56 protein-coding genes (1 of these 56 only partly in view) are annotated in these 55,161 nt (G+C 63.1%); 33 read left to right on the top strand and 23 right to left on the bottom strand.

Annotation, left to right across the window (positions count from 1 at the left end; all coding sequences use genetic code 11):
• Positions 1–209 precede the first annotated feature (209 nt).
• The 3 genes from CXP40_RS19250 to CXP40_RS19260 all read right to left on the bottom strand — a co-directional run bounded on the left by CXP40_RS19250 (position 210) and on the right by CXP40_RS19260 (position 1,641).
• Complete coding sequence (locus CXP40_RS19250) at positions 210–464, bottom strand: TIGR02647 family protein (RefSeq protein WP_099524712.1); 255 nt, start codon at positions 462–464, stop codon at positions 210–212.
• Positions 461–1,210, bottom strand: a complete 750-nt coding sequence (locus tag CXP40_RS19255; RefSeq protein ID WP_256579496.1) for an ABC transporter substrate-binding protein — start codon at positions 1,208–1,210, stop codon at positions 461–463. Before CXP40_RS19255 ends, CXP40_RS19250 begins: the two co-directional genes overlap by 4 nt.
• A gap of 155 nt (positions 1,211–1,365) precedes the next feature.
• Positions 1,366–1,641 carry a hypothetical protein gene (locus CXP40_RS19260; RefSeq protein ID WP_106735059.1) on the bottom strand — a complete coding sequence of 92 codons (276 nt, stop codon included), beginning with the start codon at positions 1,639–1,641 and terminating at the stop codon, positions 1,366–1,368.
• Between the two features lie 164 nt (positions 1,642–1,805).
• On the opposite strand from CXP40_RS19260, the gene CXP40_RS19265 reads away from it, so the two are divergent.
• The 8 genes from CXP40_RS19265 to CXP40_RS19300 all read left to right on the top strand — a co-directional run bounded on the left by CXP40_RS19265 (position 1,806) and on the right by CXP40_RS19300 (position 8,575).
• Positions 1,806–2,603, top strand: a complete 798-nt coding sequence (locus tag CXP40_RS19265; RefSeq protein WP_099524705.1) for an IclR family transcriptional regulator — start codon at positions 1,806–1,808, stop codon at positions 2,601–2,603.
• Positions 2,600–3,577: a 2-dehydro-3-deoxygalactonokinase gene (locus CXP40_RS19270; protein WP_106735060.1), complete on the top strand. Its 978-nt coding sequence runs from the start codon at positions 2,600–2,602 to the stop codon at positions 3,575–3,577. Before CXP40_RS19265 ends, CXP40_RS19270 begins: the two co-directional genes overlap by 4 nt.
• A complete protein-coding gene (locus CXP40_RS19275) occupies positions 3,570–4,193 on the top strand; it encodes a 2-dehydro-3-deoxy-6-phosphogalactonate aldolase (RefSeq protein WP_106735061.1) in 624 nt (207 codons plus the stop codon). Before CXP40_RS19270 ends, CXP40_RS19275 begins: the two co-directional genes overlap by 8 nt.
• 61 nt (positions 4,194–4,254) lie before the next feature.
• Positions 4,255–5,271, top strand: coding sequence for a tripartite tricarboxylate transporter substrate binding protein (locus CXP40_RS19280; protein WP_106735062.1), 1,017 nt, complete (start codon positions 4,255–4,257; stop codon positions 5,269–5,271).
• Between the two features lie 61 nt (positions 5,272–5,332).
• On the top strand, positions 5,333–5,821 hold the full coding sequence (locus CXP40_RS19285; protein ID WP_106735063.1) for a tripartite tricarboxylate transporter TctB family protein: 489 nt from the start codon (positions 5,333–5,335) through the stop codon (positions 5,819–5,821).
• Positions 5,822–5,856: 35 nt separating this feature from the next.
• Positions 5,857–7,362, top strand: coding sequence for a tripartite tricarboxylate transporter permease (locus tag CXP40_RS19290; protein WP_256579497.1), 1,506 nt, complete (start codon positions 5,857–5,859; stop codon positions 7,360–7,362).
• A complete protein-coding gene (locus tag CXP40_RS19295) occupies positions 7,359–8,138 on the top strand; it encodes an SDR family NAD(P)-dependent oxidoreductase (protein WP_099524693.1) in 780 nt (259 codons plus the stop codon). The genes CXP40_RS19290 and CXP40_RS19295 overlap by 4 nt, the downstream gene beginning before the upstream one ends.
• The gene (locus CXP40_RS19300) at positions 8,135–8,575 is read left to right on the top strand and encodes a heme-binding protein (RefSeq protein ID WP_079784921.1); all 441 of its coding nucleotides are present in this window, start codon (positions 8,135–8,137) and stop codon (positions 8,573–8,575) included. The genes CXP40_RS19295 and CXP40_RS19300 overlap by 4 nt, the downstream gene beginning before the upstream one ends.
• Positions 8,576–8,841: 266 nt before the next feature.
• Here the strand turns inward: CXP40_RS19300 and CXP40_RS19310 are convergent, their stop codons facing one another.
• From CXP40_RS19310 to argH, 4 genes are all read right to left on the bottom strand, one after another.
• Positions 8,842–9,594: an endo alpha-1,4 polygalactosaminidase gene (locus CXP40_RS19310; RefSeq protein WP_256579498.1), complete on the bottom strand. Its 753-nt coding sequence runs from the start codon at positions 9,592–9,594 to the stop codon at positions 8,842–8,844.
• A gap of 71 nt (positions 9,595–9,665) precedes the next feature.
• A complete protein-coding gene (locus CXP40_RS19315) occupies positions 9,666–10,145 on the bottom strand; it encodes a GNAT family N-acetyltransferase (protein ID WP_106735066.1) in 480 nt (159 codons plus the stop codon).
• Between the two features lie 100 nt (positions 10,146–10,245).
• Entirely contained in the window at positions 10,246–10,707 is a 462-nt protein-coding gene (locus CXP40_RS19320; RefSeq protein ID WP_106735067.1) for a sn-glycerol-3-phosphate transporter, read from the bottom strand.
• A gap of 63 nt (positions 10,708–10,770) precedes the next feature.
• Positions 10,771–12,165, bottom strand: a complete 1,395-nt coding sequence (gene argH, locus CXP40_RS19325) for an argininosuccinate lyase (protein WP_106735068.1) — start codon at positions 12,163–12,165, stop codon at positions 10,771–10,773.
• Positions 12,166–12,397: 232 nt separating this feature from the next.
• On the opposite strand from argH, the gene CXP40_RS19330 reads away from it, so the two are divergent.
• The 8 genes from CXP40_RS19330 to rsd all read left to right on the top strand — a co-directional run bounded on the left by CXP40_RS19330 (position 12,398) and on the right by rsd (position 19,829).
• Positions 12,398–13,471, top strand: a complete 1,074-nt coding sequence (locus CXP40_RS19330) for a sensor histidine kinase (protein ID WP_106735069.1) — start codon at positions 12,398–12,400, stop codon at positions 13,469–13,471.
• On the top strand, positions 13,468–14,214 hold the full coding sequence (locus CXP40_RS19335; RefSeq protein ID WP_099524679.1) for a LytTR family DNA-binding domain-containing protein: 747 nt from the start codon (positions 13,468–13,470) through the stop codon (positions 14,212–14,214). Before CXP40_RS19330 ends, CXP40_RS19335 begins: the two co-directional genes overlap by 4 nt.
• 93 nt (positions 14,215–14,307) lie before the next feature.
• Positions 14,308–15,246 carry a hydroxymethylbilane synthase gene (gene hemC / locus CXP40_RS19340; RefSeq protein WP_106735070.1) on the top strand — a complete coding sequence of 313 codons (939 nt, stop codon included), beginning with the start codon at positions 14,308–14,310 and terminating at the stop codon, positions 15,244–15,246.
• A complete protein-coding gene (locus CXP40_RS19345; RefSeq protein WP_106735071.1) occupies positions 15,243–16,013 on the top strand; it encodes a uroporphyrinogen-III synthase in 771 nt (256 codons plus the stop codon). The genes hemC and CXP40_RS19345 overlap by 4 nt, the downstream gene beginning before the upstream one ends.
• Positions 16,014–16,025: 12 nt before the next feature.
• Positions 16,026–17,159, top strand: coding sequence for a uroporphyrinogen-III C-methyltransferase (locus CXP40_RS19350; protein WP_106735072.1), 1,134 nt, complete (start codon positions 16,026–16,028; stop codon positions 17,157–17,159).
• Complete coding sequence (locus CXP40_RS19355; RefSeq protein ID WP_106735073.1) at positions 17,156–18,403, top strand: heme biosynthesis HemY N-terminal domain-containing protein; 1,248 nt, start codon at positions 17,156–17,158, stop codon at positions 18,401–18,403. Before CXP40_RS19350 ends, CXP40_RS19355 begins: the two co-directional genes overlap by 4 nt.
• Positions 18,404–18,554: 151 nt before the next feature.
• Complete coding sequence (locus CXP40_RS19360; RefSeq protein WP_099524669.1) at positions 18,555–19,046, top strand: disulfide bond formation protein B; 492 nt, start codon at positions 18,555–18,557, stop codon at positions 19,044–19,046.
• 309 nt (positions 19,047–19,355) lie between these two features.
• The gene (gene rsd / locus CXP40_RS19365) at positions 19,356–19,829 is read left to right on the top strand and encodes a sigma D regulator (protein WP_099524667.1); all 474 of its coding nucleotides are present in this window, start codon (positions 19,356–19,358) and stop codon (positions 19,827–19,829) included.
• 63 nt (positions 19,830–19,892) lie between these two features.
• On the opposite strand, the gene CXP40_RS19370 is transcribed toward rsd, so the two are convergent.
• A complete protein-coding gene (locus tag CXP40_RS19370) occupies positions 19,893–20,540 on the bottom strand; it encodes an FKBP-type peptidyl-prolyl cis-trans isomerase (RefSeq protein ID WP_106735074.1) in 648 nt (215 codons plus the stop codon).
• A 195-nt stretch (positions 20,541–20,735) separates the two neighbouring features.
• On the opposite strand from CXP40_RS19370, the gene CXP40_RS19375 reads away from it, so the two are divergent.
• Positions 20,736–21,764: an AlgP family protein gene (locus CXP40_RS19375; protein ID WP_106735075.1), complete on the top strand. Its 1,029-nt coding sequence runs from the start codon at positions 20,736–20,738 to the stop codon at positions 21,762–21,764.
• On the opposite strand, the gene CXP40_RS19380 is transcribed toward CXP40_RS19375, so the two are convergent.
• On the bottom strand, positions 21,761–22,204 hold the full coding sequence (locus CXP40_RS19380) for a TIGR02444 family protein (RefSeq protein ID WP_106735076.1): 444 nt from the start codon (positions 22,202–22,204) through the stop codon (positions 21,761–21,763). The two genes, CXP40_RS19375 and CXP40_RS19380, sit on opposite strands and share 4 nt — an antisense overlap.
• Positions 22,205–22,254: 50 nt before the next feature.
• On the opposite strand from CXP40_RS19380, the gene CXP40_RS19385 reads away from it, so the two are divergent.
• The 6 genes from CXP40_RS19385 to CXP40_RS19410 all read left to right on the top strand — a co-directional run bounded on the left by CXP40_RS19385 (position 22,255) and on the right by CXP40_RS19410 (position 28,520).
• The gene (locus CXP40_RS19385; RefSeq protein ID WP_099524660.1) at positions 22,255–24,168 is read left to right on the top strand and encodes an ATP-binding cassette domain-containing protein; all 1,914 of its coding nucleotides are present in this window, start codon (positions 22,255–22,257) and stop codon (positions 24,166–24,168) included.
• Positions 24,168–24,707, top strand: a complete 540-nt coding sequence (locus tag CXP40_RS19390; protein WP_099524658.1) for a mechanosensitive ion channel family protein — start codon at positions 24,168–24,170, stop codon at positions 24,705–24,707. The genes CXP40_RS19385 and CXP40_RS19390 overlap by 1 nt, the downstream gene beginning before the upstream one ends.
• Positions 24,708–24,783: 76 nt before the next feature.
• Positions 24,784–25,416 (top strand): LysE family transporter, encoded by a 633-nt coding sequence (locus CXP40_RS19395; RefSeq protein ID WP_099524656.1) that lies wholly within the window; start codon positions 24,784–24,786, stop codon positions 25,414–25,416.
• 250 nt (positions 25,417–25,666) lie between these two features.
• Positions 25,667–27,556 (top strand): cytochrome c/FTR1 family iron permease, encoded by a 1,890-nt coding sequence (locus CXP40_RS19400; protein ID WP_106735077.1) that lies wholly within the window; start codon positions 25,667–25,669, stop codon positions 27,554–27,556.
• A 126-nt stretch (positions 27,557–27,682) separates the two neighbouring features.
• Positions 27,683–28,018: an enhanced serine sensitivity protein SseB C-terminal domain-containing protein gene (locus CXP40_RS19405; protein WP_106735078.1), complete on the top strand. Its 336-nt coding sequence runs from the start codon at positions 27,683–27,685 to the stop codon at positions 28,016–28,018.
• Between the two features lie 52 nt (positions 28,019–28,070).
• On the top strand, positions 28,071–28,520 hold the full coding sequence (locus tag CXP40_RS19410; RefSeq protein ID WP_099524651.1) for a YaiI/YqxD family protein: 450 nt from the start codon (positions 28,071–28,073) through the stop codon (positions 28,518–28,520).
• Between the two features lie 153 nt (positions 28,521–28,673).
• Here the strand turns inward: CXP40_RS19410 and CXP40_RS19415 are convergent, their stop codons facing one another.
• Both CXP40_RS19415 and elbB read right to left on the bottom strand, forming a co-directional pair.
• On the bottom strand, positions 28,674–29,141 hold the full coding sequence (locus CXP40_RS19415; RefSeq protein WP_106735079.1) for a thioesterase family protein: 468 nt from the start codon (positions 29,139–29,141) through the stop codon (positions 28,674–28,676).
• Between the two features lie 242 nt (positions 29,142–29,383).
• Entirely contained in the window at positions 29,384–30,043 is a 660-nt protein-coding gene (gene elbB, locus CXP40_RS19420; RefSeq protein WP_106735080.1) for an isoprenoid biosynthesis glyoxalase ElbB, read from the bottom strand.
• A gap of 175 nt (positions 30,044–30,218) precedes the next feature.
• Here elbB and CXP40_RS19425 point away from each other — a divergent pair, with 175 nt between their 5' ends.
• The gene (locus tag CXP40_RS19425; protein ID WP_106735081.1) at positions 30,219–31,463 is read left to right on the top strand and encodes a sterol desaturase family protein; all 1,245 of its coding nucleotides are present in this window, start codon (positions 30,219–30,221) and stop codon (positions 31,461–31,463) included.
• On the opposite strand, the gene CXP40_RS19430 is transcribed toward CXP40_RS19425, so the two are convergent.
• Positions 31,431–31,985: a DedA family protein gene (locus tag CXP40_RS19430; RefSeq protein WP_099524644.1), complete on the bottom strand. Its 555-nt coding sequence runs from the start codon at positions 31,983–31,985 to the stop codon at positions 31,431–31,433. The two genes, CXP40_RS19425 and CXP40_RS19430, sit on opposite strands and share 33 nt — an antisense overlap.
• A gap of 194 nt (positions 31,986–32,179) precedes the next feature.
• On the opposite strand from CXP40_RS19430, the gene hemB reads away from it, so the two are divergent.
• Positions 32,180–33,193, top strand: a complete 1,014-nt coding sequence (gene hemB, locus CXP40_RS19435) for a porphobilinogen synthase (protein WP_106735082.1) — start codon at positions 32,180–32,182, stop codon at positions 33,191–33,193.
• Positions 33,194–33,212: 19 nt separating this feature from the next.
• A complete protein-coding gene (gene ppk1 / locus CXP40_RS19440) occupies positions 33,213–35,396 on the top strand; it encodes a polyphosphate kinase 1 (RefSeq protein ID WP_106735083.1) in 2,184 nt (727 codons plus the stop codon).
• Positions 35,397–35,678: 282 nt separating this feature from the next.
• Here ppk1 and ppx read toward each other — a convergent pair whose 3' ends face one another.
• From ppx to CXP40_RS19470, 6 genes are all read right to left on the bottom strand, one after another.
• A complete protein-coding gene (ppx, locus tag CXP40_RS19445; RefSeq protein WP_177429697.1) occupies positions 35,679–37,181 on the bottom strand; it encodes an exopolyphosphatase in 1,503 nt (500 codons plus the stop codon).
• A gap of 98 nt (positions 37,182–37,279) precedes the next feature.
• Positions 37,280–37,789, bottom strand: a complete 510-nt coding sequence (locus CXP40_RS19450) for an ureidoglycolate lyase (RefSeq protein WP_106735085.1) — start codon at positions 37,787–37,789, stop codon at positions 37,280–37,282.
• Entirely contained in the window at positions 37,786–38,517 is a 732-nt protein-coding gene (locus tag CXP40_RS19455) for an amino acid ABC transporter ATP-binding protein (RefSeq protein ID WP_106735086.1), read from the bottom strand. Before CXP40_RS19455 ends, CXP40_RS19450 begins: the two co-directional genes overlap by 4 nt.
• A complete protein-coding gene (locus CXP40_RS19460; protein ID WP_177429698.1) occupies positions 38,504–39,154 on the bottom strand; it encodes an amino acid ABC transporter permease in 651 nt (216 codons plus the stop codon). The genes CXP40_RS19455 and CXP40_RS19460 overlap by 14 nt, the downstream gene beginning before the upstream one ends.
• Positions 39,151–39,816, bottom strand: a complete 666-nt coding sequence (locus CXP40_RS19465; protein ID WP_090335970.1) for an amino acid ABC transporter permease — start codon at positions 39,814–39,816, stop codon at positions 39,151–39,153. The genes CXP40_RS19460 and CXP40_RS19465 overlap by 4 nt, the downstream gene beginning before the upstream one ends.
• A 20-nt stretch (positions 39,817–39,836) precedes the next feature.
• Positions 39,837–40,622, bottom strand: a complete 786-nt coding sequence (locus tag CXP40_RS19470; RefSeq protein ID WP_106735088.1) for a transporter substrate-binding domain-containing protein — start codon at positions 40,620–40,622, stop codon at positions 39,837–39,839.
• 283 nt (positions 40,623–40,905) lie between these two features.
• Between CXP40_RS19470 and CXP40_RS19475 the strand changes: the two genes are divergently transcribed.
• The 6 genes from CXP40_RS19475 to CXP40_RS19500 all read left to right on the top strand — a co-directional run bounded on the left by CXP40_RS19475 (position 40,906) and on the right by CXP40_RS19500 (position 46,688).
• The gene (locus CXP40_RS19475) at positions 40,906–41,610 is read left to right on the top strand and encodes a FadR/GntR family transcriptional regulator (RefSeq protein WP_099524629.1); all 705 of its coding nucleotides are present in this window, start codon (positions 40,906–40,908) and stop codon (positions 41,608–41,610) included.
• Positions 41,611–41,719: 109 nt separating this feature from the next.
• Entirely contained in the window at positions 41,720–42,046 is a 327-nt protein-coding gene (trxA, locus tag CXP40_RS19480; protein WP_003458627.1) for a thioredoxin TrxA, read from the top strand.
• A 232-nt stretch (positions 42,047–42,278) separates the two neighbouring features.
• Complete coding sequence (gene rho / locus CXP40_RS19485) at positions 42,279–43,538, top strand: transcription termination factor Rho (protein WP_090335975.1); 1,260 nt, start codon at positions 42,279–42,281, stop codon at positions 43,536–43,538.
• Between the two features lie 247 nt (positions 43,539–43,785).
• Positions 43,786–45,252, top strand: a complete 1,467-nt coding sequence (gene ubiD, locus CXP40_RS19490) for a 4-hydroxy-3-polyprenylbenzoate decarboxylase (RefSeq protein WP_106735089.1) — start codon at positions 43,786–43,788, stop codon at positions 45,250–45,252.
• Positions 45,252–46,220, top strand: a complete 969-nt coding sequence (locus tag CXP40_RS19495; RefSeq protein ID WP_106735090.1) for a CDP-6-deoxy-delta-3,4-glucoseen reductase — start codon at positions 45,252–45,254, stop codon at positions 46,218–46,220. The genes ubiD and CXP40_RS19495 overlap by 1 nt, the downstream gene beginning before the upstream one ends.
• A gap of 309 nt (positions 46,221–46,529) precedes the next feature.
• Positions 46,530–46,688 (top strand): DUF3309 family protein, encoded by a 159-nt coding sequence (locus tag CXP40_RS19500; protein ID WP_072423525.1) that lies wholly within the window; start codon positions 46,530–46,532, stop codon positions 46,686–46,688.
• 200 nt (positions 46,689–46,888) lie between these two features.
• On the opposite strand, the gene CXP40_RS19505 is transcribed toward CXP40_RS19500, so the two are convergent.
• Positions 46,889–47,869 (bottom strand): NADPH:quinone oxidoreductase family protein, encoded by a 981-nt coding sequence (locus tag CXP40_RS19505; protein ID WP_106735091.1) that lies wholly within the window; start codon positions 47,867–47,869, stop codon positions 46,889–46,891.
• Positions 47,870–48,024: 155 nt separating this feature from the next.
• On the opposite strand from CXP40_RS19505, the gene CXP40_RS19510 reads away from it, so the two are divergent.
• Positions 48,025–48,429 carry a flagellar basal body-associated FliL family protein gene (locus tag CXP40_RS19510; RefSeq protein ID WP_106735092.1) on the top strand — a complete coding sequence of 135 codons (405 nt, stop codon included), beginning with the start codon at positions 48,025–48,027 and terminating at the stop codon, positions 48,427–48,429.
• A gap of 64 nt (positions 48,430–48,493) precedes the next feature.
• Here CXP40_RS19510 and CXP40_RS19515 read toward each other — a convergent pair whose 3' ends face one another.
• The 4 genes from CXP40_RS19515 to CXP40_RS19530 all read right to left on the bottom strand — a co-directional run.
• Positions 48,494–49,618 (bottom strand): ABC transporter permease, encoded by a 1,125-nt coding sequence (locus CXP40_RS19515; RefSeq protein ID WP_106735093.1) that lies wholly within the window; start codon positions 49,616–49,618, stop codon positions 48,494–48,496.
• Positions 49,618–52,323 carry a ribosome-associated ATPase/putative transporter RbbA gene (gene rbbA / locus CXP40_RS19520; protein WP_106735094.1) on the bottom strand — a complete coding sequence of 902 codons (2,706 nt, stop codon included), beginning with the start codon at positions 52,321–52,323 and terminating at the stop codon, positions 49,618–49,620. The genes CXP40_RS19515 and rbbA overlap by 1 nt, the downstream gene beginning before the upstream one ends.
• Positions 52,320–53,387, bottom strand: coding sequence for an HlyD family secretion protein (locus tag CXP40_RS19525; RefSeq protein WP_371916972.1), 1,068 nt, complete (start codon positions 53,385–53,387; stop codon positions 52,320–52,322). The genes rbbA and CXP40_RS19525 overlap by 4 nt, the downstream gene beginning before the upstream one ends.
• A 68-nt stretch (positions 53,388–53,455) precedes the next feature.
• Positions 53,456–55,161 carry the 3' portion of a diguanylate cyclase gene (locus CXP40_RS19530; RefSeq protein WP_106735096.1) on the bottom strand. Its footprint extends 151 nt past the window's final position, so 1,706 of the gene's 1,857 nt are visible here — the last part of the coding sequence; its start codon lies off the right edge, out of view — the gene reads right to left on this strand; the stop codon is at positions 53,456–53,458.

A 55,161-nucleotide genomic window follows, 5' to 3' on the forward strand; every position in this document is an offset into this window, starting at 1 on the left:
AGCGGGGGGCTCGCCAGTGCAGTGCCTTTGACGCTATATCGCCCGCAGCGCCGCTCTCTGAAGAGCGGCCGGCTAATGTCGAGCGGATAAGGTTACCAACGCACTCTGTCGCAAGAGCCTCGCCCCGGGCGATGCGCTCCAAGGGTGCGCCACTCTAATTCGCGGCGCAGCCCCAGTGATCGAGCGGCATTAGTCGGCGGGCGAGTGGATTAAGCGGGAGTGGCCTGACGGGTCGAGAGAATGGTCAGCAGCGCTTGCGCGTGTTCGGCGGCATCGATGCCCAGGCTGGTCAGGTAGCCGCCGTCGGCTTGGCTCACCAGGCCTTTTTCGTGAAGGCGGGTGATGGCACCTTGCGCCTTGAATGAAGCGTTGTTGTGTACCTTGAGCCCTTCTAGGTGATTGTCCAGGTTGTACAGGGCGAGGATTTCCAGCTCGTCGATCAGGTCAGCGTTGAATGACTTCATGGTGACTCCGTCTTGTTGTTATGGCGTTCCTGCAGTGTAGAACCATGCGCGGTGCTCTGCCCATCAATGAGTTGCCAGTTGGCGAGAATTCGCTGGTAGGTGCCGTCCTGCCTGATCTGCCGCATGCCTGCGTCGAAGTCGCGCAGCAAGGCTGCGGCCTGTGGATGATGGCGGGAAAAGGTCAGGTAGAGCTGTGGGCGATGCACCCTGGTCAGCGCCTTGAACTGGCCAGCCAGCTCGGGGTTGTCACGCAGCAACGCTTCGGTGGTGCCGCGAAAGGCGATGACGTAGTCCACGCGGTCGCGCTGCAGCATGAGAAAGCCATTCATATCGCGCCGCACCGCAACGCGCTGGATGTCCGCATAGCTGTCGAAGTACTCGCCGTAGGTGTAGCCGATGGTGACTGCCACGCGCTTGCCTCGGATGCTGTCCAGATCATCTATCAGCGCATCCCCTGCATGGCCCCAGAGCAGGATGTCGTCGCTGAACAGCATCTCCTGCGGCAGCAGGAACTCCGCGCGGATGTGTGCGTCAGGCGTGGTGTTGAAGCAGCCAGCCAGACTGCCTGAACGCGCCAGCTCCATGCAGCGCGAATAGGGGTAGGGCGCCAACTCGACGGACGTTTTGCTGGCGCTGAACGCTGCGCGGACGATGTCTGCCGACATGCCCTCGATCTTGTCATTACGCAGGGCGGTGTAGGGATACCAGTCATCCTCGGCACCAATGCGCGGCGTTTCGGCTCGCACGACGCTGGCTCCGCTCAAACAGAGGGCGCAGATCAGCAAGGCGATGAGTCTGGGCAGCGTACAGGCCATCGAAGGCGATACCTTCTCGGTCGGGATTGATGGTGACAGTAGCAATCTGCCTGCCAGTCCGACCAGTGGCCTGAGTCAATCCATCTTCAGTTTTCTTCCGGCAGCTCTGGCAGGGCGCGCAACGCTTGCTCATACCAGGCGCTATCGAACGGGCGGTCCTCGCGCAGCATGGCATCGATTTCATGAGCCAGGACCAGTGCCATCAGCTCAAGAGTCTCTTCGCGCTCGTAACCGACCAGCGTCAACTTGTTGTACACCGCCTTGGCGGCTGCCGGTTCGCCGCTTTCCAGCTGATTCTCGATGGCCTGGATCAGGGTGGCTTCGGCGAAGTCTTCGTCTTTTTGCTCGTCGCTAGTGCTCACGATGCGGGTCCATGTCTCTGGGGAAAGTGTTCAGTTTGACAGTCTGTCTGCGTGCTGGCCACGCAGAGCACTTTATGATTTATTTACTCCTATAATGTGGGAGTTTGTTTCGTATATTGAGAATTGCAAAAAAGCCGATTAGAGTCCGTCGCCAGGAGAAAGTTATGTCCGATAAAAATAACAACCAAGCACCCATGGGTGCCCAGGCGCTTTTCAGAGGCCTGGCTGTGATCGACGCCGTCGCACAGGGGGCCAGCAGCCTCGCTGATATCGGTGCGAGTATTGGCTGCACGCGTAGCACCACCCATCGTCTGATCACCGCTCTGGTGCAGGCAGGTCATTTGCGCGCCATTGGCGGTAGCGCTGGTGGCTATCAACTCGGTCCGAAACTCATCGAACTCGGCTACAAGGCCCGCGCGCAGATGCCGCTGGCTAACGTAGCGCGTCCTCATCTGGAGGCGCTGGCGCGGCTAACTCAGGACACCGTGCACCTGGGCGTGCGTGAAGACGGTGATGTGCTCTACATCGAGAAGTTGCCGAGCAGTCGCGGTCTGGAAATGCGCTCGCGAATCGGCCTGCGCATGCCTCTGGCCCTGACGGGGATTGGTAAGTCGCTGATGCTTGACCTGACTGAAGCGCAGTGGTTGGAGCTATACGAGCAGGGCTTGCAACGCCGCGCCGGGCAGTCTGGCTTGCGCGAGGTGTTTACGCCTTGGGATGAGTTTCGCGAGCTGATGAACGGCTACGCCAAGGGCGGTTTCAGCCTCGATCTGGAGGAAAACGAGCTGGGCGTGCGCTGCGTCGCAGCGCCAGTACGCGATGCCAGCGGGCAGATCGTCGCCGCGCTGAGTGTTGCCAGTGCCATCCCCTATATGCCGGAAGCACGTCTGCACGAGTTGCGCCCGGACGTAACGGCTTGTGCCGTCGCCATTTCCCGTGAATTGGGTTGGAGTGCCTCATGACCGAATGCCTCGCCCCGACGCTGATCGCACTCGACTGGGGTACCTCATCGCTACGCGCTTATCTACTTGGCGAAGGCGGCCGGGTGCTGGCTTCGCAGAGTCGGCCATGGGGCGTGCAGCACACGCCGGATGGCGATTTCGCCCGAGCCTATGAAGAGTTGATTGGTGAATGGTACCGCCAATGGCCTGAGCTGCCTGCGCTGGCGTGCGGCATGATCGGCAGCCGCCAGGGCTGGCGTGAGGTGCCCTACGCTGTGTGCCCGGCTACGGCGAACGATCTGGTTGATGGTTTGCTGGCTTTGGATACTGCCTGCGGCACGCTGCACCTGGTACCCGGGGTGCTCGATGCAGGTGCGTTGCCCAACGTGATTCGAGGTGAGGAAACCCAGGTCTTCGGTGCTCTGCAACTGGCCCCTGAACTACGTGATAACGCCTTGCTGGTTTTGCCGGGTACCCACAGCAAATGGGTCACGGTGCGCGACGGTGCGATCAGCCACTTCGCGACCTACATGACAGGCGAGCTGTTCGCGGTCTTGCGTGACCATTCGATTCTTGGCCGCCCGGCCCGTGAGCAGGGTAGCGAGCGCAGTGATGCGGCGTTCTTTCGCGGGCTCGATGCTGCTCGGCAGAGCGGCGCCGAAGGTATTTCTGGCCGTCTGTTCAGCACCCGCAGTCTTTTGCTCACCGACCGTCTGAGCGCAGGGCAAAGCCTGGATTATCTCTCCGGGCTACTGATCGGCGAGGAGCTGCGCGGTGTACTCGCCAGTCTTGAGGGTGGCGTCTGTCCGCCGCTGGTGCTGATTGGCGATGTGCACCTGTGTGAGCGTTATCGATTGGCCCTGTCTCGTTTCAGCGTGGACTCCGTGCGCATCCTGGAACACGCCGGGGTCGTGGGGCTCTGGCACCTGGCCTACGCTGCTGCTCTTGTCACCGCCCCGCCCGCCGCCGTTTCGAGGAGCGTCCTGCATGTCTGATTCCTACCTGCAGCAATTGCCGCTGATCGCCATTTTGCGCGGTGTCACCCCTGAGGAGATCGTCCCCATAGGCTTGGCGCTCTATGAGGCAGGCTTTCGCCTGATCGAGATTCCACTGAATTCGCCGCAGCCGCTGCAGAGCATCGGCTTGCTGGCGGCTGAACTGGGCGATCGCGCGCTGATCGGGGCCGGTACCGTGCTCAGCACCGGGCAGGTCGAGCAGGTGGCGCAGGCCGGTGGCCGCTTGATCGTGTCGCCCAACTGCAACCCTGAAGTGATTCGCGCCACACGCCGTGCCGGGCTATTCAGCTCGCCGGGGGTGGTCACGCCGAGCGAAGGCTTCGCTGCGCTGGAGGCCGGTGCTCAGGTGCTCAAGCTGTTTCCCGCCGAGCAGTTCAACCCTTCGATCATCAAAGCCTGGCGCGCGGTGTTCGCTCGTGACATCGCCCTGCTACCGGTTGGCGGCATTACACCCGCAGGCATGGCCACGTTCGTCGCTGCGGGTGCCAGCGGTTTCGGTCTCGGTTCGGCGTTGTACAGGCCGGGGATGAGCGTGACCGAGGTCAGCGAGAACGCGGCAGCCTTCGTGGCCGCCTGGAGAGCAACGCAACACTGACATTCGCTACACCCAGTCACCATGACAGCTGTACTCGACAATAATAAAAGGAGAGCTCGTTATGCTCGTTAATCATGCATCCCGCATGTCGCAGTCTTTCACCCTCGGCAAATTGCTGAGTCGCGCCGGTTGCAAGCTGGCCGCACTAACCCTTGCACTGGGCCTGGCCATGCCGACGATGGCCGCTGAGTGGCCAAGTCGTCCGGTGAGCATTGTTGTGCCGGCAGGTGCGGGCGGTGGTTCCGATGGAACCGCGCGAATCCTGTCCAAGTACCTCAAACAGGAGCTGGGCCAGCAGTTCAATGTCATCAACCTGGGGCAGGGCGGTGGCGTGGTTGGCATCCAGAAGATCATCAGCTCCAAGGCCGACGGCTACACCTTGGGCATCTTGTTCAACTATGCCCACTACAAGGAAATGGGCCAGGCTGACTTCCAGGCTAGTGATTTCACGCCCATCGGCCAGTACAACTTCGACCTGGCCGGCTTCCAGGTCAAAGCCGATTCGCCCTTCACCAATCTGCGCCAAGCGCTCGATGCGCTGAAGGCTGACCCCGCCAAATACGCCATCGCCTGCGCCGGCGGCTGCGGGGGTTCCTGGCCGATGGCCGTGGCCGGGTTGCTGGATGCCTGGCAGGTCGACCTGCAAAAAGTGCGCATGATCCCCGGCCAGGGGGCCGCTGCGGCGATGCAGGATCTGGCTGCTGGCGGTGTCGACTTCGTGCCTTGCTCGTTGCCCGAGGCCGACGCGCTGCTGCGCTCGGAAAAAGTACGCAGTCTCGCCGTATTCGGTTCCGAGCGTCAGGCCGCCTACCCGGATGTGCCGACCCTGAAAGAGGAAACTGGCCTGGATCTAGAGCTAGGTTCGTTCCGCGCACTGGTGGCGCCTGCCGGCCTGCCAGATGACATCAAGGTCAAGCTCGAAACGACCCTGGAAAAAATCTACAACGACCCCGAATGGCGCAAGGAAATGGAAGATCGTGGCTTCCGTCCGCAGTGGCGCAACGCCGAGGCCTTCGGAGAGTACCTGGAACAGCACACCCGCGACGTTCAGGCTCTGATCGGCAAGCTCAATCCTTAACCGACACAGTGGCCGCCTATGCCTGGTAGGGGGCCACTGCCGATCGACAGGAGCGCACAGTATGAAATTCAGCGACATCACTCTTGGGGTGAGCTTCACCCTGCTCGGGTTGGCTGTGTTGGTACACGGTCAGCAGATGAAAACTTCGCCGTTCTTCCAGTACGGCGCCGGCTTCTTTCCTTCGATCATCGGCAGCCTGTTGGCGGTCTGCGGGGTGATCCTGCTGATCAAGGGCATCCGCCTGACGCTGGTTCAGCAAGGCGGTTTCTGGCTGGTGCAGGCCGGTCCCTGGATGCGTGATCGCGAACGAGTGATCAATTTCGTGCTGGTGCCGCTGTTGGTGGTGGCGTTCATCGCGGCTATCGAAAGCGTCGGTTTCCCGTTGTGTAGCGTGTTGTTGGTGGGGTTGCTCTGTCAGCGCTTCAGCGGTCGTCCGTTGCTGTCCTGGGTGACCGCGGTGCTGGTTACGGTGTTTCTCTACCTGTTTTTCCAGCAGTTGATGAGCGTGCAATTGCCCATGGGCGTTCTCACCTACTGTCAGGGGCGCTGAGCGTGGACGCGATAATCAATGCTTTCAGTATGGTCATGACCTTCGAAGTCCTGGCGGTAATGATGATTGCCGCTCTGTACGGCCTTTTTGTCGGCGCCATTCCTGGCCTCACTGCCAGTATGGCGGTAGCACTGATGGTGCCGGTGACCTTCTTCATGGACCCGGTGCCAGCGATTGCCGCCATCGTCACCATGGCCGCCATGGCGATCTTCTCCGGCGACCTTCCCGCCGTGTACATGCGTATGCCCGGTACACCGGCATCCGCGGCCTACACCGAGCCCTGCCATGGGCTGTCGCAGCGAGGCTTGGGTGAGTATGCGCTAAGCATGAGTGCAGTCAGCTCGGCCATCGGCGGCAGCGTCGGCGTACTGGCGCTGATCCTGTGCGCGCCATTCCTGGCCGAGTTCGCCCTCAACTTCAGTTCGTTCGAATATTTCTGGCTGGCCTGCATGGGCCTGACCGCTGCCATTGCCGTGTCGGACAGCTCGCCGGTCAGAGGTGCAGTGTCGCTGCTGCTCGGCTTGCTGGTTGCCAGCGTGGGGCTGGACCCGGTTTCCGGTGAGGCGCGGTTTACCTTCGGCAATGCTGACCTGCTCGGCGGTTTGGGTTTCATCCCGGTGATCATTGGTCTGTTCGCCGTGGCGGAGATCCTACGTTTCTGCACCCGTAACAGTCGCGCGGGCAACTCCCGGCAGGCCGCCCTGGTGCCTCAAAAGCCGATGCTGCTGCAGGCGCTGCGCGACATCTTCAAGTACAAGGTGGGTGTTGCTCGGGGCTCGTTTGTCGGGGTGCTGGTGGGTATTCTGCCGGGGGCAGGGGCTGACGTGGCCGCGTACATCTCCTACGCCATGTCCAAGCGCGCAGCAGCCCGACGTACCACGCCGGATGAGGTCAACATGGCCAAGATCGTTCCGGCTACCGCAGCCAACAACGCAGCTGTGGGTGGCAGTTTCATTCCGGCCACGGTGTTCGGGATTCCCGGAGATTCGCTGACCGCCATTGTCATCGGCGTACTGTTCATGAAGGGCCTGAATCCGGGCCCAACGATCTTCACTGAGAACGCCGACATGATCAACGCGGTGTTCCTGGCGTTCCTGCTCGCCAACCTCATGCTGATTCCTTTCGGTTTTCTCGCCATCAAGCTGTTCAAACGCGTGTTGCAGGTGCCGCAGAGCATCCTCATGCCGGTGATCCTGGCGTTTTCTATCGTCGGCGCCTTCGCCGTGGAAAATACGCTGTTCGCCATCGCCATCATTCTCGCCTTCGGCGTCATCGGATTCTTCATGGAAGAAAACGGTTTTCCACTGGCACCGATGATTCTCGGCATCGTCCTCGGGCCGATGCTCGAGGAAACCTTCATCACCTCGATGATGCGTGCCCAGGGCGACCTGATGGTGTTCTTCGAGCGCCCGGTATCGCTGGCGCTCGCCATCATCACCCTATCTCTGTGGCTACTGCCGCTGTTGTTGCGCTTATTCAAGCGCCGTACGGGCATTGCCCCGGAATCCCCTGCTCACCGTCAAGAGGAATGCACCCAATGACCTTCAACGACCTGCGCGGCAAACGCGTTCTGATCACCGGCTCCACCCTCGGTATCGGTTTGGCTACCGCGCGCGCCTTCGCCAAGCTTGGCGCCCATGTCGGTATCACCGCACGCAACACGCCGGCTAACCTCGATGCACTGCTCAGCGAGTTGTCAGCCGATGGTGGCCAGGCGGCGTTCTTCGCTGGCGATCTCGGCAAGACCGAGGCCTGCGTGGCCACGGTTGCGGCGTTCGTCGAGCGTTTCGGCGGTATCGATGTGTTGATCAACAACGCCGGGGCACTGCTGGAACGTCGTGGCCTGGAGAGCATCGATGATGCCTTTTTCGATGCGATGACCAACGTCAATCTGCGTTCGGCGCTGATGGTCACCCGTGAAGCCATTCCCCATTTGCGCGCGTCGGCCAAAGCCAGCGGACAGAGTGCGGCAGTGATTACTACCGGCTCGATCGCCGCCCACGGCGGCGGTGGTCCCGGCGCTAGCCTCTACGCTGCGGCCAAGGCCTGGTTGCACAATATTCAGCGCAACTGGGTACGTGAATTTACCCCGGCCAATATCCGCTTCAACATCGTTTCGCCTGGCACCGTGGACACCGCGTTCCACGCCGATAAGGACGATGCTGCGCGCGCAGCGGTCAGTAGCACCATCCCGATGGGCCGCTTCGGTACCCCGGAGGAAATGGCACCGTCTTATCTGTTCCTCGCGTCACACGCCTGCAGCGGCTACATCACCGGCCAGGTGCTCGATGTCAACGGTGGGCAGGCAATGCCATGAATGCATCAGACCGATTCGCTCCCGGCGTCCTGAGTTATGGCGCTCCTGTCGATTTGCAGCAGGCGCGACATATTGCTGCAGCGGCTGAGCGTGAGGCGTTGGCCAACGGCTGGCCGATGGTGATTGCAGTGGCCGACAGCGGTGGAAATTTGGTGCTGTTGCACAAGCTCGATGAGGCGGCACTGGGCAGCGTCGAGATAGCGATCAAGAAGGCCTCAACGGCGGCGCTGTTCAAGCGCTCGACCAAGGGCTTCGAGGAAACCCTGGCAACCGGCGGCGCGGCACTGCGCTTGCTGTCGATGCACAATGCCATTCTGCTTGAGGGTGGCGTGCCGCTGGTACAGGATGGCAAGGTTATCGGCGCTATAGGCGTGTCAGGTATGCACCCGACTCAAGACGGGCAGGTGGCGCTGGCCGGCGCTGCAGCGCTGGGCTAAGCACAGCGCCCGCGTATGCAACGTGCGCGGGCGTGTTCGCCGAGCAGCGGTTGGCAATTGCCTGCAGGTTTTCATGGGTATTGAACCGCGCAGTCATCAACTCGCAACAGGTACGCGTGTTCGCCGGTCAGGCGATAGCCGGCCTACTCGCTCTGCACGTAGGCGCCGTAGCGTTCGTAGAATTCTATAGCCGCGGTGCTCCAGTTCAGCTCCGACTATTCAAGGTGGCCACCGCCGGGTAGCGCCTTGCCGGTTCTGATGAGGGCTCAGTCGCAGGGGACGCCAACGCCTTTCAGGCTGACTTTGAAGAATTGCAGACGAAAGCCGGAGTTCGCGGCCCGACTGCAAAGACTCTTATTGAGGGTGCGGTATTCGGCGATGAAGATCGGTTTGCCCTGGCTGCGCATGTGACTGTAACCGTCGCATTCGTTGTAGCGATAGCAACTCTCGTTGATGGCAAAGTCGAAGTAGTCGCCAAGTGACGGCAGCAGTTCTACGGCATTCTTCAGGCCGATGCTCAGGTCGCGACTATGTGCCTCGCTGGCTAGCCAACGATTGAAGTCTATTTGCTGGGCTTCCGTCAGGCCCAGGCCGTTGTCATTGCTGTAGCCGTCCACGTTGTCCGGATCGACAGCGTCGCAGCCTTTTTCTACGGCCAGGTCCAGGCGTTTGGCGAGTAGTTGGCGCACATCCTCACGGCGATAGTCGAGCCAGTGCTCACCCGGCCAATCAGGCAACGCCTTGCCCAGAGCCGCCGTTGGGTAGGCCTGAGCGTCGCTGCGCCAATCTTCCCAGGTGCCCGCACTGAAATAGCAGATGACGATACGCCCACCCGCCTTGAGATTGGTGATGGTTTGCTTGGGCGTGTCGTACAGGTCTATGTCATAGACCAGGCGATTGGGTGTTTGCAGTTTGCCATCGAGTTGCATGTGCCAGGACGCATTGGCGGGAATGGTGACTGGTGTCGCCGCCGATAGCGCCGGGGCGATAACGCTGAGCAGTGCAAGGAGTGTGCGCATGATGGTCCGGGACTGGTGGAGGTGTAATTACCTTAGGCCAGAGGTGTTGCTCTAGCCAGGCGCTGGCTTGCTCAGCCTGCGGCGAAATCCAGCAAGGCCTGGCCAGCCAGGCGGTAGGTTGTCCACTCACTTTGCGGGCGGGCACCGAAGGATTCATAGAAGTCGATGGCCGGAGTATTCCAGTCCAGCACTGACCACTCGAAGCGGCCGCAGCCGAGTGCTACTGCCAGTTGTGCCAGGTGGCGCAGCAGCGCCTTGCCAGCGCCCAGGCCTCGAGCGTCTGGGCTGACGTAAAGGTCTTCCAGATAAAGACCGTGTTTGCCCAGCCAGGTGGAGTAGTTGAAGAAATACACCGCGTAGCCGATGGGCTGGCCTCCGTTTTCGCAGATCAGGCCGTGGGCGGTGCTGCCCTCGGCGAACAGGCTATCGCGGATACCGGCGGCATCGGTCTTCACCTCGTGCTCGGCCTTTTCGTAGATGGCCAGGTCGGTGATGAAGCGCAGGATCAGCTCCGCGTCGTCAGGGGTGGCGGGTCGAATGTGCAGGGACATGAGTCTCTCCTGGCGCGACACACTGCGCGTGCTGTCGCGTGGTTGGATGCGTACGTGTTATCGGTCGGCGATGAGTTCGTGACGACCTTTGCTGAGTCCGTTAAAGGCGCAGGCCAAGGTTGACCATCAGTGCGGCGTTGCCCAGCAGTACCAGTTCCGCCGCCATGCCGTGACTCTGCACGCCCAGCGAAGGAATGATCGCTGGCGCTACGCCGAGGTGATTGAGGGGGATCTTGTCGCGGTACTCGCCGCGATAGCCGTGCAGCAGGCCGCCTGTCAGCTTGGCATAGAACGGATGGTGGTCACTCTCGAAGCGCCGTCCCACGTAGGCGTACTGCGAACTCTGGTCGAACGAGTTGCGAAAGACCGCGCCGCCCCAGAGGTTACCGGACGCATAACCACGCTCCAGTCCGATCAGCCGCTGGTGATTGTTGTGGTCAGGCTCGGGGTTGTAATGCCGCGTGTAGACGCTCGTCTGTACTTGCCAGTAGTCATGTTCAGTCGCGACTGCTGATGTTGCCAGCAGGCTCAGTAGCAGGGTCGTAGGGAGTGTGTAACGCATGGCAACCTCCTGGTCGAATGGCCTGCCTTGGCAGGGGCGGCGCGCCGCCGCCCCTTTGCGACCTCAGCGGCTAGCGAGAAGTTCGCGGCCACGCACTACCGCAGCGCGCACCTGATTCGGTGCGGTGCCGCCGATATGGTCGCGAGCGCCGACCGAGCCTTCCAGGGTCAGCACGGCGAATACATCGTCAGTGATCTGTTCGCTGAACTGGCGCAGTTCGTCCAGGCTCATCTCGGCCAGGTCCTTGCCGGTCTGCACACCGTATTTCACGGCGTGCCCGACGATCTCGTGGCAGTCGCGGAAGGGCAGGCCCTTGCGTACCAGGTAGTCGGCCAGGTCGGTGGCGGTGGAGAAACCGCGCAGTGCCGCTTCGCGCATGATTTCGCGCTTGGGCTTGATCGCCGGCACCATGTCGGCGAAGGCGCGCAGGCTGTCGCGCAGGGTGTCGGCGGCGTCGAACAGCGGTTCCTTGTCTTCCTGATTGTCCTTGTTGTAAGCCAGTGGCTGGCCTTTCATCAGGGTCAGCAGGCCGGTCAGGGCGCCGAATACGCGGCCGGTCTTGCCGCGCACCAGTTCGGGCACGTCCGGGTTCTTCTTCTGCGGCATGATCGAGGAGCCGGTGCAGAAACGATCCGGCAGGTCGATGAACTGGAACTGGGCGCTGGTCCACAGCACCAGCTCTTCGGAGAAGCGCGACAGGTGCATCATCGCCAGCGAGGCAGCGGCGCAGAATTCGATAGCGAAGTCGCGGTCGGAAACGCCGTCCAGCGAGTTGCCGCCAACAGCGTCGAAACCTAGCAGTTCGGCAGTGATCTCGCGGGCAATTGGGTAGGTGGTGCCGGCCAGTGCGGCTGAGCCCAGCGGCATGCGGTTGGTGCGTTTGCGGCAGTCGACCAGGCGCTCGTAGTCGCGCGCGAGCATCTCGAACCAGGCCAGCAGATGGTGGCCGAAGGTCACTGGCTGGGCGGTCTGCAGGTGGGTGAAGCCGGGCATGATGGTGTCCGCTTCGGCTTCGGCCAGGCCCAGCAGACCCTGCTGCAGGCGGGTGATCTCGGCCTGGATGACGTCGATCTCGTCGCGCAGCCACAGGCGGATGTCGGTGGCCACCTGGTCGTTACGCGAGCGGCCGGTATGCAGCTTCTTGCCGGTGACGCCGATTCGGTCGGTCAGGCGCGCCTCGATGTTCATGTGCACGTCTTCCAGATCGACGCGCCAGTCGAACTGGCCGGCTTCGATCTCGCCCTGGATCTGCTTGAGGCCGTCGATGATGGTGTCGCGCTCGGCATCGCTGAGTACGCCAACCTTGGCCAGCATGGTGGCATGGGCGATGGAACCCATGATGTCGTGGCGGTACAGGCGCTTGTCGAATTCCACCGAGGCGGTGAAGCGGGCGACGAAAGCGTCGACGGGCTCGCTGAAGCGGCCGCCCCAGGACTGATTGGTTTTTTCACTGCTCATGATTTGGGCTCGGAATCGGGCGGGCCACGTTGGCGGCCAGCATGGCGGACAAAGTGCGTCGATAATAACAGGGTCGGCAAGCGTTTCGACGTGCCACATTCGCCGTCGGGCAGGGGACGGTGGTGTCGGCTGCTTCACAAATCTATCGCGAAGGTGGCATTTCGGTGCTTTATTTTGTCCGGCTGGAGCCGTCTGGCTTGCCGGCTAGCAGGGCGACACGGAAACTGCGTCGATGCATACAAAATCGCTTGCCAAGAACAAACGTATCGACGACTTCTTCGTCCCGGAACTGTGCCAGCCGGAAGCCCTGCTGAGCATGGTGCTGCTGGCTGAGCTGCTGGTACTGGTGCTGGTGCTCGCCGAACCGATGACGCCGGGTTTCGACTGGGTGCGCCTGGCCCTGACCTCATTGTTCGTGCAGTGGATCGTGCTGCTGTCGGCTGCCGTGCTATGTCGATTGCGGCCCTTGCTGGCGCGCCTGCCGCCGGCGCTGGCTGGCGGCCTGTGCTGTGTGCTGGTGGTGCTGCTGACTCTGGGTTGTACGGCGGTGGCTGACTATTACGAGCTGGGCGGGCCGCTACCACGCAGTGGTGAAGTGAATCTTTATCTGCGCCATGCGTTGATCAGCCTGATCATGTCCGCACTGCTGCTACGCTATTTTTATCTGCAGAGCCAATGGCGTCGGCAGGAGCAGGCCGAGCTGCGTGCGCGGATCGAGTCGTTGCAGGCGCGGATTCGCCCGCATTTTCTGTTCAATAGCCTCAACAGCATTGCCAGCCTGGTCACGCTCGATCCGTACAAGGCCGAGCAGGCGGTGCTGGATCTGTCGGATCTGTTTCGCGCCAGCCTGGCCAAGCCCGGCACGCTGGTGCCGTGGAAGGAGGAACTGGAACTGGCGAAACGATATCTATCGATCGAGCACTATCGGCTCGGCGAGCGACTACAGTTGCAGTGGGAGGTCGAAGGTGTGCCGGAGGATCTACCGATTCCCCAGCTGACCCTGCAACCTCTTTTGGAGAATGCGCTGATCTATGGCATCGCGCCGCGTATCGAAGGCGGCCTGGTGCGGGTCGAGGCGGATTACCAGGATGGTGTGTTCAGCTTGTGTGTCAGCAATCCGTATGAAGAGCGGGGCGAGCAGCACCCGTCGCGGGGAACGCACCAAGCGCTGAGTAATATCGATGCGCGCCTGGCGGCACTTTTTGGGCCGAAGGCGAGTCTCAGCGTGGAGCGCCGTGACGGCCGTCACTACAGCTGTCTACGCTATCCTTGTGCGAGACTCACGCAGGAAGCCAGAGCAATATGAATGTCCTGATCGTCGATGACGAACCCCTTGCCCGCGAGCGCCTCAGCCGTATGGTCGGTGAGCTCGAGGGTTACCGGGTCCTGGAGCCCGCCGCCAGCAATGGCGAGGAAGCCCTGACCCTGATTGATAGTCTGAAGCCGGATGTGGTCCTGCTGGATATCCGCATGCCCGGTCTCGACGGCCTGCAAGTCGCTGCCAAATTGTGCGAGCGTGAAGCGCCGCCAGCGGTGATTTTTTGCACGGCTCATGACGAATTCGCTCTGGAGGCCTTCCAAGTCAGTGCCGTGGGCTATCTGGTCAAGCCTGTGCGCCCTGAGAGCCTGAGCGAAGCGCTGAAAAAAGCCGAACGGCCCAACCGTGTGCAACTCGCGGCCCTGACCCGGCCTGCGGCGGAAACCGGCGGCGGCCCGCGTACTCATATCAGTGCGCGAACCCGCAAGGGCATCGAGCTGATCCCGCTGGATCATGTGGTCTACTTCATCGCCGACCACAAGTACGTCACCCTGCGTCACGAGGGCGGCGAGGTCCTGCTGGATGAGCCACTGAAGGCGCTGGAAGACGAATTCGGTGACCGCTTCGTGCGTATCCACCGCAATGCACTGGTGGCGCGTGAGCGTATCGAGCGTCTGCAGCGCACCCCGCTCGGACACTTCCAACTGTTCCTCAAGGGGCTCGACGGTGACTCGTTGGTGGTCAGCCGTCGCCATGTGGCCGGTGTACGCAAGATGATGCAGTCGCTATAACAGGGCGCCGGCTGCGGCCTATGGCCGCCTCCTTCCGCCGGCGTCGGGCGAGCCTGTTATGATTTGCGGCAATCGGTTTTCTGGAATTGCCTCATGTCCCGCGAAATTCGCATCGCCACCCGTAAGAGCGCCCTGGCCCTGTGGCAGGCTGAATATGTTAAAGCCCGTCTGGAACAGGCCCATCCGGGCCTCAAGGTCAGCCTGGTGCCCATGGTCAGCCGCGGCGATAAGCTGCTCGACGCGCCGCTGGCGAAGATCGGTGGCAAGGGGTTGTTCGTCAAGGAGCTGGAAACCGCGCTGTTGGAGAACGAGGCCGACATCGCCGTGCACTCTATGAAGGACGTGCCGATGGATTTCCCCGAGGGCCTGGGCCTTTACTGCATCTGCGAGCGTGAAGACCCGCGCGACGCCTTCGTTTCCAATACCTACTCCAGCCTTGATGCACTGCCCGAGGGCAGCGTGGTCGGCACTTCCAGCCTGCGCCGCCAGGCGCAACTGCTGGCGCGTCGGCCGGACCTGAAAATCCAGTTCCTGCGTGGCAACGTCAATACCCGTCTGGCCAAGCTCGATGCCGGCGAGTACGACGCCGTCATCCTCGCCGCCGCAGGCCTGATTCGCCTGGGCTTCGAAGATCGCATCCGCAGCTCGATCAGCGCCGAGGACAGCCTGCCGGCCGGCGGCCAGGGTGCCGTGGGCATCGAGTGCCGCAGCGCCGACAGTGATGTGCATGCTTTGCTGGCACCGTTGCATCACCGTGAAACCGCGCTGCGCGTTACTGCCGAACGTGCGCTGAACAAACATCTCAACGGCGGCTGCCAGGTTCCCATCGCCTGCTATGCCCTGCTCGAAAATGACCAGCTATGGCTACGCGGCCTGGTCGGCCAACCTGACGGTGGCCTGTTGCTGCGCGCCGAAGAGCGCGCTGCCAGTGGTGATGCTGAAGCCCTGGGGGTGCGTGTCGCCGAGGCGCTGCTGGCGCAAGGGGCCGACGCCATTCTCCAGGCCGTTTACGGTGAGGCCGGCCACTCTTGAGTGCATGGCGCCTGCTGCTGACCCGTCCAGCCGAGGATTGTGCAGTGCTGGCGCAGACCTTGGGTGCGCAAGGCGTGTTCAGTCACTGCATGCCGCTGCTGGCCATCGAAGCGCTGGATGAGACGGCCGAGCAGCGCGAGGCCTTCGCCACATTGCAACGCTACTGTGCAGTGATCGTGGTCAGTAAACCGGCTGCTCGCATGGGGTTGCGGCTCTTGGCGCAATATGCGACGCAGACGCCTGATCTGCCCTGGTTTAGCGTTGGCGCTGCCACCGCCGCCGTGCTCGCCGAGCAAGGCTTGTGCGTGCACTTTCCAGATTCGGCCGATGACAGCGAAACGCTGCTCGCTCTACCTGCGCTACACCAGGCGATTGCCGCGGCATCTGCGCCGCGTGTTCTGATCCTGCGTGGCGAGGGTGGCCGAGAATTCCTTGCCGAGCACTTGCGCGGCCAAGGCGTGACGGTCGACTATCTGCCACTGTATCGCCGTGTACTGCCGCAGTATGCATCGGGCGAGCTTAGTCAGCGGGTGCGAGCGGAACGCCTGAACGGCCTGGTTGTCAGCAGTGGGCAGGGTTTCGAACATCTGCAACAGCTAGCCGGCGATGACTGGCCGGCGTTGGCTCGGCTACCCTTGTTCGTACCCAGTCCGCGCGTCGCCGAACAGGCCCGCGCTGCGGGTGCACAGATCGTTGTGGACTGTCGTGGCGCCAATGCCGCGGCCTTGCAGGCAGCCCTGGAGCAGTTTCCGGCTGCCGCCCTCTAAAAGGACGGATACGTGAGCGAAGCATCCACCCCGAACACGCCAGAAGAAAAACCGGCCAGCGAAGCCGTGAAACCCACCACCACACCGCCACCCACGAAGCTACCCCGCAGTGGTGGTGGTAGCGGTCTTGCCGCATTCGCTCTGCTGATCGGTTTGGCAGGTGCCGGTGCCGGTGGCTGGAGCCTCTGGCAACTGCATGAAATGCAGAGCCGGGACCAGCAGCAGGCCGAAGACCTGCAGCGCACCCGCGACGACAGCGCGAAGAAAGTGGATGACTTGGCCCAGCGCCTGGATTCGCGCCTGTCCGCTCTGCCCAGCGCAGCTGAACTGGACGAGCGCCGCCGCCTGCTGGCTAACCTGCAGAGCGATCAGCAGCGTATGAGCCAGCGTCTGGAAAGCGTGCTCGATGGCAGCCGCCAGGATTGGCGTCTGGACGAAGCCGAGCACCTGCTACGCCTGGCGACTTTGCGGTTGTCGGCATTGCAGGATGTCGCCAGCGCCGAAGCTCTGGTGTTGGCTGCCGATGAAATCCTCCGTGAGCAGGACGACCCTGCGGCCTTCGCCGCCCGCGAGCAACTCAGCCGTAGCCTGGAAGCGCTGCGCACCACGGCGCGCCCGGATCGCGTTGGCCTGTTCCTGCAACTGGGCGCCTTGCGTGAACAGGCAGCAACCCTCAATCCCCTGGCGCCGACCTTCGAAGGGCAGGGCGATGTGCTTTCCGATCTGGCAGCCGAAGGCGATGGCAGTGCCTGGTGGGGCGAGTGGGTGAAGAAGCTTTCGGAATACTTCCGTATCGAATTCGATGCCGATCGCAACGTGCGTCCGCTGCTGTCCGGGCAAAGCCTGTCGCAGGTACGCCTGAGTCTGTCGTTGGCGCTGGAGCAGGCACAGTGGGCCGCTCTGCATGGCCAGACCGGTGTCTACCAGCAGTCCTTGAAGCAGGCCGAGGAAATCCTCGACGCCCACTTCAATCTGGACAATCCGGACAGTCGCGCCCTGCGCCAGCGCTTCAAGGAGCTGGCCGATGCCAGCATCGAGGTCAAGGTGCCGGACCTGAGTGACTCGCTCGATGCGCTGCAGGCCTACCTGCAACGCAAGCAGGCGCAACGTCGGCAGGGGGCCGCCGCGGCCGAGGAGGCGCAATGAGACGCCTGATCTGGCTTCTGCTACTGCTGGCCGTCGCAGTCGGGTTGTATCTGCTCAGCCTGGCCATCGAGGCCGACCGCGGCTATGTGTTGTTCGCTTACAAGGGTTTCCGTTACCAGTCCGGCCTGTGGGCATTCCTTGGCCTGCTGGTGGTCGTGGTGGTGCTCTACTACCTGATCAAGTGGACGTTGCGTCTGTTGCTCAGCTCGACGCGGCTGGCCAACCCCTGGTCGCGTCTGCACCGCAGTCGTCGCGTGCGTCTGGCCTCCGAGCAGGGCATGCAGGATCTGGCCGAAGGCCGCTGGGCGCGTGCACAACGTCAGTTGACTCGTGCTGCCGAAGCCGACAGCCGACCGTTGATGTATTACTTGGGCGCAGCACGGGCTGCCAACAAACTCGGCCAGCACGAGCAGAGCGATGCCCTGCTTGAGCGTGCGTTGAGCAAGCAGCCTCAAGCCGAGCTGGCGATTGCCCTGACCCACGCCGAGCTGCAACGTAATCGTGGCGACAGTGAGGCTGCGCTGGAGACCCTGCAGGCGATGCGCGAGCGTCATCCGGGTCATCACCTTGTCCTGCGCCAGCTTCAACGGTTGTACTTGCAGCGTCAGGACTGGTCGGCACTGCTTGGTCTGCTGCCTGAGCTGCGCAAGGAAAAGGCCCTGCCTGCCGCCGAACTTGACGAACTGGAGCGCGAGACCTGGCGCGGTCGTCTGGCTGATGCCGGGCAGCTAGGTCAGGGCGATGGTGAAACCGCACTGCAGCCGCTGACCCAAGCCTGGCAACAGCTTTCTTCACCGCTGCGCCAGGAGCCTGAGCTGATTGCCACCTACGTCGAGCAATTGCGTCGACTGGGTGCGCAGGAAGAGGCCGAAGAAGTTCTGCGTGGCGCGCTCAAGCGTGGCTACGATAGCCGTCTGGCGCGCTTCTATGGCGTGCTGCGTGGCGCCGATCCGGCGCGTCAGCTGCAAACCGCCGAACTCTGGCTCAAGCAGCATCCGCAGGACCCGGCCCTGCTCTTGACCCTGGGCCGCCTGTGCCTGCAGAACCAGCTGTGGGGCAAGGCGCGCGATTACTTCGAGACCAGTCTGAAGATCGAACGTCATCCGGAAACCTGTGCCGAACTGGCGCGTCTGCTGGCACAGTTGGGCGAGCTGGAGCGCAGCAATCAGCTACTGCTGGAAAGTCTTGGCTTGCTGCATCAGGGCTTGCCTTCTCTGCCTCAACCGCAGGGCGTCAGCGCTTGAGTGACTGCGGCTGATTGCCGCGGTAGGCTTGGGATGCGGACGGAGGGGCGTTACAGCATGATGAACAGCCGACTCTGAGTCACGGGGCGCCTTGAAAGGCGCCCTCGCTTTCCTCTACCGTACTGCCCTCGATTTCCCTCCCGGAGCCACCATGCATTTGGCCAGTCCGCGTCCCCTGTTTTTCCTGGCATTCATCGGCTGCGTATTGCTGATGGCGGCTGCGCTGTACCTGGAACACGTCGTCGGGCTGGAGCCCTGCCCGATGTGCGTGCTGCAACGCATCTGCGTGGTGTTGTTCGGCGTGGTCTGCCTGATCGCGGCGATCCATGGGCCAGGCAGCGTAGGGCGTCGCGTTTACGCGGTACTGGCGCTGCTGTTTGCTGGTGCGGGCGCCGCCACCGCCGGCCGGCAGATCTGGCTGCAGAGCGTGCCAGCCGATCAGCTCGAAGCGTGCCTGCCGAGCCTCGAGTTCATGATGGAAGCTCTGCCGATGCAGGACATCGTGCGCCTGGTGTTCCAGGGCAGTGCTGACTGCGCCGAGGTGAAATGGACGCTGTTCGGTATGAGCATCCCCGAGTGGAGCCTGCTGGGTTTCATCGGCATGCTCGGGTTCTGCCTGTTCCAGCTGCTGCGTCGCGATTGAGAATGCGAATTGCGCGAAGCCATACCGCTCGTGGCTTCGACATTAAACGCTCGTATGAAATTTTCTCGCTGCGATGCCTTGATGGTGTGTGCCCACGAGCATAATCTGGCTCGCACGTACCGCCGGAAAAACGCCATTTTCCGACTTTTTTCTGAGGTTAAGGCACCGATTGACAAAAAGTCGTCGGGTTCGGCTTTTAACGTCGCGTAGCGACGGCCAGAAGGGTGGCTAGCAAGGAGGCAGGCCATAAAAAACGTCTCGGGAACGGGCGTATAACAGGCAGCAGCGACAAGGGAAGCGAGGTTCATCATGCTTGAGAGTTGTCAGAACGCACAGGAACGCTGGGGCGGGGTTCACCAGATGATCGATCGCTGGCTGGGTGAGCGCCGCGAACTGGTGCTGGCCTATACCGCTATCACCAAAGCGCCACAGGCACCTGCCATCAATTGCGAATCTCTGCAGGGCTTCTGCGAGCTGCTGGTGGACTACGTTTCGGCGGGGCACTTCGAGGTCTACGAACAACTGACCAACGAGGCCAAGGCCTTCAACGATCAGCGTGGTCTGGAGCTGGCCAAGCAGATCTATCCGCGCATCGAAGCCATTACCGCGGTTGCGCTGGCGTTCAACGACCACTGCGACAATGGCGATTGCCGCGACAGCACCTCATTGGTGGCGGAGCTCAATCATCTTGGGCAATTGCTGCATGAGCGCTTCGAACTGGAAGACTGCCTGATCGAGGTGCTGCACAACTCCCATCAGGAACAGGCTGCCGAGGCGATCTGAACGCCTGATGCCAATGGCCCGGATGGCTCCGGGCCGCTTGTCTGTTCGAAACCGGGTTGGCGCTCAATCGGCCACATCGAGCAAGCGCAGATCGAACACCAGTGGCGCATAGGGTGGTATCAGGTCACCCGCACCTTCTTCTCCGTACGCCTGATCCGCTGGAATTACCAGGCGCCAATGAGCGCCTTTCGGCATTTGCAGTAACGCGCTGCGCCAGCCGGCGATCAGACTGTCCAGGCGAAACCACTGCGGCGTGCTGCTTTCATCGAAGACGCTGCCGTCGGCCAGTTCGCCGCGGTAAATCACCTGCACTCGGCTGCGAGCGGTGGGTGTCGGGCCGCTGCCAGGGCTTAGCTCCGTCACCAGGACGCCGTTGGCCAGCGCCCGCACGTTCGGGCGGCGACCTTGCTCGGCGAGAAAGCGCCGCTCGGTTTCGATGGTTTTGGTGTGGCGCTGTGGCGAGGCGTCGATACGCGCTTCGTGTTCATCCAGCAGCTGCTCGATTCGACCTGCGTCGAGTCGCAAGGGCTTGCCTTCGTAGGCCTGGCGCAGGCCTTCGAGCAGCTCGCTCAGTGGCAGGTCAGGCACCTCTTCATGCAGTCGCTCGCCAAGGCGTACGCCCAAGCTGTAGGCCAGATCCTGCTGGTGCTGGTCGGCCTGCGCGCCCAGGCTGCAGCAGATGGCGAGGGCGGCGATTACGGCGCGGCTCATGACGGTGTCTCCCGATCAAGATACTTGGCAGGTTGTTGAGGTTTCGCTGCGCCGTAGCGTGCTCTGCAACAGCTAAAAGGTCTCGCCGATTATGCCAGCGCACTTCGGCATCTGCTCGGCTCGCCAAAAGGCCTATGGCGAGGCCTTGCGGCTGCGTCTAGTATGGGCTCGTTCACATCCGCCTGGAGGCGCGCCATGTCGGCCAAGAAGAAGTCCATCACTACCCCTTTGCACCTGCTGCACCAACTGTCTGCCAGTTTGCTCGAACACCTGGAAAATGCCTGCTCGCAAGCTCTGATCGACGCTGAGAAATTGCTCGCCAAGCTGGAAAAGCAACGTGGCAAGGCTCAGGAAAAACTGCACAAGGCCCGCAGCAAGCTGCAGGACGCCGCTGTTGCCGGCAAAGCCAAGGCGCAGGCCAAGGCAAAGGATGCAGTCGCCGACCTGGAAGAGTTGCTCGATGCACTCAAGTCCAGTCAGAGTGAAACCCGCACCTATATCGCTCAACTCAAACGCGATGCGCAGGAAAGCCTGAAACTGGCCCAGGGTGTTGGCAAGGTCAAGGAAGCAGTAGGCAAGGCCCTGTCGGTTCGAGAGGCTAAAGTGGCTGCTCCCGCCGCTAAACCTGCCAGCAAACCCGCAGCTGCGAAGAAGCCGGTAGCTGCCAAGGCTCCTGCCAAGAAGGCTCCAGCCAAGGCTGCCGCGGCCAAACCCGCCGCTACGAAAACCCCAGCCAAACCGGCCGCTGCCAAGCCTGCAGCTGCAAAAGCACCGGCTAAACCCGCTGCTGCCAAGCCAGCTGCTGCAAAAGCGCCGGCCAAACCAGCTGCCGCCAAGCCAGCTGCTGCAAAAGCGCCGTCCAAACCGGCCGCTGCCAAGCCTGCAGCTGCAAAAGCACCGGCTAAACCTGCTTCTGCCAAGCCAGCTACTGCGAAGGCGCCGGCCAAACCGGCTGCTGCCAAGCCAGCTGCTGCGAAGGCGCCGGCCAAACCGGCTGCTGCCAAGCCAGCTGCTGCGAAAGCCCCAGCTAAACCGGCTGCCGCCAAGCCAGCCGCTGCAAAAGCCCCAGCGAAACCCGCTGCTGCCAAACCCGCGGCTGCAAAAGCCCCGGTCAAGCCGGCGCAGCCCAAGGCCGCGACTGCTCCCGTAGCTCCCGCCGCCGCTCCGGCGCCTGCCGCGGCCAGCAATGGTGCCGCTGCTCCAGGTACGTCGAACGCGTCCTAACGGGCGGCAACGGCGCCGCGCAGCACATGCAGCGCGGCGCTGTCATTTCCGGCAAGGGGCTGCAGCCAGTCGCTGCCCGCGTTCTCGCTCGGCCAATCCCTGGTCAGGGCTTCCAGTCTTTTCAGCAACAGTCGCTCGGCTTCCTGCTCCAATCGTTTGAGTTGCTCGCGCAGGGGCGCCAGTTCGGCATCCTGGCTTGCTGCTGCCCGCCATTGCTGGCGTGTCTGCCGCAGTGGCATGACGACGTTCTGCTGCCAGGGCTGCGCCAGGTCGCGAAGGGCGTTTAGATAATCGTCCCGGCAAGGAACGCCGCGCTGCTCCAGCCAGGCGCCGGTCAGCAACAGGCAGACATCGCAGCCTGCATCCTGCAACTGAAGACAGGCACTTTCCACGCCCGGGCGAGCGTAGAGTTGCACGGCGAAATTCCACAGATCCTGCACGCGGCCTCCCAGGCGATTTCGGGGCGAAACTGATAGACTCCGCCGCCATTATGATCCGACTCCAGAACCTCACTCTACAGCGTGGTCCGCAACGCCTGCTCGAAGGCGCCGAGATGACCCTGCACGCCGGCCACAAGGCCGGTCTGATCGGCGCCAATGGCGCCGGCAAATCCAGCCTGTTCGCCCTGTTGCGCGGTGAGCTGACCCCGGACGCCGGCGATTGCCTGCTGCCTGGTGACTGGCGTATCGCCCATATGCGCCAGGAGGTCGACACCCTCGATCGGCTGGCGGTGGATTATGTGCTCGACGGCGATCACAACCTGCGCCGCGTGCAGGCCGAACTGGCCGCTGCCGAGCAGAGTCATGATGGCGCCGCCATCGCCCGCCTGCACAGCGAGCTGGACAGCGCCGACGGCTATACCGCCGACGCGCGCGCACGCAAGCTGCTGGCCGGCCTGGGGTTCGAGAATGCGCAGATGGATCGCCGTGTCGGCGACTTCTCCGGTGGCTGGCGCATGCGTCTGAACCTGGCCCAGGCGCTGATGTGTCCGTCCGACCTGCTGCTGCTCGACGAACCGACCAACCACCTGGATCTGGACGCCATTCTCTGGCTGGAAGGTTGGTTGCAGAGCTACCCCGGCACCCTGCTGCTGATCTCCCACGACCGCGATTTTCTCGACGCGGTGGTCGACCACGTCGCTCATGTCGAGCAGCGCAAGCTGAACCTGTACCGCGGCGGCTACACGGCCTTCGAACGTACCCGTGCCGAACGCCTGGCCCAGCAGCAGCAGGCCTACGAGAAGCAGCAGGCGCAGCGCGCGCACATGGAAAAGTACATCGCCCGCTTCAAGGCCCAGGCCACCAAAGCCCGCCAGGCGCAGAGCCGGATCAAGGCGCTGGAGCGCATGGAAGAGCTGAGCGCAGCGCATGTCGACTCACCCTTCGACTTCGTCTTCCGCGAGGCCGAGAAGATTTCTACGCCGCTGCTCAGCCTCAGCGAAGGTCGCCTCGGCTACGGCGACAAGACCGTGCTGCAGCAGGTCAAGCTGAGCCTGGTGCCCGGCGCGCGCATTGGCCTGCTCGGCCCTAACGGCGCGGGAAAGTCGACGCTGATCAAGAACCTGTCGGCCGAGCTGCAGCCGCTGAGCGGCAGCCTGAGCCGCGGTGAGAACCTGGTGATCGGCTATTTCGCCCAGCACCAGCTCGATTCGCTGGACGACAAAGCCAGCCCGTTGCTGCATTTGCAGCGTCTGGCGCCGAGCGAGCGCGAGCAGACCCTGCGCGATTTCCTCGGCGGCTTCGACTTCCGTGGCCCGCGTTGCGACGAGCCGGTGGTGAATTTCTCCGGTGGCGAGAAGGCCCGCCTGGCCCTGGCACTGATCGCCTGGGAAAAACCCAATCTGCTGCTGCTCGACGAACCGACCAACCACCTCGATCTGGAAATGCGCCTGGCCCTGACCATGGCCCTGCAGGAATTCGCCGGCGCCGTGGTGGTGGTATCGCACGATCGCCATCTGCTCAAGAGCACCACTGACGAGTTCCTGCTGGTCGCTGAAGGCCGTGTGGTGCCGTTCGACGGCGATCTGGACGACTATGCTCGCTGGCTGGTCGATTACCGTCAGCGTCAGGCGCCACCGAATGCGCCGACCGAAGGTGGCGCGGACAAGACCGACAAGCGCGCCCAGCGCCAGGCCGCTGCGGCGTTGCGCCAGCAACTGGCACCGCACAAGAAACAGGCGGAAAAGCTCGAACAGGAGCTGGGCAAGGTGCAGGAAAAGCTCGCCGCCGTCGAAACCCAGCTGGGCGACAGCGGTCTGTACGAGTCCGCGCGCAAGGATGAGCTGCGCCAGCGCCTGGCCGAACAGGCACAGCTCAAGACCCGCGAGGCCGAGCTTGAGGAAGCCTGGCTGCTGGCGCTGGAAACCCTGGAGGCGTTGCAGCAGCAACTGGAGGAAGCCGAGTGATGGAACAGTTAGATTTGCTGATGGCCTGGCGCGACCCGCTGATTCGCACCGGCCAGGTACTGCTGATCATCCTGCTGGCGTGGGTTGCCCAACGCATTCTGACCCGTGCCATCAGCCGTCTCGGCGCTCGTTACAGCCTGCTGCCGCCAGAAGTGCTGCAGCCGCTGCGGGGGCTGGTGCGCTGGCTGATCATGGGCAGTGCACTGCTCATGGTGCTGGAGCGCCTGGGGGTTTCGGCCACCGTGCTGTGGACGGCGCTGACCGGTTTCACTGCTGTCGCTGCGGTGGCGTTCTTCGCCATCTGGAGCGTGCTGTCGAACATGTTCTGTGCGCTGCTGATCTTCACCATGGGGCCGTTCCGTATCGGCGACACGGTCGAGGTGATCGATAGCGCTGACAAGCCGGGTGTGAAGGGCCGGGTCATCGCCATCAACCTGTTCTACACCACCCTGCAGGACCTCACTGAGGATGCCTCCGGCGCCGTGTTACAGGTACCCAACAGCCTGTTCTTCCAACGGTCGGTACGCCGCTGGCGCTGAGTCGCTAGTCGAGACGCTGGCGCCGGAGTAGGCTGTGCTGCTCTTCCCCTGATTTCAGCTTCTCGAGGTACGCATCATGGCTTTGGAAACCTGGCTCGCTTTCTTCGTCGCCTGCTGGGTCATCAGCCTGTCGCCGGGTGCCGGTGCCGTGGCGTCGATGTCGGCCGGTATGCAATACGGTTTCTGGCGTGGCTACTGGAACGCCCTTGGTTTGCAACTTGGCCTGGCGCTGCAGATCGCCATCGTCGCCGCGGGCGTGGGTGCCATCCTGGCCGCCTCGGCCCTGGCCTTCAGCCTGATCAAGTGGTTCGGCGTGGCCTATCTGGTGTTCCTCGCTTACAAGCAGTGGGTCGCGCTGCCCAGCGATCTGGATGCCGGTGCGGCCGAGCGGCCTATTGGTCGGCCACTGACCCTGGTGTTGCGCGGTTTTCTGGTCAACTTCAGCAACCCCAAGGCCATCGTCTTCATGCTCGCGGTACTGCCGCAGTTCATCAACCCGCATGCGCCACTACTGGCGCAGTATCTGGTGATGGGTGTGACCATGATCATCGTGGATCTGATCGTCATGGCCGGCTACACCGGGCTCGCTTCGCGCGTCCTGCGGCTGCTGCGCACACCGCGTCAGCAGCGGGTAATGAACCGCAGTTTCGCCGCACTGTTCGCCGCTGCTGCTGGCTTGCTGGCAACGGTCAAGCGCGCCGCTGTCTGAGCCCCATTTACTATCGTTCAACGCTGACCGATAGCGTTTGTCAGGGATGTTCTGAAAGAGTCATTCATCGTCACTCCCGCGAAGGCGGGAGCCCAGTTGACTCGCCGATTCTGGGTGCCCACCTACGCGGGCAGGACGGACTTTCAGGTTCCGCTCGGCTGATTGTTACCAGATATTTCAGATTGTTCTTGTGCTTGGTCGTTAGGCCGGCAACAATTTAATGCCACCCATTCTCGTTTGGGATGCATTAATGATCCGCTTTCGTTTCTCCCTTTCCTGGCTGATGCTGCCATTGCTGGCCAGCCTCAGCTTTCTCGCTGTTGCCGAGCCCCTCGATGGCGCCGCGCAGGCGCTGCATCTGATTGGCTACATCGGCGCTGATTACCCGGCCACCGTTGCCCATGGCCAGATCATCGATGCCGGTGAATACCAGGAGCAACTGGAGTTTCTCGACGTGCTGCAGGGCTTGATCGTCGCCTTGCCGGCTCAAGCTGGCCGTGCCGAGTTGGAGCAGGGCGTGCGCGATCTGCACCAGGCGATTGTCCAGCGCCAACCGGGCGATGAGGTCGCAGGCGCCGCGCGCAAGCTGGGCGCACGCCTGGCCGAGCTCTATCAGGTGGCGCAGACCCCCGTGCTGACGCCTGACCCGGAACGCGGCGCGCCGCTCTACGCGCAGCATTGTTCGGTGTGCCATGGCGACACCGGCCTGGGCGATGGGCCTGCCGGCATCGGTCTGGAGCCGGCGCCGGCCAATCTGCGTGACGCCGCGCGTCTGGATCGCCTGAGCCTGTATGACCTCTACAACACGCTCGGCCTGGGCATTGAAGGCACCGATATGCCGGCTTTCGCCGATCAGCTCGACGAACGCCAACGTTGGGATCTGGCCGCCTACATCGCCGGCTTCAGCGCCGCGCCGGCACAGGGGCAGACGCGCTTCGCCATGAGTGAGCTGGCAGGGCGCACGCCTGCCGAGATCGACGCAGCTGGCGGCGATGTCGCCGCGTTTCGCGCCCAGCGCGCGCATCCGGTGCTGGAGCAGCGCGGCCCGCAACAATTGATCGGCTACACCCGCTCGACCTTGGAGCGCAGTCTCCAGGCCTACCGCGAGGGTGATCGTGAGCAGGCCTATGACCTCTCCGTCGGCGCCTACCTGGAAGGCTTCGAACTGGTCGAAGGTGCTCTCGACAACCTCGATGCAGTGCAGCGCAAGACCACTGAGCGCGCGTTGATGGCCTATCGACAGGCGCTGCAGGATGGCGCTGGCGTCGCACAGGCGGGACAGGCGCTGGAACAGGCCAAGGTGGAGCTGGACAAGTCTGCGGCGCTGCTGGCCGATGGCGCCATGGATGACAGCCTGAGCTTCTTCGCCAGCTTGTTGATTCTGCTGCGCGAGGGGCTCGAGGCGATTTTGGTACTGGCGGCGATCCTCGCCTTCCTGCGCAATACCGGGCAGCAGCAGGCGGTACGCAGCGTGCACGTCGGCTGGGGCTTGGCATTGCTGGCCGGTGTCGCGACCTGGGCGGTGGCAGCCTACCTGATCGACATCAGCGGCGCTCAGCGTGAGCTGCTGGAAGGCGCCACGGCGCTGTTCGCCAGTGTGGTGCTGCTGTGGGTTGGCGTGTGGATGCATGATCGCCGCCACGCTGCGGCCTGGCAGGACTACATCAAGAGTAGCCTGGTCGGTGGCGGCGGTCGCTTCGGCTTCGCCGTGCTGGCGTTTTTCTCGGTCTATCGCGAGCTGTTCGAAGTCATCCTGTTCTACGAAACCCTCTGGCTGCAGGCCGGCCCTGCCGGACATGGTGCGGTGTTGGCCGGTGCAGCGGCTGCGCTGGTGTTGCTGATCGGCCTGGCCTGGGTGATCCTGCGTGGCTCGCGCAAACTGCCGCTGGCGACCTTCTTTGGCGTCAACGCGGTGCTGCTATGTGTGCTGTCTGTGGTCTTCGCCGGCCATGGCGTGGCCGCGTTGCAGGAGGCCGGCGTGCTCGGCACGCGTCCGGTAGCCTTCTTCGAGTTCGACTGGTTGGGCATTCATGCCGATGCCTGGAGCCTGTCGGCGCAGGGCCTGGCGCTGGCCGGTATCGCGTTGCTGTATGGGCGCAGCCTGCTGGGTGAACGGCGCCGCGCAGCGGCTCAGGCCTGAGCCGCTGGACAAGGCGTGAACGAGGGCGACTTTGCTCGCCCTCGTTGCGCGATAGCGTGAACCGCTGCCACGACAGCGGGTCCTAGTGCACCTAGGCTGGCTCCAATTTCTCTGCCGAGTGCGCGCATGTCTTCCTCGATCCACTCCACTCATTACGCCGACAGTCCTGATCTGGCGTTGGCTGCTCTGCGTCATCCCTCCCTGGAGCAGGCCCTGTCTGCGGCCTGTGCCCAGCTAGCTGTGCGCGAAGCTTTTCTCGCTGCGTTGCGCGATCCGGCCATCGGCCCGCAGCCGCGCTTGCTGCTGGCGATTTCCGGTGCCGATGTGCGCGGTCAGCGGCGCCTGGCTGCGCTGGTAGCCGAGCTGCTGCCCGATGAAGTGGAACTGGACCTTATCGAGCTGGCCGACGACAACCTGTCACGCGCCGTGCGTGAGCGCTGTGAGCCTTTCTACAACGCCTGATCGAGTCGTCTGCTGGCATACTGCGCGCTGATTGTTCTGCGGAAGTTGCTGCATGCGCGTATGGATCGACGCCGACGCTTGCCCTCGGGCAGCGCGGGACCAGGTGGTCAAGTTCGCACTCAAACGAGGCTTCGAAGTGGTGCTGGTAGCCGGTCAGGCCGTCGCCCGGCCGAATTTCGCCTGCGTGAAACTGATCGTGGTGCCCAGCGGGCCGGACGCCGCCGATGATCATTTGGTGGAGCACGCCGTGCCCGGCGAGCTGGTGATCTGCAGCGATGTGCCACTGGCCGACCGTTTGGTGAAGAAGGGTGTGGCTGCGCTCGACCCGCGTGGTCGCGAGTTCGACGAACGCAACATGGGCGAGCGTCTGGCGGTGCGTAACCTGTTCACCGACCTGCGTGAGCAGGGGCAGGTGGGCGGTGGTCAGGCGCCGTATTCGGAAAAGGATCGGCAGGCATTCGCCAACTCGCTGGATCGGATTCTCACACGCCTGAGTCGCTAGCTGCCTCGGCTACCGAGGCAATGACCGTAGGAGCGAGCTCTGCTCGCGAATTTCCTGGGGCAGGGCGCTTCGCGAGCAGAGCTCGCTCCTACAAAGGCATCCGCTCAGCCGAGCAGTTGTAGCCCGGATGAAATCCGGGGGCGTCGGCCTCCGTCAGCCGCACAGATAGGTGCCAGTGCCCACTGCCACCAGCACGCCCTCATCGTTGTGCAGCTCCATACGAATGACCGCCACCTTGTTACCGGCGCGCAACGGCATGGCCGTGGCAGTGAAACGCTGGCCGCGACCGGGGCGCAGGTAGTCGATACGCAGGTCGATGGTGCCGAGCTTGGACAGTTTGCTCATGCGCTCGGCAGGCGGCAGGTGCTGGTGATTGGCGAAGGCGCCGATCAGCGCCATGGCGCCGCCACAGACGTCGAGCAGGGAGGAAATCACCCCGCCGTGCAGAATGCCGTGGACGAAGTTGCCGATCAGTTCGGGCTTCATCGGCAGGTGCATGGTCACCCGCTCGGGGCTCAGCTCATCGAGCTCGATACCGAGCACCTGATTGAAGGGGATGCGCTTAAAGAAACTGGCCACCGCCTGTTGCAGGTCGGGGCTGAGGACGAAAGGCTGGGACATGGCAGGGGCTCCAAGAAATCCTGTCGCCACGCTGCAGTACCGCGCAAGACTTGGCCAGAGGCAATGCAGGAGTGCCCTGAGCATTGGCCGGATCGGCCTGACTCCTGTGGGAGGATTCGGGTGCGTTCCGTTTCAGCTTCAGCCCACCAATGGCAATCAAGGTGGGCTAAAACGGAACGCCGCCCACCCCATTGGGCCCCGGCGTTAATTCAGGCGCAACGCCACATGCCGACGCCTGAAAATCAGTGGTGCGCCAGCTCCAGCACGCGGTCGACCAGTTTGTTGATGCCCGACGCTGCCTCGGCGATGGACTTGGCGAGCATATAGGCCGGCGTGGTCACCAGCTTGCGAGCCTCGTCTTCGACGATTTCGCTGACCTCACACTCTTGGTGCTCGGCGCCCATCTGGGTCAGCGCACTGGCGGTGTCCGCGTCGTTGCCGATGGTGCAGATCACGCCAGCGCCGAAGATCTTCGCGGCCAGCGCCGGGGCGATGCAGATCAGGCCAACCGGCTTGCCGGCATCGACGAACGCCTTGCAAGCCGCCAGCACGTCAGGTTGCACGGTGCAGCCGGCACCGCTGGTGGCGAAGTCGGAGAGGTTCTTCGCTACGCCGAAGCCGCCGGGCAGGATCAGCGCGTCGAACTCTGCCATGTGCAGCAGCTTGACGTCCTTGATCTGGCCGCGGGCGATGCGAGCCGATTCCACCAGCACGTTGCGTGTTTCGTTCATCTCGTCGCCGCTGTAGTGATCGACCACGTGCAGCTGCGGCACGTTGGGGGCGAAACACTGGACTTCGGCACCACGCTGGTCGAGGCGCAGCAGGGTGATCACGCTTTCATGGATCTCGGCGCCATCGTAGACGCCACAGCCGGACAGAATCACTGCCACTTTCTTGCTCATGCTCGACTCCTGGTGAGGAAAGACGCGACCTTGAAACGGGCGCGGGTATTACCAATGCTGGGGTTGTCGCCAAATGCCACTCGGACTGTCATTCGCCGCCGCGAAGCCTGACGAAGCTGCGCATAGGATGAATAACAGCTCATTCCCGACACAAGTACAACGATATGGCGCAGTCATGAATTACGTTCTTTACGCAGTGCCCTTCTTTTTCCTGCTGATTGGCCTGGAATTGCTCGCTGACCGCTGGCGCGGTATGCGCACCTATCGCCTGGCCGACGCCCTCAACAGCCTCAGTGCCGGCGTGCTGTCGCAGGCGACCGGTGTGCTGACCAAGGTGGTCGGCCTGCTCACCTACGCCTTCGCCTGGGAGCATCTGGCGCTGTTCGAGCTGGCCGAAGGCAGCCTCTGGGTGTGGCTCTTCGCCTTCGTCTTCTACGACTTCTGCTACTACTGGAACCACCGCCTGGGCCATGAGCGCAACGTGCTTTGGGCCGCTCATGCGGTGCACCATCAGAGCGAGGACTACAACCTCTCCACCGCGTTACGGCAAACCAGCACCGGTTTCATCTTCGGCTGGATCTTCTACCTGCCGATGGCGCTGGTCGGCGTGCCGCCGCTGGTCTTCCTCACCGTCGCCGCCCTGAACCTGCTGTATCAGTTCTGGGTGCATACCCGGCACATCCCCAAACTGGGCTGGTTCGAGTGGCTGTTCATCACCCCGTCCAATCACCGCGTGCACCATGCACAGAATCCTATCTACATGGATCGCAATTACGGCGGTGTGTTCATTGTCTGGGATCGAATATTTGGCACCTTCCAGGAAGAACTCGACGAAGAACCGGTGGTCTTCGGCGTTACCGTGCCGCTGGCCAGCTGGAACCCGCTGTGGGCCAACCTGCAGGTTTATGCCGGGGTGTGGAACGATGCCAAACGATCCAGTTCGTGGTGGGACCGGCTGCGCATCTGGTTCATGCCCACTGGTTGGCGCCCGGCCGACGTGGCGGCGCGTTATCCCCAGGCCAAGGCGGACCTGAGCAACTTCCGCAAGTTCGAGGTGCCGCTGGGGCGTGGCGCGCAGATCTACGCGCTGCTGCAGTTCGTCTGCTACCTGCTGGCCGGCGCATGGCTGCTGGCGCAGGGTGATTCACTGGCGATCGGTGGCGTGCTGCTGGCATGTCTGTGGATGGCCCTGGGGCTATGCAGCATTGGTATGTGGCTGGAGAACCGCAGCAATGCCTGGCGGCTGGAGTGCCTGCGTCTGGTGAGTAACCTGCCGGTACTCTGGTTGGCCGGTGAGCTCGGCATGCTGGCGCTCGATGCCAGCGCCTGGGCGTGGCTGAGCGCCTACAGTCTGCTCAGTCTGATGGGGCTCTGGCTAGCGCGTGGTTCAGCCACGCCGGCGCTGACGCCACCGGTGTAGCCAGGCCAGGGAAAGCAGCAGGACCACAGCCGCGAGCAGGATGACCTGATAGTTGCGCAGCTCTTCCAGCAGACCGCCCATGGCGTTGCCCAGGCTGTAGGCCAGCAGGCTGATGCCGCCGGCCCAGACGCCAGCGCCGATGGCATCGAGCAGCAGGTAGCGGCGCCAGGAATAGCCGGACAGGCCGATGGTCAGCGGCATTACCGTGCGCAGGCCATAGAGGAAGCGGAAACACAGGACCCAAAGATCCGGGTAGCGCTGGATCAACGCACTGGCACGTTCGCCCAGCGGTTGCCAGCGCGGCTTGCGTGCCAGCAGCGCGCGGCCATGGCGACGGCCTAAGTAGTACCAGAGTTGATCGCTGGCGAAGGTGCCGAGAAAGGCGCACAGCGCCACCCATTCGATCTCCAGCACGTTGCGCACGGCCATGTAGGCTGCCAGCAGCAGCGATACCTCACCTTCGAGGAAGGTGCCGAGTACCAGTGCCGGGTAGCCAAACTGGCGGATCAGGTCTTGGAGCATGCCGTGAGCTCATCGATGCAGGTGCTGAAGACTACTCTGACCACGAGGAGGCCGGAAGGTGGCGCGTCATGCCACAATGCGCGACTGGCTGTGCGACTCGCCGTCGCACGCGGTCATTTGACCGTCATCATTTGGTCATAATGGTCGCTTATAACCGTCACACTGGCCCGCCCGAGCGGGCTTTGGAGTCTGCCGTGAGCGTTACCCCCGCCAATCGTCTGTTCCCCGCCACCCGCCTGCGTCGCAATCGCCGCGACGATTTCTCCCGTCGCCTGGTGCGCGAGAATCGCCTGAGCGTCGATGATCTGATTCTGCCGGTGTTCGTCCTCGACGGCGAAAACCGCCGTGAAGCCGTGCCGTCGATGCCGGGCGTCGAACGCCTGTCCATCGACCTGCTGCTGAAGGAAGCCGAGCACTGGGTGGCGCTGGGCATTCCGGCGCTGGCGCTGTTCCCGGTCACGCCGCTGGAGAAGAAGTCCCTGGATGGGGCGGAAGCCTGGAATCCGGACGGTATCGCCCAGCGCGCGATCCGCGCCCTGCGTGAAAAATTCCCCGAGCTCGGGGTGATCAGCGACGTGGCCCTCGACCCCTTCACCACCCACGGTCAGGACGGCATTCTCGACGACTCCGGTTATGTGCAGAACGACATCACCGTCGATGCGCTGGTCAAGCAGGCACTGTCGCATGCCGAGGCTGGTGCCCAGGTGGTGGCGCCGTCGGACATGATGGATGGCCGCGTGCAGGCGATCCGCGAGGCACTGGAGCTGGCCGATCACGTCAATGTGCGCATCATGGCCTACTCGGCCAAGTACGCCAGCGCCTATTACGGCCCATTCCGCGATGCGGTGGGCTCGGCCGCCAACCTCGGCAAGGGCAACAAGCTCGGCTATCAGATGGACCCGGCCAACGGTAACGAGGCGCTGCATGAAGTGGCCGCCGACCTGGCCGAAGGTGCCGACATGGTCATGGTCAAGCCAGGTATGCCGTACCTGGACATCCTCTGGCGCGTGAAAGATGCCTACAAGGTGCCGACCTTCGTCTATCAGGTCAGTGGTGAGTACGCCATGCACATGGCGGCGATCCAGAACGGCTGGCTCAGCGAGGCCGTAATACTGGAGTCGCTCACCGCTTTCAAACGTGCGGGTGCCGATGGCATCCTCACCTATTTCGCCGTTCGGGCGGCAGAACTGCTAAAACAAGGGCAATGACGCCCTCAGGAACTCAGTGATGAACAGCGAAGGACTCAACAGCGAAGTGCTCGACAACAACCCGCCTCCGGCCGAGGTGGTCGCCGAGACGCCCGTGGTGGAAACCCCGCCACCGGCGCCGATTCCCGGCCTGGATGACAGCAGCCTGTACATCCACCGTGAACTTTCGCAGTTGCAGTTCAACATCCGCGTGCTGGAACAGGCGCTGGACGAGTCCTATCCGCTGCTCGAGCGCCTGAAGTTCCTGCTGATCTTCTCCAGCAACCTCGACGAGTTCTTCGAGATTCGCGTCGCCGGCCTGAAGAAGCAGATCAACTTCGCCCGCGAACAGGCCGGCGCCGATGGCCTGCAGCCGCACCAGGCGCTGGCGCGGATCAGCGAGCTGGTGCACGAGCAGGTCGAGCGCCAGTACGCCATTCTCAACGACACGCTGTTCCCGGCGCTGGCCAAGCACAACATCAACTTCATCCGCCGCCGTTACTGGACGACCAAACTCAAGGCCTGGGTGCGCCGCTACTTCCGCGACGAGATCGCGCCGATCATCACGCCCATCGGCCTTGACCCGACGCACCCCTTCCCGCTGCTGGTGAATAAGAGCCTGAACTTCATCGTCGAGCTTGAGGGTGTCGATGCCTTCGGTCGCGACTCCGGTCTGGCCATCATCCCGGCGCCGCGTCTGCTGCCGCGCATCATCAAGGTACCGGAAGATGTCGGCGGCCCCGGCGACAACTACGTATTCCTCTCGTCGATGATCCACGCTCATGCCGATGACCTGTTCCAGGGCATGAAGGTCAAGGGCTGCTACCAGTTCCGCCTGACCCGTAACGCCGACCTGTCGGTGGATACCGAGGACGTCGAAGACCTGGCGCGCGCCCTGCGCGGCGAGCTGTTCAGCCGCCGCTATGGCGATGCGGTACGCCTGGAGGTGGTCGATACCTGCCCGAAACACCTACGTGACCACCTGCTCAAGCAGTTCGGCCTGACCGAGGGCGAGCTGTACCAGGTCAACGGCCCGGTCAACCTGACCCGCCTGTTCAGCATCACCGGCCTGGATAACCACTCGGACCTGCAGTACGCCCCGTTCACCCCGGTGATCCCCAAACTGCTGCAGAACGCCGAGAACATCTTCAGCGTGGTCAGCAAGCAGGACATCCTTCTGCTGCATCCCTTCGAGTCCTTCACCCCGGTCGTCGACTTGCTGCGTCAGGCCGCTAAAGACCCGCATGTGCTGGCGATCAAACAGACGCTGTATCGCTCCGGGGCCAACTCGGAGATCGTCGACGCACTGGTGGAAGCCGCGCGCAATGGCAAGGAAGTCACCGCAGTGATCGAGCTGCGCGCGCGCTTCGACGAAGAGTCCAACCTGGCCCTGGCCAGCCGCCTGCAGGCGGCCGGTGCGGTGGTGATCTACGGCGTGGTCGGTTTCAAGACCCACGCCAAGATGATGCTGATCCTGCGTCGCGAGAACGGCGAGATAGTCCGCTACGCCCACCTCGGCACCGGTAACTATCACGCCGGCAACGCCCGCCTGTACACCGACTACAGTCTGCTGACCGCTGATGTCGCGCTCGGTGAGGACGTGTCCAAGCTGTTCAGCCAGCTGATCGGCATGGGCAAGACCTTGCGCATGAAGAAGCTGCTGCACGCGCCCTTCACCCTGAAGAAGACCCTGCTCGACCTGATCGCCAAGGAAACTACCGCGGCGGCCGAGGGCAAGCCGGCGCAGATCATCGCCAAGTTCAACTCGCTGACCGATCCCAAGGTGATTCGCGCGCTGTACAAGGCCAGCCAGACTGGGGTGAAGATCGACCTGGTGGTACGCGGTATGTGCTGCTTGCGTCCGGGCATTGCCGGGGTTTCGCACAACATCCAGGTGCGTTCGATCATCGGCCGCTTCCTCGAGCACACGCGGGTGTTCTACTTCCTCAACGGCGGCGACGAGAAAATCTACCTGTCCAGCGCCGACTGGATGGAGCGTAACCTCGATAAACGCGTGGAGACCTGCTTCCCGGTAGAGGGCAAGAAGCTCATCACGCGCGTGAAGAAGGAACTGGAAAGCTACCTGACCGACAACACCCAGGCCTGGGTGCTGCAGTCCGATGGTCGTTACCTGCGCCAGCAGCCCACCGGCAATCAGAACCCGCGCAGCGCGCAGTCCGGCTTGCTGGAGAAGCTCACCGCACCGGTAATCGTGACGCGCTAAAAAGGCCGCTTGCGGCGATCTGATGACCCTCTCCCGCTTGCGGGAGAGGGTGCCCGAAGGGCGGGAGAGGGCTTAGATGGCCGCGTGCCGTAGTGCTTCTTACGCCGATGAGCGCCTGATCGCTGGCGATCAGGCCGGGGCGCGGAGCTGGGTGGCCGTAGGCCGGAGGAGAGGGCTTTGCGGTCTTGGCGGGTTGCACCCGCCCTACAGACTTACCGCACGAAATCCCGGTGCGCACGGCGCACCCTACGGGGTTGATAGCGGGTTTGACGCAGAAGTTGATCAACGCACGCTCAACGTCAGGTCGATGCGCTTGAGCCACTCGGCTTCAGCTTCGAAGTCCGCCAAGGTCAGCGGGTTGGCGGCCAGCCAGCCTTCAGGGAAGACGATTTCCAGGCTGTTGTCGCCGACCTTGAACTGCACCTGCGGCATGTCCTGCGTACCACGGATATGGTGGAACAGGATGGCGAAGCGCAGCAGCACGCACAGGCGTATCAGCTTGATGCCTTCCTCGCCGAAGTCGGCGAACTTGTCCTTGGGGATGTTGCGGCGGTGGCCGCGCACCAGCAGGGCGAGCATTTGCTGATCCTGACGCGAGAAACCCGACAGGTCGGAGTGCTCGATCAAGTAGGCGCCGTGCTTGTGGTACTGGTAGTGGGCGATATCCAGACCCACCTCGTGCACCTTGGCGCCCCAGCTGAGCAGTTCACGATGCCAGTCGTCGGTCAGCCCCCAATCATTGGCAACCTTGTCCAGCGCTGAAAGCGCCTTGGCCTCGACCCGAGCAGCCTGGTCTACATCGACGTGGTAACGCTCCATGAACGCCGCCAGCGTGCGTTCGCGGACGTCTTCATGCTGATGACGACCGAGCAGGTCGTACAGCACGCCTTCACGCAGAGCACCTTCGGAGTGGCTCATGCGCTGAATGTCGCAGGCATCGAAGATGGCTTCGAGAATCGCCAGGCCGGCGGGGAAGATGCCGCGGCGGTCCGGCTTGATGCCGTCGAGGTCGATCTTGTCCACTTCGCCGAGCTTGAACAGCTTGCGTTTGAGCCAGGCCAGGCCCTCGACCGTGATCTCACCATTGCTCAGGCCGGCAGCCTTGGTCGTCAGGCCGATGGCCTTGATGGTCCCGGAGGCGCCGACGGCATCTTCCCAGCCCAGGCGGCGCAGGCTCTGCTCGATGCCCATCAGCTCCAGGCGGGCAGCGGTGTAGGCCTGGGCATAGCGCGCCGGGGTGATCTTGCCGTCCTTGAAGTAGCGCTGGGTGAAGCTCACGCAGCCCATCTGCAGGCTCTCGCGCAGCAGTGGCTCGAAACGCTGGCCGATGATGAACTCGGTGCTGCCGCCGCCAATGTCGGCGACCAGGCGTTTGCCGGGGGTGTCAGCGATGCTGTGGGACACGCCGAGGTAGATCAGTCGGGCTTCTTCACGGCCGGAAATCACCTCGACCTGATGGCCGAGAATTTCCTCGGCGCGGCGGATGAACACCGCGCGGTTGCGCGCCTCACGCAGGGCGTTGGTGCCGACGATGCGTACAGCGCCTTCCGGCAGTGTGTTGGTGAATTGGGCGAAACGACGCAGGCAGTCGAGCCCGCGCTGCATCGCTTCTTCGCTGAGCTGGCGCTCGTCGTCCAGGCCCGCGGCCAGTTGGACCTTGTCGCCGAGGCGCTCGAGGATGCGAATTTCGTGATTGTCGGCCTTGGCCAGCACCATATGAAAGCTGTTCGACCCCAGGTCGATGGCAGCGATCAGGGGAAAACTCTCGGCAGGGGCGTTAGGCATGATTACGGCATCTCGTTCGATTTCCGCGCCATCGTGCCACGACTGAGCGCATGAGCCAACGCATACGGATGTCGCATGAAACTGGTCTAGACCTGTGATCAGGGCAGGTTTAGCGCACTAAGTGGCTGTCTCAGCATCTGCTCGTCGCAGTTATGGCCGTCGCCACCACGGTCCACCACCAGGAAGCGGCCGGGGTGTTGCAGGCACAGTAAAGGGTGGTGCCAGGTACCGCGAGCGTAGTTCACGCCCTGATCCGGCGCGCTGATGAAGGCGCGGATCTGCGACTCATCCAGCTCGCCGGGCGGCGCGACGACAATCAGCATGCGCCCGCCATCTACCGGGTAGAACGCCTGGCTGCCCAGCGGATGGCGTTCGAGTATGCGGACTTCGATAGGTGCATGCCAGGCCTTGCCTTCGAACAGGTTGACCAGGGTGCGCGGCGACTCACCGGCCAGCTCCACCTGCACCAGGTCGTGGTAGCGGGTGGTGGTGCCGGCGTTGATCGGGAAGGCAGTGGCGCCGGCAGTTTCGATCACGTCGCCGAAGGGCGCGAAGGCTTCGCGAGTCAGTGGTTCGATACGCAGTGGCAGCGGCGTCATGGCGTTCACAGGTTCACCGAGCCGATGAAATTGCGCAGCTCTTCGGTCTGCGGGGCAGCGAACAGCGCTTTCGGATCGCCGATCTCATGCACTTTGCCATGGTGCATGAACACCAGCTTGTTACCCACTTCGCGGGCGAAGCGCATCTCGTGGGTGACCATGATCAGGGTCATGCCCTCGCTGGCCAACTGCTTGACCACCGCCAGCACCTCATTGACCAGCTCCGGGTCGAGCGCCGAGGTGATCTCGTCGCACAGCAACACCTTGGGCGACATGGCCAAGGCGCGGGCGATGGCCACGCGCTGTTGCTGGCCGCCGGACAGGCGTTCGGGGTAGGCGTCGAATTTCTCTGCCAGGCCGACGCGTTCGAGCATCTGTCGGGCGGTCTTCTCGGCTTCGGCGCGTGAGGTTTTCTTCACCACCTGTGGCGCCAGCATGACGTTCTCGCCGACGGTCAGGTGCGGGAACAGGTTGAATTGCTGGAACACCATGCCGACTTTCTGCCGCAGGCTGCGCAGGTCGGCGCGGGCGGCGTCGATGTAATCACCGTCGACTTCGATCACGCCGTCGTTGATCGACTCCAAGCCGTTGAGGGTGCGCAGGAAGGTGCTCTTGCCCGAGCCGCTGCGGCCGATGATGGCGACCACTTCGCCTTCCTCGACCTTGAGGTCGATGCCCTTGAGTACGTGGTTGTCGCCGTAATACTTGTGCAGGGCGGTGACGTTAAGCAGTGACATTCAGCCTCCTTTCCAGGTGGTATGCAGCGAGCGAGAGCGGGTAGCAAAGCAGGAAGTAACCGAGGGCGACGAAGCCGTAGACCATGAACGGCTCGAAGGTGGCGTTGGCCAGCATGCTGCCGGTCTTGGTCAGCTCGGTGAAACCGATGATCGAGGTCACCGCGGTGCCCTTGACCACCTGCACCGAGAAACCGACGGTAGGTGCCACGGCGATGCGCAGCGCCTGTGGCAGGACTACGTGGCGCAGGGTTTCCAGGCGGCTCATGGCCAGGCTTTCGGACGCCTCCCACTGGCCGCGGCTGATCGACTCGACGCAGCCGCGCCAGATTTCGGCGAGAAAGGCGCTGGTAAACAGCGTCAGTGCGGTGGCTGCGGCCAGCCAGGGCGACACGTCGAGGCCGAGCAGGGCGATGCCGAAGAACACCAGGAACAACTGCATCAGCAGCGGCGTGCCCTGGAACAGTTCGATATAGCCACGGGCGAGGATGCGCGGCGCCGATAACGGCGACAGGCGGGCCAGCAACACCAGCAGACCGGCGATGCCGCCACAGACAAAGGCCACCAGCGACAGCAGCAGCGTCCACTGCAGGCCGGTGAGCAGATTGCGCAGGATGTCCCAGAGGGTGAAGTCCATCAGCGGGCTCCCATGATGAAGCGGCGGCCGACCCAGGCCAGCAACTGGCGAATCCCGATGGCCATGATCAGGTACAGCGCGGTGGTCAGCAGGTAGGTTTCGAAGGCGCGGAAGTTACGCGACTGGATGAAGTTGGCGGCGAACGACAACTCCTCGGTGGAGATCTGCGAGCACACCGCCGAACCGAGCATGACGATGATGATCTGGCTCGACAGGGCCGGCCACACCTTGCCCAGCGCCGGGCGCAGCACCACATGGCGGAACGTCTCGAAGCGGCTCATGGCCAGTGCGCTGGCAGCCTCGAGCTGGCCGTGCGGGATGGCCTGGATGCCGGCACGGATGATCTCCGTGGAGTAGGCGCCAAGGTTGATCACCATGGCCAGAATGGCGGCCTCCCATTCGCTCAGACGTACGCCGAGCGAGGGCAAGCCGAAGAAGATGAAGAACAGCTGGACGATGAACGGCGTATTGCGGATCAGCTCCACGTAGACGCCGAAAATGCGGTCGAACGGGCGGATGCGCCAGGCGCGCAGTATCGCCCCGACGATGCCGAGACCGACACCCAGCAGGGTGCCGATCGCCGTCAGGCCGAGGGTGAATGCCGCACCCTGTAGCAGCAGATCGCTGTGCTGCAGGACTGCGGCGAAGTCGAACTGGTACGCCATGGCTCAGTTCTCCGCGCGACTCAGAGGCCGGCCGGCAGCGGTTGCTTCAGCCACTTCTGGCTGAGCGCGTCGAGGCTGCCATCGGTCTTGGCGTCGGCGATGATGGCGTTGACCTTGTCCAGCAGTGCGGCCTGGCTCTTGTTCACGCCGACGTACACCGGCGAATCCTTGAGCTTGAGTTTCATACTCGGCACACGCTTGGGGTTCTTCTCGGAAATGGCCACCATCACCACGTTGCCGCTGGCGATCAGCTCTACCTGGCCGGAGAGGTAGGCGGCGATGGTCGAGTTGTTGTCCTCGAAGCGCTTGATGGTGGCGCCTTTCGGGGCGACGTTGCTCAGTTCGATATCCTCGATGGAGCCACGGGTGACGCTGATGGTCTTGCCGTTCAGGTCGTCGAGGCTGGCAATGGCGGCATCTTCCGGGCCGAACACACCGAGGTAGAAAGGCGCGTAGGCAGCGGAGAAGTCGATCACCGCTTCACGCTCGGGGTTCTTGCCGAGGCTGGAGATCACCAGATCGACCTTGCCGGTAGTGAGGAAGGGTATGCGGTTGGTGCTGTTGACCGGGGTCAGCTCCAGCTTCACCGCCAGCTTGTCGGCCAGCAGTTGTGCGGTATCGATATCCAGGCCACGCGGTTTCATGTCCGGGCCAACCGAGCCGAACGGCGGAAAATCCTGCGGTACGGCGACTTTCAGTACGCCAGCCTTGCTGATGTCTTCGAGTGCATCGGCGTGAGCGGTGCTGGCGCCGAAGGCCAGGGCGGCGAACAGGGTACCCAGCAGGGTGCGGTGAAATTTGCGCATGTCGAACTCCTGGTGAATGAAAACTGAGGCGTTTTGCTTGGTTTCTGCAGTGCATCGCCTGTGCCAAGTTCAATGAAATCAGGGCTTTCATCGCCTCAGGCGAGTGGAAACAAGGTCTTACTGGTCTGAACAGTTGGCGTAGCTGACCGAATGGTCAGAAGTATTCCTGAGCCATCTCGGTGCGTTCGTGCGCTGAGCTGGTCCACAAGGGGGCGTCGCTTGCCTGAAATATGCTTATGGCCTTACAAAGGCGGCTTTACTGGACTGACCGGCCCGAACAGTCATGAATGCTTCTGCTCCCCGCGCGGTACCCGAATACGCCTTGCAGGCAATCCGTCGCCTGATCGAGGACGAGGGCTATCGCCCTGGCGACGCACTGCCGTCGCAGCGTGATCTGGCCGAGCGCCTTGGTGTCAGCCGTGCGTCACTGCGTGAGGCGCTGTCGTCGCTCAGCGCGTTGGGCCTGGTCAGCGTGCAGGCTGGCAAGGGTGTGTTCGTGCAGGAGGCGAGTAAGGCCGAGGCGGCCGGCGCTTTCGCCTGGCCCTTCGCTGCACAGGTATCGGCGGCCGATACCTTTCAGTTGCGCTTCGCTCTGGAGGGCTTCGCCTGCGGCCTGGCGGCCGGGGTGATGACCGCTGAGGAGCTGGATATCCTCGAGGACAACGTCGAGCAGATGCGCCGCGAGTTGCGTGCCGGTGATTTCGAGCAGGCCACGCGGCTGGATTTCGAGTTCCACCAGCGCATACTCGCTGCCAGCGGTAACCAGGCGATGTTCGCCCTGGTCACCTCCAGCGCCGATATCTTTCTGGAAAGCCAGAAGCTGCCTTTCATCCGCCCGGAGCGAGCGATGGAAACCTGGCAGGAGCACCGCAAGATCATCAAGGCCCTTGCCCGGCATGCCGCCGGCCCGGCGCAAAAGGCCATGCAGCAGCATATCCGCGCCGCCGCACTGCGCACCGGCATCGCCTTCACCACGCTGGGCGATTGAGGCCTACATTGGCGACTATTGAAAGGCTCAATCGTCAGTGCCTTTCGGTGTCACTCAAGCCGGGCTATGATGGCGCCACTTTTTTGCTTCCGAATCACGGAGACTCCTCATGAGCGAATTCATCACCAACGTCAGCGACGCCAGCTTCGACCAGGACGTCATCCAGGCTGAAGGTCCGGTTCTGGTCGACTATTGGGCTGAGTGGTGCGGCCCGTGCAAGATGATTGCACCGGTGCTCGACGAGATCGCCAAGGAATACCAAGGCAAGCTGAAGATCTGCAAACTGAACATCGACGAGAACCAGGAAACCCCGCCGAAGTACGGCGTGCGCGGTATCCCGACCCTGATGCTGTTCAAGAACGGCAACGTCGAAGCGACCAAGGTCGGCGCGCTGTCCAAGTCGCAGCTGGCTGCTTTCCTCGACAGCAACATCTGAGGCAAGTCGCTCTGGAAGAGGCCCCGCAATTGGCGGGGTTTTTTCGTTTTCGGGACTAGACGCTGTTTTTTCACGGTGTTAAATTCGACCCCGCTGCATCCTCCATGCAGCTCTCTGCACGCCGTCGCCGATTCATTCCTATACGAACTCGTTCGCGATCCTGTCGCCTTCTCTGCGGCGCGGCCTCTCAAGCTAACAGCTTTCTTCTCCTCTCGATGATCACGTCATTCCTATGAATCTGACCGAACTCAAGCAAAAGCCGATTGCCGAACTGCTGGACATGGCCGAACAAATGGGCCAGGAAAACATGGCTCGTTCGCGCAAGCAGGACATCATCTTCGCCCTGCTGAAAAAGCATGCCAAAAGCGGCGAGGAGATTTCCGGCGACGGCGTGCTGGAGATCCTCCAGGACGGTTTCGGCTTCCTGCGCAGCGCTGACTCTTCCTACCTGGCCGGCCCTGACGACATCTACGTCTCGCCCAGCCAGATCCGCCGTTTCAACCTGCGTACCGGTGACACCATCGTCGGCAAGATCCGTCCGCCGAAGGAAGGCGAGCGTTACTTCGCTCTGCTCAAGGTCGACAGCATCAACTTCGACCGCCCGGAAAACGCCAAGAACAAGATTCTGTTCGAGAACCTGACGCCGCTGTTCCCCAACAAGCGCCTGACCATGGAAGCCGGCAACGGCTCCACCGAGGACATCACCGGCCGTGTGATCGACCTCTGCGCGCCGATTGGCAAGGGCCAGCGCGGCCTGATCGTCGCTCCGCCGAAAGCGGGCAAGACGATCATGCTGCAGAACATCGCCTCGAACATCACCCGCAACAACCCCGAGTGCCACCTGATCGTCCTGCTGATCGACGAGCGCCCGGAAGAAGTGACCGAGATGCAGCGCACGGTGCGCGGCGAAGTGGTCGCCTCCACCTTCGACGAGCCGCCGACCCGCCACGTGCAGGTCGCCGAAATGGTGATCGAGAAGGCCAAGCGTCTGGTCGAGCACAAGAAGGATGTGGTCATCCTGCTCGACTCCATCACCCGTCTGGCGCGTGCCTACAACACCGTGATCCCGAGCTCCGGCAAGGTACTCACCGGTGGTGTCGACGCCCACGCCCTGGAGAAGCCGAAGCGCTTCTTCGGCGCCGCGCGCAACATCGAAGAAGGCGGCTCGCTGACCATCATCGCCACCGCGCTGGTGGAAACCGGCTCGAAGATGGACGAAGTGATCTACGAGGAATTCAAAGGCACCGGCAACATGGAGCTGATCCTCGATCGCCGTGTTTCCGAGAAGCGTGTGTTCCCGGCCATCAACATCAACAAATCCGGCACCCGCCGCGAAGAGTTGCTGACCGGCGAGGAAGAGCTGTCGCGCATGTGGATTCTGCGCAAGCTGCTGCACCCGATGGACGAAATCGCCGCCATCGAGTTCCTGATCGACAAGCTGAAAGCGACCAAGACCAACGATGAGTTCTTCCTGTCGATGAAGCGCAAATAAGAGGATCTACTGCGCTTCGGTGATGCTGCGTTAAAAACCGACTCGGAATGCTCATGTACAAAAGTACACTCCGCTTCCTCGCCTGTTTTTGCCTTGCCTGACCTTCGCTCGCTACGATCCATTGCACCGCCACAAGGCCGGGGAAACCCGGCCTTGTCGTATCTGGAAGCTTTCAAGCCTTCTGAAAGCCCGACTTCGGCGCTAAACTTTGCGGCCGACTCTTGCCTGTCCGACACGAGGCTCCTGCATGCAGTATCGCGACCTGCGCGACTTCATCCGTGAACTGGAAAAGCGCGGCGAACTCAAGCGCATCCAGACCCCGGTATCGCCCGTTCTGGAAATGACTGAAATCTGCGACCGCACCCTGCGCAAGGGCGGCCCGGCGTTGCTGTTCGAACAGCCCACCGGCTTCGACGTGCCGGTGCTCGGCAACCTGTTCGGCACGCCCAAGCGCGTGGCGCTGGGCATGGGCGCCGAAGAAGTGTCCGAACTGCGCGAGATCGGCAAGCTGCTGGCCTTTCTCAAGGAGCCCGAGCCGCCGAAGGGACTGAAGGATGCCTGGAGCAAGCTGCCGATCTTCAAGAAGGTCATCAGCATGGCGCCCAAGGTGGTCAAGGACGCGCCATGCCATGAAGTGATCGAGGAAGGCGATGACGTCGACCTCGGCAAGTTACCGATCCAGCACTGCTGGCCGGGCGATGTGGCGCCGCTGATCACCTGGGGCCTGACCATCACCAAGGGCCCAAACAAGGAACGGCAGAACCTCGGCATCTACCGCCAGCAGGTGATCGGCCGCAACAAGGTGATCATGCGCTGGCTCAGTCACCGTGGTGGTGCGCTGGATTACCGCGAGTGGTGCCAGAAGCATCCGGACAAGCCTTATCCAGTGTGCGTCGCTCTGGGCGCCGACCCGGCGACCATTCTCGGCGCCGTTACGCCAGTGCCGGATACGCTCTCCGAATATGCTTTTGCGGGCCTGCTGCGCGGTCATCGCACTGAGCTGATCAAGGCGCGTGGTAGCGATCTGCAGGTGCCGGCCAGTGCCGAGATCGTCCTGGAAGGCGTGATCCATCCGGGTGAGACCGCGCCGGAAGGCCCCTACGGCGACCACACCGGCTACTACAACGAGGTCGATACCTTCCCGGTGTTCACCGTCGAGCGCATCACCCGTCGCCGCGATCCGATCTACCACAGCACCTACACCGGCCGGCCGCCAGATGAGCCGGCGATCCTCGGCGTAGCGCTGAACGAAGTGTTCGTGCCGATCCTGCAGAAGCAGTTCCCCGAGATCACCGATTTCTATCTGCCGCCGGAAGGCTGTTCCTACCGCATGGCGGTGGTGACCATGAAGAAGCAGTACCCGGGCCACGCCAAGCGCGTAATGCTCGGTGTGTGGTCGTTCCTGCGACAGTTCATGTACACCAAGTTCGTTATCGTCACCGACGACGATATCAACGCACGGGACTGGAATGACGTGATCTGGGCGATTACCACGCGCATGGACCCCAAGCGCGACACGGTGATGATCGACAACACGCCGATCGACTACCTCGACTTCGCCTCGCCGATCTCCGGCCTGGGTTCGAAGATGGGCCTGGACGCCACCCACAAGTGGCCCGGTGAAACCACTCGCGAGTGGGGCCGCGCCATCGAGAAGGATCCGGCCGTGGTGGCGCGTGTCGACGCGCTGTGGAGCGAGCTGGGAATCGATTGATGAACGTCACCCTGCAACCTTCCGGCGTCACCCTCTCGCTGCAGCCGGGCGAACGCATCCTCGATGGTGCTCGGCGCCTGGGCTACGACTGCCCACAAAGCTGTCGCAACGGTAACTGCCATATCTGCGCTGCGCTGCTGGTTGAAGGCCGTGTCAGGCAAAACGGCGTGGAGCTGGACCATGGTGAGCTGTTCACCTGCCTGGCCGAGCCGCTGGAAGATTGCGTGCTGCACTGGGACGGTGTGCTGGCGCCGGGCGAGCTGCCGGTGCGCGAGCTGAGCTGCCAGGTGGTCGAATGCCAGGATGTGGGCGGCGACGTGTTCCGCGTACGCTTGCGTACCCCGGCCGGCAAAGCGCCGCGTTATCACGCCGGGCAGTACCTGCTACTGCAGCGCCCGGATGGCGAGATGGCGGCCTTTTCCCTGGCCTCTGCGCCGCATGCAGGACGCGAGCTGGAGCTACACATCCTCGCCCGCGAGGACAGCAGCATCGCCCTGTTGGAGCAGTTGCGAGCAACCGGCATGGCGCGCGTGCAGATGCCTTACGGCGACACTCATCTTGCTGACCTGCCCGATGGACCGCTGGTACTGATCGCCGCCGGCACCGGTATGGGTCAGATGCATAGTCTGATCGAGCATTGCCGCGCCGCCGGTTTCGCTCACCCCGTACACCTGTACTGGGGCGCACGTCGGCCCGACGACTTCTATCAGCTGCCGCACTGGGCCGAGTGGCAACAGCTGGATAATCTGCACCTGCACCAGGTGGTCAGCGACCAGTGCGGCTGGCAGGGCCGTTGCGGCCTGTTGCACGAAGCCGTACGCGAAGACTTCCCCGACCTCAAGGCCCTGCACGTTTATGCCAGCGGCTCGCCGACGATGGTCTACGCTACGCTCGATGCGCTGGTCGAAGCGGGGATGGACGCCCACCAGATGCGCGCCGACGTGTTTGCCTACGCGCCGCGGCCGTAGCTATGCAGGGGCGGGTGCAACCCGCCCTGCGCGGTTCAGTAAACCCTTACTACCACCTTGCCCGCCTGTCTTGCGTCCATTGGGTTTTGGCTTTCCCGTCCTGGCTTAGCGCGCCGATTAAAGTTGGCACTTTCCGATTCGCTGTTGGGTCGTAACTGATGTAGGGGATGGCGAAGCAGCGAGGGCATTGCCAGGCATTGGCTTCGCAGCAGTGTTACACCCTGCATAGGATCGGCAGCCGCACATGGGTTGCCGGTTTCAGGCGCGCCGCTCCATCGTGGGCCGCCACAGACATGCGAGGAGATTGCCATGGGCTTGGGAACCATACTGCTGATCATTCTGCTTCTGATGCTGGTTGGTGCGCTCCCGGCGTGGCCGCATAGCCGCAGTTGGGGTTATGGGCCCACTGGTGGCTTGGGGCTGGTGCTGGTTATCGTGCTGGTGCTAGTGCTGCTCGGTTACGTGTGAGCCGGCGCCTGCGTCGTTGACGCAGGCGGTCGCCACCAGCGTTTTTCGTCGTTGACGGCCTGGCGGGCTAAGGTGGGCAGCTTCCAGTTCGCGTCAGTCGCCAATGGATCTGGCGGCTGCAGGCCCTGACGGTCGCAATGAATCTTGGATCTTCTGACGGTGTGGAGTCGCAGGAGCGGGTTGCCCCGCCCCTGAGCGTTTTAGCGAATCTCCACCACCACCTTGCCCACCGCCTTGCGCTGACCAAGTGCATTGATCGCTTCGCCGCCGCGCTCAAGCGGGAAGGTCTGCGACACCAGTGGCTTGAGTTTACCTTCGGCGTGCCAGGCGAACAGCTGCTGGAAGTTCGCGGCGTTGTCCTGCGGCTGGCGCTGAGCGAAGGAGCCCCAGAATACGCCGACCAGTGATGCGCCCTTGAGCAGTGGCAAGTTGGCCGGCAGGGCCGGGATGCCACCGCCGGCGGCGAAACCCACTACCAGGAAACGGCCGTTCCAGCCGATGCTGCGGAAGGCTTCCTCGAACAGCGTGCCGCCTACCGGGTCGTAGATCACGTCTACGCCCTGGCCGCCGGTGAGCTTCTTCACCTCGTCCTTGAGACTGTGTTCGCTGTAGTTGATCAGCTCGTCGGCGCCGGCCTTGCGCGCCACTTCCAGTTTCTCGGTGCTGCTCGCTGCGGCGATGACCTTGGCGCCCATGGCCTTGCCGATTTCCACCGCGGCCAGACCGACGCCGCCGGAGGCGCCGAGCACCAGCAAGGTTTCACCCGGTTGCAGGTTGGCGCGTTGCTTGAGGGCATGCATCGAGGTGCCGTAGGTCATGCCGAAGGCGGCTGCGGTGGTCAGGTCCATGCTCTTGGGTACTGGCAGCACGTTGTAGGCCGGTACGGCGACTTCTTCGGCGAAGCCGCCCCAGCCGGTCAGCGCCATGACCCGGTCACCGGCACGCAGGTGGCTGACTTTCTCGCCCACGGCCTTGACCACGCCGGCTACCTCGCCGCCCGGGGCGAAGGGGAAGGGCGGCTTGAACTGGTATTTGCCTTCGATGATCAGTGTGTCGGGGAAGTTGACCCCGGCGGCCTGCACCTCGATCAGCACCTCGTTTTTCTTCGGTTCGGGGCTCGGCAGGTCTTCCAGTACCAGGGTGTTGGCAGGGCCGAAGGCTTTGCACAGCAGGGCTTTCATCAAGGTCATTCCTCTTACAGGGTGCCTTGCAGTGTAGAAAGCGCCCGCTGAGGGTCAACGAGCATGCCGGAGCCTGATAGGCCGGCATAAGCGTCGGGCTTGGGTGCTGGCCTGTGGATGGCTATGCTAGGCACATCCCCGATGGAGTGCCGAACGTGAAACTGTTGACCGCCCTGCTGCTGAGCCTGTCGATCTGCCTGCCTGCCCTGGCCTCTTCGGAGAAGAAGGAAGAGGCGCCTACGACGATTTATCACAACCTGTTTCCGGCGCTGATCGGCAATCTGGCGGATCAGGGCAACCGCCTCAAGTTCTTCAAGGCCGATGTGTCGCTGCGAGTCACCGGCACCGAGGCCGAGGAGAAGCTCAAGCAGCATGAACCGCTGATCCGCCATCAGATGGTGATGCTGTTCTCGGCCCAGACCAGCGAGACCATCAATGCGCCCGATGGCCGCGAGAACCTGCGCCTGGAAGCGTTGAAGAAGGTGCAGGACGCGATCAATGGCGAAGAGGGCAAGCCTATCGTCGAAGACCTGCTGTTCAACAACCTGATCATCCAGTGAAAGGGCGCTGCTTCGACGGTGAAGGCCAAAGCGATTCGCGGCTGAAGCCGCTCCTACAGATTGCTTACGCCATCTGCGCCAGGGTTTTGCGAAAGCGTGTCAGCGCCGCGATGAAGAACAGCACGCCGATGCCGGCGATGGCCAGCATGTAGGGCCAGATGATCGCGAACCCCGCACCGCGATAGAGAATGGCCTGGGCCAGCGCGACGAAGTGAGTGGTCGGCGCTGCCAGCATGATCTGCTGCACCAGCTCAGGCATGCTTTCGCGCGGTGTGGTGCCGCCGGAGAGAATCTGCAGCGGCAGCAGCACCAGGATTATCAGCAGGCCCAGCTGCGGCATCGAGCGCGCCACCGTGCCGAAGAAGATACCCATCGAGGTGGTGGCGAACAGGTGCAGCGCCGCGCCGGCCAGGAACAGCGCGATGGAGCCCTCGATGGGCACCTGCAGCCAGCCCTGTACCACCAGTAGCAAGGACAGCGCCGCTGCCGTCAGCACTACCAGCCCCATCGACCAGACCTTGGCCAGCATGATTTCCAGCGGCGTCACCGGCATCACCAGCAGATGTTCGACGGTGCCGTGCTCGCGCTCGCGGATCAGCGCCGCGCCAGTGAGGATGATCGACAGCATGGTGATCTGGTTGATCACCTCCATCACCGAGCCGAACCAGGCGCGGGTCAGGTTCGGGTTGAACTGCACGCGCAATTCCAGTTCGGCCGGCTGCTGCAACTCGCCGCGGTAGCGACGGACGAACTCGGCTACCTCACTGGCGCCGACGTTCTGGATGTAGCCGGCGCCAGTGAAGGCCATGCTGACCTGGGTGGCATCGACGTTGAGCTGGATCGCCGGGCTGCGGCCGGCGAGCACGTCGCGCTGAAAGTTTGGCGGAATGTTCAGCGTGAAGGTGTAGCGCCCGGAGTCCATGCCGCGATCCATCTGGCTCAGATCTATGCGTTCCGGCGTGCGGAAGTAGGGCGCCTGGAAGGCCTGGATCAGCCGTTCGGAGAGTTGCGACTGGTCTTCGTCGACCACGGCGATGGCGGCGTTGTGCAGGCTTTCCGGCAGGCTGGTGGCAGCCGAGTAGATGCCCATGCTGAAGGCCCAGAGAATCAGCAGCACCAGGGCCAGATCGTGCTGCAGGCTGCGCAGTTCCTTGATACCTAGGTGCAGAATGTTGGCCAGGCGTTCCATCACACCTCCTGTTTGCGCAGCAGGCTGGCGCTGAGCAGCGTCAGCAGTGGGATGGTCAGGGCCAGGGCGCCGAAGTAGCCGGCCAGGTCCTGCAGCTCCAGCGCCTTGGAGAACAGGCCGCGGCTGATCACCAGGAACTGCGAAGTGGGATAGCTATGGCCGACCAGCGCGCCGAAACCCTCCAGTGAGGCGACCGGGTAGATCAGCCCGGAAAACTGGATGGCCGGCAGCAGGGTGGCGATGGCGGTGCCGAACACCGCGGCGATCTGGCTCTTGGTGAAGGTCGACATGAGCAGTCCGAGGCCGGTGGCGCAGGCCAGGTAGAACAGGGCGCCTGCCAGCAGGGTCAGCGGGTTGCCCTTGAGCGGTACATCGAACACGGTCACCGCCAGCAGTACCAAAAGGACGAAGTTGAACAGGCCCAATGCGATGTAGGGCAACTGCTTGCCGAGCAGGAACTCCAGGCGAGTGACCGGCGTGACGTAGAGGTTGATGATCGAGCCCAGCTCCTTCTCGCGCACCACGCCGAGGGCCGTGAGCATCGCCGGGATCAGCATCAGCAGCAGCGGAATCACCGCCGGCACCATGGCTTTTAGGCTTTCCACGTCCGGGTTGTAGCGGTAGCGCACTTCCAATTCTGCGGCGCTGGCAGCTTGCGGTTGTGGTGAGCGGCGCGCCAGTTCGCTCAGGTAGTGCTGATGCAGGCCGGTGACATAGCCCTTGATGGTTTCGGCGCGGGTCGGCATGGCGCCGTCGATCCACATGCCGATCTGCGGATTGTCGCCGCGCTTGAGGTCGCGGCCGAAGTTCGGCGGAATCTCCACCGCCAGGCTGATGTCGCCGTTGCGCAGGCGTCGTTCCAGTTCGTCGTAATCGGAGAGCGGCGCTTTCTCCAAGAAGTAGCGCGAGCCGGACAGGTTCAGGTGGTATTCCTGGCTGGTGGTGGTCTGGTCGCGATCCAGCACGGCGAAGCTCAGGTCCTCCACGTCGAGGCTGATGCCGTAGCCGATGATGAACAGCAGCAGCACCGTGCCGAGCAGTGCCATGCCGCCGCGAATCGGGTCGCGGCGCAGTTCCAGCGCTTCGCGCCGGGCATAGCTGAGCAGGCGGCGCAAACTGAACAGCTGGCGCTGCGGCGGTGGTGCCTGCTCCAGTGGCGGCGCCTCGCTGGCGGACTGCTCGCCAACCGCCTCCTGCAGGTAGGAGATGAAGGTGGCTTCGAGGCTATCCAGCCCGCGTTTTTCCATCAGGCCTTGCGGCGTGTCGCTGTCGAGCACCTTGCCGGCATGCATCAGCGAGATGCGATCGCAGCGTTGCGCCTCGTTCATGAAGTGGGTGGAGATGAAGATGGTCACGCCGTCCTGGCGCGAGAGGTCGAGCATCAGTTGCCAGAAACCGTCGCGGGCGACCGGGTCGACGCCCGAGGTGGGCTCGTCGAGAATCAGGATCTCCGGCTTGTGGATCACCGCCACGGCCAGCGACAGGCGCTGGCGGATGCCCAGCGGCAGGCGCTCGGGGAGCATGTCCATGACCTCGCCGAGGTCGAAGCGCGCGGCCATTTCGGTTACCCGTGGTTCAATCTCGGCGGCTGGCACATGGAACAGTTGGGCGTGCAGAACCAGGTTCTGCCGCACCGTCAGCTCGCCATACAGGGAGAAGGCCTGGGACATGTAGCCGACGCGCTTGCGCGTGGCCATGTCACACGGGTCGACTGCCTGGCCGAACAGCAGCGCCTCACCCTCGCTGGCCGGTAGCAGGCCGGTGAGCATCTTCATGGTGGTGCTCTTGCCGCAGCCGTTGGAGCCGAGAAAACCGAAGATCTCGCCACGGCGGATGCGGAACGATACCGAGTTCACCGCGACGAAATCGCCGAAGCGCATGGTCAGGCTCTTGGCTTCGATGGCGATCTCGTTGCTGTCTTGCAGGGGTGGAATGACCACCTGCTGATGGCCGCGGCGGCGTTCCTCGGGCAGCAGGGCGATAAAGGCCTGCTCCAGGCTGGCGCTATGGGTGCGGGTGCGCAGTTCTGCCGGGCTGCCTTCGGCCAGCACGCGGCCGGCATCCATCGCTACCAGATGGTCAAAGCGCTCGGCTTCCTCCATGTAGGCGGTGGCGACCAGCACGCTCATCTGCGGGCGCTGCGTGCGGATGCGCGCGATCAGTTCCCAGAACTGGTTGCGCGACAGCGGGTCGACGCCGGTGGTCGGCTCGTCGAGGATCAGCAGGTCCGGGTCATGGATCAGCGCGCAACACAGCCCCAGCTTCTGCTTCATGCCGCCGGACAGCTTGCCTGCCGGGCGCTCGCGGAACGCGACCATGCCGGTGCTGCGCAGCAGATCGTCGATGCGCCGCTCGCGCTCGGCAGCGTCCTGGCCGAACAGGCGGCCGAAGAAGTCCAGGTTCTCGAACACCGACAGTGTCGGATAGAGGTTCTTGCCCAGGCCCTGCGGCATATAGGCGATATGCGGGCAGACGCGGCGGCGATGGCGGGCATCGGCCATGTCGCCACCAAGCACCTCGATGCTGCCTTCCTGAAGCTTGCGCGCCCCGGCGATCAGCGCCAGCAGGCTGGACTTGCCGACGCCGTCCGGGCCGATTAGGCCGACCATGCGACGGGCCGGCAGCGCCAGGTCGATCTGCTGCAGGGCGTGGGTCTGGCCATAGCGCAGGCCGACGCCAGCCAGGCGTGCGACCGGCGTGTTCATTGCGGAACCTTGATCGCCAGATGCGCGGGCCACTCGGCCTCTGGGGCGAGACGCAGGTAGGCCATGCCGGGTACGCCGGTCTTGACCTGCTGCAGGTGCTTGCTCAGCAGCTCGGGGTCGATGCGCGCCTTGACCCGGAACATCAGCTTCTCGCGTTCGCTGGCGGTTTCCACGGTCTTCGGCGTGAACTGGGCGACGCTGGCGACATAGCTGACCTTGGCCGGAATCACGTATTGCGGCGCGGCGTCGATCACCAGGCGCACCTCGCTGCCCAACGCGACGCGACCTGCCTGGCGCTCGGGTAGGAAGAAGGTCATGTAGACGTCGGTCAGATCCACCAGGTTGAGCAGCTTGCCGCCGGCACCGAGCACTTCGCCGGGTTGAGTGACGCGGTATTGCACGCGGCCGGCGCGTGGTGCCTTGAGCTGGCTGTCGTCGATGTCCACCTGCAGCCTCTCGACGCTGGCACGGGCCGCTTCGGTGGCCGATTGCGCTTCGATGGCCTGCGACTGGGCTGCAGCTATGCCGGCCTCGGCCGAGCTGACCTGAGCGCGTGCGGCGGCCAGCGCGGCCTCGGCACTCTGCAGGCGGGCCAGATCGTCATCCAACGTCTGCTGAGGCAGGGCGTTGCGCTTGACCAGCGTGGCGCTGCGCGCGTGACGCTTGCGCGCGGCATCCAGCTCCGCCTGGCGTTGGTGCACCACGGCCTCGGCGGCAAGTTTTTCGCTTTGACGCAGGCTGATCTGGCTGGCGGCGGTGATCTGGCCATTCTCTGCCTGGCGCAACTGGGCACGGGCCTGGGCCAGTTGGGCTTCGAGCACCTGGGTGTCCATGCGGGCGAGAATCTGGCCGGGCTCGACGAAGTCACCTTCGTCGACGTCGATGCTGGCGACGCGCCCGGCGAGTTTGGTCGCCACATCCACTTCGGTGGCTTCGATGCGCCCGTTACCGCTGGCGAACCCCTCGCCCAGCCCCGCTGGGCGCAGTTGCCACCAGGCTGCGGCCGCCAGCAAGGCCAGGCAGGCGGCGATCAAATAGGGCAGGCGGCGTTTTGCGTTGGTCATCTCGGCTTCCCTGTAGCGCCCCATGGCTGGGGACTTTCACGACATTTCCATTGTCTGTCAGCTGCGCCTCAGGGTGCTTGATGCAGGTCAAGCGGGGATGGCTGCCACAGGCAAGTACGGTTGCGACCCTCATGCTTGGCGCAATATAGCGCCTGATCTCCCTGGGCGAGAAACTCGCCTGGCTGTTCGTCCTTGACCGGGTCGACCACGGTGATGCCGATGCTCAGGGTCAGCCGGCCGAACGGGCTGGCAGGGTGGTGGATATCCAGGCCGGCGATGGCCGCATGGATACGCGCAGCGACCTGCTCGGCACCGTCCAGGTTGGTGCTGGCCAAGATGATGGCGAACTCTTCGCCACCGTAGCGGCAGGCAGTGTCGCCTTCTCGCTGCAGGCTCTCGCGCAGGACGTTACTCACGCGGCGCAGCGCATCGTCGCCGGCCAGGTGGCCGAGGGCGTCGTTGTAGGTCTTGAAGTGGTCGATATCCAACATCAGCAGCGCCAGGGGCGCATCGAGACGGCGCAGGCGGCGCCATTCGACCAGCAGTTGCTGATCGAAATAGCGGCGGTTGTACAGCCCAGTCAGACCGTCCAGCTGTGAGAGGCGCTGCAGCTGCGCTTCCAACTGCAGGCGCTCGCTGTTGTCGCGGGAGACGGCGATCAGGTATTCGCGGTCGTGCAACTGCACCAACTGGGTGTTGATTTCGGCCGGCTGGCGACTGCCATCGCGGCGAATCAACTCGCGCTGGAAAATCCGCGAGAGGTTGTTGCTTTGCGCCTGGCGCGCCTGTTCCAGCCAGCGGTGAAAGCCTGGCAGGAGCTTCTCCGGATCATCGCGCAGCAGCTCGGCGAACTGTTCGGGGCGGTAGCCGAGCGTGGCGTAGGTGGCCTGATTCATGTGCAGCAGCTCGCGGGTACTGCTGTCGAAGATGAACAGTCCGTCATGGCTGGAGTCGGTCAGGTCCAGCACCAGTTGTAACCGCTCGCGGTTCTCGCGCAGGCGTTGCTCGGTTTCTTCACGGCGTTCGGCTTCCAGTTTGAAGCGACGATTGGCCTGCTGCAGGGCATGGGCTCGGCGGCTGTTCTCCAGCGCCAAAGCCAGGGCGGCAACCAGCAGCAGGCTGATGGTCAGGCTGGCACCGAGCACGACGTCGGGCAGCGGCGAGTCCAGTTGATCGAGCAGTTCTTCGGTGGGGCTCAGGCGCAGGCTGAAGCCTTGGTTGTTGAGCAGGCTCAGGCCCAGTTGCAGGCTGTGCGGCGCATTGTCGGTCGCAGCGCCATGACGAAACAGGCTATCGCCGTTCTCCAGCAATTCGAGGTTGAAGGCTTGGCGGTCGATCTGGGTGAGTAGCTGCAGCATCAGCGGTTCGACGCGAAACACGCCCTGCAGGAAACCGTCGAACACCTTGCTGCCATTCAGCTCGCGGTACAGCGGTGTGTAGAGGACGAAGCCACGTCCGCCCTGGACCAGATCGAAGCTGTTGGAGAAGCGCTGTTCACCGTTCTCACGAGCTTCCATCGCCAGTGGGTAGTTGGGGTGCTCCGGGTACAGGCGAAAATTCAGCGCGGCTTCGTTGTCGGCCACCGGCAGCAACCAGCGCATATGCAGGTCGGGGCCGACCCATTGGATCGACTGGTAGGCTGGAAAGCCGCGCAGGGCACGCTCCACTTCTTCGTCCCAGCTGGCGCGTGGCAGGCGGCCGAGGCTGTTCCATAAGCGGGCGATACGCTCGAGGCTGGCCACTTCCAGGTGCAGCGTGCTTTCCAGCTGCCGTG

The organism is Pseudomonas sp. YY-1 (assembly GCF_002843095.1).
In the GTDB taxonomy this organism is placed as follows: Bacteria; Pseudomonadota; Gammaproteobacteria; order Pseudomonadales; family Pseudomonadaceae; genus Aquipseudomonas; species Aquipseudomonas sediminis_A.

Coding starts and splice junctions, on each gene's coding strand:
- CXP40_RS19250 (WP_099524712.1), bottom strand. CDS start 464: ATGAAGTCATTCAACGCTGACCTGATCGACGAGCTGGAAATCCTCGCC.
- CXP40_RS19265 (WP_099524705.1), top strand. CDS start 1,806: ATGTCCGATAAAAATAACAACCAAGCACCCATGGGTGCCCAGGCGCTT.
- CXP40_RS19270 (WP_106735060.1), top strand. CDS start 2,600: ATGACCGAATGCCTCGCCCCGACGCTGATCGCACTCGACTGGGGTACC.
- CXP40_RS19275 (WP_106735061.1), top strand. CDS start 3,570: ATGTCTGATTCCTACCTGCAGCAATTGCCGCTGATCGCCATTTTGCGC.
- CXP40_RS19280 (WP_106735062.1), top strand. CDS start 4,255: ATGCTCGTTAATCATGCATCCCGCATGTCGCAGTCTTTCACCCTCGGC.
- CXP40_RS19285 (WP_106735063.1), top strand. CDS start 5,333: ATGAAATTCAGCGACATCACTCTTGGGGTGAGCTTCACCCTGCTCGGG.
- CXP40_RS19290 (WP_256579497.1), top strand. CDS start 5,857: ATGACCTTCGAAGTCCTGGCGGTAATGATGATTGCCGCTCTGTACGGC.
- CXP40_RS19295 (WP_099524693.1), top strand. CDS start 7,359: ATGACCTTCAACGACCTGCGCGGCAAACGCGTTCTGATCACCGGCTCC.
- CXP40_RS19300 (WP_079784921.1), top strand. CDS start 8,135: ATGAATGCATCAGACCGATTCGCTCCCGGCGTCCTGAGTTATGGCGCT.
- CXP40_RS19310 (WP_256579498.1), bottom strand. CDS start 9,594: ATGCGCACACTCCTTGCACTGCTCAGCGTTATCGCCCCGGCGCTATCG.
- CXP40_RS19315 (WP_106735066.1), bottom strand. CDS start 10,145: ATGTCCCTGCACATTCGACCCGCCACCCCTGACGACGCGGAGCTGATC.
- CXP40_RS19320 (WP_106735067.1), bottom strand. CDS start 10,707: ATGCGTTACACACTCCCTACGACCCTGCTACTGAGCCTGCTGGCAACA.
- argH (WP_106735068.1), bottom strand. CDS start 12,165: ATGAGCAGTGAAAAAACCAATCAGTCCTGGGGCGGCCGCTTCAGCGAG.
- CXP40_RS19330 (WP_106735069.1), top strand. CDS start 12,398: ATGCATACAAAATCGCTTGCCAAGAACAAACGTATCGACGACTTCTTC.
- CXP40_RS19335 (WP_099524679.1), top strand. CDS start 13,468: ATGAATGTCCTGATCGTCGATGACGAACCCCTTGCCCGCGAGCGCCTC.
- hemC (WP_106735070.1), top strand. CDS start 14,308: ATGTCCCGCGAAATTCGCATCGCCACCCGTAAGAGCGCCCTGGCCCTG.
- CXP40_RS19355 (WP_106735073.1), top strand. CDS start 17,156: ATGAGACGCCTGATCTGGCTTCTGCTACTGCTGGCCGTCGCAGTCGGG.
- CXP40_RS19360 (WP_099524669.1), top strand. CDS start 18,555: ATGCATTTGGCCAGTCCGCGTCCCCTGTTTTTCCTGGCATTCATCGGC.
- rsd (WP_099524667.1), top strand. CDS start 19,356: ATGCTTGAGAGTTGTCAGAACGCACAGGAACGCTGGGGCGGGGTTCAC.
- CXP40_RS19370 (WP_106735074.1), bottom strand. CDS start 20,540: ATGAGCCGCGCCGTAATCGCCGCCCTCGCCATCTGCTGCAGCCTGGGC.
- CXP40_RS19375 (WP_106735075.1), top strand. CDS start 20,736: ATGTCGGCCAAGAAGAAGTCCATCACTACCCCTTTGCACCTGCTGCAC.
- CXP40_RS19385 (WP_099524660.1), top strand. CDS start 22,255: ATGATCCGACTCCAGAACCTCACTCTACAGCGTGGTCCGCAACGCCTG.
- CXP40_RS19390 (WP_099524658.1), top strand. CDS start 24,168: ATGGAACAGTTAGATTTGCTGATGGCCTGGCGCGACCCGCTGATTCGC.
- CXP40_RS19395 (WP_099524656.1), top strand. CDS start 24,784: ATGGCTTTGGAAACCTGGCTCGCTTTCTTCGTCGCCTGCTGGGTCATC.
- CXP40_RS19400 (WP_106735077.1), top strand. CDS start 25,667: ATGATCCGCTTTCGTTTCTCCCTTTCCTGGCTGATGCTGCCATTGCTG.
- CXP40_RS19405 (WP_106735078.1), top strand. CDS start 27,683: ATGTCTTCCTCGATCCACTCCACTCATTACGCCGACAGTCCTGATCTG.
- CXP40_RS19410 (WP_099524651.1), top strand. CDS start 28,071: ATGCGCGTATGGATCGACGCCGACGCTTGCCCTCGGGCAGCGCGGGAC.
- CXP40_RS19415 (WP_106735079.1), bottom strand. CDS start 29,141: ATGTCCCAGCCTTTCGTCCTCAGCCCCGACCTGCAACAGGCGGTGGCC.
- elbB (WP_106735080.1), bottom strand. CDS start 30,043: ATGAGCAAGAAAGTGGCAGTGATTCTGTCCGGCTGTGGCGTCTACGAT.
- CXP40_RS19425 (WP_106735081.1), top strand. CDS start 30,219: ATGAATTACGTTCTTTACGCAGTGCCCTTCTTTTTCCTGCTGATTGGC.
- CXP40_RS19430 (WP_099524644.1), bottom strand. CDS start 31,985: ATGCTCCAAGACCTGATCCGCCAGTTTGGCTACCCGGCACTGGTACTC.
- ppk1 (WP_106735083.1), top strand. CDS start 33,213: ATGAACAGCGAAGGACTCAACAGCGAAGTGCTCGACAACAACCCGCCT.
- ppx (WP_177429697.1), bottom strand. CDS start 37,181: ATGCCTAACGCCCCTGCCGAGAGTTTTCCCCTGATCGCTGCCATCGAC.
- CXP40_RS19455 (WP_106735086.1), bottom strand. CDS start 38,517: ATGTCACTGCTTAACGTCACCGCCCTGCACAAGTATTACGGCGACAAC.
- CXP40_RS19465 (WP_090335970.1), bottom strand. CDS start 39,816: ATGGCGTACCAGTTCGACTTCGCCGCAGTCCTGCAGCACAGCGATCTG.
- CXP40_RS19470 (WP_106735088.1), bottom strand. CDS start 40,622: ATGCGCAAATTTCACCGCACCCTGCTGGGTACCCTGTTCGCCGCCCTG.
- CXP40_RS19475 (WP_099524629.1), top strand. CDS start 40,906: ATGAATGCTTCTGCTCCCCGCGCGGTACCCGAATACGCCTTGCAGGCA.
- trxA (WP_003458627.1), top strand. CDS start 41,720: ATGAGCGAATTCATCACCAACGTCAGCGACGCCAGCTTCGACCAGGAC.
- rho (WP_090335975.1), top strand. CDS start 42,279: ATGAATCTGACCGAACTCAAGCAAAAGCCGATTGCCGAACTGCTGGAC.
- ubiD (WP_106735089.1), top strand. CDS start 43,786: ATGCAGTATCGCGACCTGCGCGACTTCATCCGTGAACTGGAAAAGCGC.
- CXP40_RS19495 (WP_106735090.1), top strand. CDS start 45,252: ATGAACGTCACCCTGCAACCTTCCGGCGTCACCCTCTCGCTGCAGCCG.
- CXP40_RS19500 (WP_072423525.1), top strand. CDS start 46,530: ATGGGCTTGGGAACCATACTGCTGATCATTCTGCTTCTGATGCTGGTT.
- CXP40_RS19505 (WP_106735091.1), bottom strand. CDS start 47,869: ATGAAAGCCCTGCTGTGCAAAGCCTTCGGCCCTGCCAACACCCTGGTA.
- CXP40_RS19515 (WP_106735093.1), bottom strand. CDS start 49,618: ATGGAACGCCTGGCCAACATTCTGCACCTAGGTATCAAGGAACTGCGC.
- rbbA (WP_106735094.1), bottom strand. CDS start 52,323: ATGAACACGCCGGTCGCACGCCTGGCTGGCGTCGGCCTGCGCTATGGC.
- CXP40_RS19525 (WP_371916972.1), bottom strand. CDS start 53,387: ATGACCAACGCAAAACGCCGCCTGCCCTATTTGATCGCCGCCTGCCTG.